The organism is Paenibacillus sp. Negev47 (assembly GCF_058313655.1).
On the sequence record NZ_CM177754.1, the window covers coordinates 4,727,841 to 4,785,511 of the forward strand.

47 protein-coding genes (2 of these 47 cut by a window edge) are annotated in these 57,671 nt (G+C 46.5%); 10 read left to right on the forward strand and 37 right to left on the reverse strand.

What is annotated here, in order from left to right; all coding sequences use genetic code 11:
• Both AC4G47_RS21205 and AC4G47_RS21210 read right to left on the reverse strand, forming a co-directional pair.
• Positions 1 to 134, reverse strand: partial view of a sulfotransferase family protein gene (locus AC4G47_RS21205; RefSeq protein WP_491102526.1) — the 5' portion only. It extends 1,135 nt beyond the left edge of the window; 134 of the gene's 1,269 nt are visible here — the first part of the coding sequence; its start codon is at positions 132 to 134; its stop codon lies off the left edge, out of view.
• A 424-nt stretch (positions 135 to 558) separates the two neighbouring features.
• Positions 559 to 1,893, reverse strand: a complete 1,335-nt coding sequence (locus AC4G47_RS21210; protein WP_491102528.1) for an MFS transporter — start codon at positions 1,891 to 1,893, stop codon at positions 559 to 561.
• A gap of 253 nt (positions 1,894 to 2,146) precedes the next feature.
• On the opposite strand from AC4G47_RS21210, the gene yhbH reads away from it, so the two are divergent.
• The gene (gene yhbH, locus AC4G47_RS21215; protein ID WP_074094335.1) at positions 2,147 to 3,316 is read left to right on the forward strand and encodes a sporulation protein YhbH; all 1,170 of its coding nucleotides are present in this window, start codon (positions 2,147 to 2,149) and stop codon (positions 3,314 to 3,316) included.
• On the forward strand, positions 3,313 to 4,749 hold the full coding sequence (locus tag AC4G47_RS21220) for a SpoVR family protein (protein ID WP_458126107.1): 1,437 nt from the start codon (positions 3,313 to 3,315) through the stop codon (positions 4,747 to 4,749). The genes yhbH and AC4G47_RS21220 overlap by 4 nt, the downstream gene beginning before the upstream one ends.
• A 143-nt stretch (positions 4,750 to 4,892) precedes the next feature.
• Here AC4G47_RS21220 and AC4G47_RS21225 read toward each other — a convergent pair whose 3' ends face one another.
• From AC4G47_RS21225 to AC4G47_RS21245, 5 genes are all read right to left on the reverse strand, one after another.
• The gene (locus AC4G47_RS21225) at positions 4,893 to 7,367 is read right to left on the reverse strand and encodes an EAL domain-containing protein (RefSeq protein ID WP_491102530.1); all 2,475 of its coding nucleotides are present in this window, start codon (positions 7,365 to 7,367) and stop codon (positions 4,893 to 4,895) included.
• Between the two features lie 264 nt (positions 7,368 to 7,631).
• Entirely contained in the window at positions 7,632 to 10,457 is a 2,826-nt protein-coding gene (locus tag AC4G47_RS21230) for an endo-1,4-beta-xylanase (RefSeq protein ID WP_491102532.1), read from the reverse strand.
• A gap of 264 nt (positions 10,458 to 10,721) precedes the next feature.
• Positions 10,722 to 11,726 (reverse strand): LacI family DNA-binding transcriptional regulator, encoded by a 1,005-nt coding sequence (locus AC4G47_RS21235; RefSeq protein ID WP_145319714.1) that lies wholly within the window; start codon positions 11,724 to 11,726, stop codon positions 10,722 to 10,724.
• A gap of 129 nt (positions 11,727 to 11,855) precedes the next feature.
• The gene (locus AC4G47_RS21240) at positions 11,856 to 12,863 is read right to left on the reverse strand and encodes a protoglobin domain-containing protein (protein ID WP_491102534.1); all 1,008 of its coding nucleotides are present in this window, start codon (positions 12,861 to 12,863) and stop codon (positions 11,856 to 11,858) included.
• Between the two features lie 243 nt (positions 12,864 to 13,106).
• Positions 13,107 to 15,002, reverse strand: coding sequence for a PrkA family serine protein kinase (locus AC4G47_RS21245; protein ID WP_458126103.1), 1,896 nt, complete (start codon positions 15,000 to 15,002; stop codon positions 13,107 to 13,109).
• Between the two features lie 361 nt (positions 15,003 to 15,363).
• Here AC4G47_RS21245 and AC4G47_RS21250 point away from each other — a divergent pair, with 361 nt between their 5' ends.
• Entirely contained in the window at positions 15,364 to 16,209 is an 846-nt protein-coding gene (locus AC4G47_RS21250) for a DUF2161 domain-containing phosphodiesterase (protein ID WP_491102536.1), read from the forward strand.
• A gap of 109 nt (positions 16,210 to 16,318) precedes the next feature.
• On the opposite strand, the gene AC4G47_RS21255 is transcribed toward AC4G47_RS21250, so the two are convergent.
• From AC4G47_RS21255 to AC4G47_RS21265, 3 genes are all read right to left on the reverse strand, one after another.
• Entirely contained in the window at positions 16,319 to 16,945 is a 627-nt protein-coding gene (locus AC4G47_RS21255) for an FMN-dependent NADH-azoreductase (protein ID WP_491102537.1), read from the reverse strand.
• 189 nt (positions 16,946 to 17,134) lie between these two features.
• Positions 17,135 to 18,358, reverse strand: coding sequence for an aminotransferase-like domain-containing protein (locus tag AC4G47_RS21260; RefSeq protein ID WP_491102539.1), 1,224 nt, complete (start codon positions 18,356 to 18,358; stop codon positions 17,135 to 17,137).
• A 134-nt stretch (positions 18,359 to 18,492) separates the two neighbouring features.
• Complete coding sequence (locus tag AC4G47_RS21265; RefSeq protein ID WP_458126099.1) at positions 18,493 to 19,149, reverse strand: response regulator; 657 nt, start codon at positions 19,147 to 19,149, stop codon at positions 18,493 to 18,495.
• A 438-nt stretch (positions 19,150 to 19,587) separates the two neighbouring features.
• Between AC4G47_RS21265 and AC4G47_RS21270 the strand changes: the two genes are divergently transcribed.
• Together AC4G47_RS21270 and AC4G47_RS21275 are read left to right on the forward strand one after the other, a co-directional pair.
• Positions 19,588 to 19,998 carry a uroporphyrinogen-III C-methyltransferase gene (locus AC4G47_RS21270; protein ID WP_062833490.1) on the forward strand — a complete coding sequence of 137 codons (411 nt, stop codon included), beginning with the start codon at positions 19,588 to 19,590 and terminating at the stop codon, positions 19,996 to 19,998.
• Positions 19,995 to 21,059 (forward strand): phosphodiester glycosidase family protein, encoded by a 1,065-nt coding sequence (locus tag AC4G47_RS21275; protein WP_458126098.1) that lies wholly within the window; start codon positions 19,995 to 19,997, stop codon positions 21,057 to 21,059. Before AC4G47_RS21270 ends, AC4G47_RS21275 begins: the two co-directional genes overlap by 4 nt.
• A gap of 306 nt (positions 21,060 to 21,365) precedes the next feature.
• Here AC4G47_RS21275 and AC4G47_RS21280 read toward each other — a convergent pair whose 3' ends face one another.
• The 6 genes from AC4G47_RS21280 to AC4G47_RS21305 all read right to left on the reverse strand — a co-directional run bounded on the left by AC4G47_RS21280 (position 21,366) and on the right by AC4G47_RS21305 (position 29,027).
• Entirely contained in the window at positions 21,366 to 22,382 is a 1,017-nt protein-coding gene (locus AC4G47_RS21280) for a LacI family DNA-binding transcriptional regulator (RefSeq protein WP_491102542.1), read from the reverse strand.
• A gap of 76 nt (positions 22,383 to 22,458) precedes the next feature.
• Positions 22,459 to 24,624: a glycoside hydrolase family 3 N-terminal domain-containing protein gene (locus tag AC4G47_RS21285; RefSeq protein ID WP_491102544.1), complete on the reverse strand. Its 2,166-nt coding sequence runs from the start codon at positions 24,622 to 24,624 to the stop codon at positions 22,459 to 22,461.
• Positions 24,625 to 24,721: 97 nt separating this feature from the next.
• Positions 24,722 to 26,317 carry a type 2 periplasmic-binding domain-containing protein gene (locus tag AC4G47_RS21290; RefSeq protein ID WP_491102546.1) on the reverse strand — a complete coding sequence of 532 codons (1,596 nt, stop codon included), beginning with the start codon at positions 26,315 to 26,317 and terminating at the stop codon, positions 24,722 to 24,724.
• Positions 26,318 to 26,370: 53 nt separating this feature from the next.
• Complete coding sequence (locus AC4G47_RS21295; RefSeq protein ID WP_458126094.1) at positions 26,371 to 27,273, reverse strand: carbohydrate ABC transporter permease; 903 nt, start codon at positions 27,271 to 27,273, stop codon at positions 26,371 to 26,373.
• 18 nt (positions 27,274 to 27,291) lie between these two features.
• A complete protein-coding gene (locus AC4G47_RS21300) occupies positions 27,292 to 28,251 on the reverse strand; it encodes an ABC transporter permease (RefSeq protein WP_458126093.1) in 960 nt (319 codons plus the stop codon).
• A gap of 11 nt (positions 28,252 to 28,262) precedes the next feature.
• Positions 28,263 to 29,027: an alpha/beta fold hydrolase gene (locus AC4G47_RS21305; RefSeq protein ID WP_145319748.1), complete on the reverse strand. Its 765-nt coding sequence runs from the start codon at positions 29,025 to 29,027 to the stop codon at positions 28,263 to 28,265.
• A gap of 472 nt (positions 29,028 to 29,499) precedes the next feature.
• Between AC4G47_RS21305 and AC4G47_RS21310 the strand changes: the two genes are divergently transcribed.
• Positions 29,500 to 30,417: a serine hydrolase domain-containing protein gene (locus AC4G47_RS21310; RefSeq protein ID WP_458126091.1), complete on the forward strand. Its 918-nt coding sequence runs from the start codon at positions 29,500 to 29,502 to the stop codon at positions 30,415 to 30,417.
• Between the two features lie 101 nt (positions 30,418 to 30,518).
• On the opposite strand, the gene AC4G47_RS21315 is transcribed toward AC4G47_RS21310, so the two are convergent.
• From AC4G47_RS21315 to AC4G47_RS21390, 16 genes are all read right to left on the reverse strand, one after another.
• Entirely contained in the window at positions 30,519 to 30,773 is a 255-nt protein-coding gene (locus tag AC4G47_RS21315) for an AbrB/MazE/SpoVT family DNA-binding domain-containing protein (protein WP_036610032.1), read from the reverse strand.
• Between the two features lie 167 nt (positions 30,774 to 30,940).
• Complete coding sequence (gene trmL, locus AC4G47_RS21320) at positions 30,941 to 31,408, reverse strand: tRNA (uridine(34)/cytosine(34)/5-carboxymethylaminomethyluridine(34)-2'-O)-methyltransferase TrmL (RefSeq protein ID WP_145319754.1); 468 nt, start codon at positions 31,406 to 31,408, stop codon at positions 30,941 to 30,943.
• A gap of 139 nt (positions 31,409 to 31,547) precedes the next feature.
• Positions 31,548 to 32,636 (reverse strand): 3-phosphoserine/phosphohydroxythreonine transaminase, encoded by a 1,089-nt coding sequence (gene serC, locus AC4G47_RS21325; RefSeq protein WP_458126090.1) that lies wholly within the window; start codon positions 32,634 to 32,636, stop codon positions 31,548 to 31,550.
• A 237-nt stretch (positions 32,637 to 32,873) separates the two neighbouring features.
• Positions 32,874 to 34,298, reverse strand: coding sequence for a type I glutamate--ammonia ligase (gene glnA / locus AC4G47_RS21330; protein ID WP_074094318.1), 1,425 nt, complete (start codon positions 34,296 to 34,298; stop codon positions 32,874 to 32,876).
• Between the two features lie 413 nt (positions 34,299 to 34,711).
• Complete coding sequence (aroF, locus tag AC4G47_RS21335; protein WP_491102551.1) at positions 34,712 to 35,776, reverse strand: 3-deoxy-7-phosphoheptulonate synthase; 1,065 nt, start codon at positions 35,774 to 35,776, stop codon at positions 34,712 to 34,714.
• 252 nt (positions 35,777 to 36,028) lie between these two features.
• Positions 36,029 to 36,982, reverse strand: coding sequence for a 4-hydroxy-3-methylbut-2-enyl diphosphate reductase (locus tag AC4G47_RS21340; protein WP_491102553.1), 954 nt, complete (start codon positions 36,980 to 36,982; stop codon positions 36,029 to 36,031).
• Between the two features lie 67 nt (positions 36,983 to 37,049).
• Positions 37,050 to 38,510 carry a sensor histidine kinase gene (locus AC4G47_RS21345; RefSeq protein ID WP_458126088.1) on the reverse strand — a complete coding sequence of 487 codons (1,461 nt, stop codon included), beginning with the start codon at positions 38,508 to 38,510 and terminating at the stop codon, positions 37,050 to 37,052.
• A 1-nt stretch (position 38,511) separates the two neighbouring features.
• Positions 38,512 to 39,201, reverse strand: coding sequence for a response regulator transcription factor (locus AC4G47_RS21350; RefSeq protein ID WP_145319764.1), 690 nt, complete (start codon positions 39,199 to 39,201; stop codon positions 38,512 to 38,514).
• Positions 39,202 to 39,373: 172 nt separating this feature from the next.
• On the reverse strand, positions 39,374 to 41,038 hold the full coding sequence (locus AC4G47_RS21355) for a S1C family serine protease (protein WP_491102555.1): 1,665 nt from the start codon (positions 41,036 to 41,038) through the stop codon (positions 39,374 to 39,376).
• A 148-nt stretch (positions 41,039 to 41,186) separates the two neighbouring features.
• The gene (locus tag AC4G47_RS21360; protein WP_458126086.1) at positions 41,187 to 41,849 is read right to left on the reverse strand and encodes a response regulator; all 663 of its coding nucleotides are present in this window, start codon (positions 41,847 to 41,849) and stop codon (positions 41,187 to 41,189) included.
• 18 nt (positions 41,850 to 41,867) lie between these two features.
• The gene (locus AC4G47_RS21365) at positions 41,868 to 42,893 is read right to left on the reverse strand and encodes a HAMP domain-containing sensor histidine kinase (protein WP_264929978.1); all 1,026 of its coding nucleotides are present in this window, start codon (positions 42,891 to 42,893) and stop codon (positions 41,868 to 41,870) included.
• 3 nt (positions 42,894 to 42,896) lie between these two features.
• A complete protein-coding gene (liaF, locus tag AC4G47_RS21370) occupies positions 42,897 to 43,925 on the reverse strand; it encodes a cell wall-active antibiotics response protein LiaF (protein WP_491102557.1) in 1,029 nt (342 codons plus the stop codon).
• Between the two features lie 184 nt (positions 43,926 to 44,109).
• Entirely contained in the window at positions 44,110 to 44,331 is a 222-nt protein-coding gene (locus AC4G47_RS21375) for a hypothetical protein (protein WP_458126083.1), read from the reverse strand.
• Between the two features lie 112 nt (positions 44,332 to 44,443).
• On the reverse strand, positions 44,444 to 44,983 hold the full coding sequence (locus AC4G47_RS21380) for a 3D domain-containing protein (protein ID WP_458127202.1): 540 nt from the start codon (positions 44,981 to 44,983) through the stop codon (positions 44,444 to 44,446).
• Between the two features lie 420 nt (positions 44,984 to 45,403).
• Entirely contained in the window at positions 45,404 to 47,341 is a 1,938-nt protein-coding gene (gene thrS / locus AC4G47_RS21385) for a threonine--tRNA ligase (protein ID WP_491102559.1), read from the reverse strand.
• Between the two features lie 415 nt (positions 47,342 to 47,756).
• On the reverse strand, positions 47,757 to 48,710 hold the full coding sequence (locus AC4G47_RS21390; protein WP_491102561.1) for a putative sporulation protein YtxC: 954 nt from the start codon (positions 48,708 to 48,710) through the stop codon (positions 47,757 to 47,759).
• 171 nt (positions 48,711 to 48,881) lie between these two features.
• On the opposite strand from AC4G47_RS21390, the gene AC4G47_RS21395 reads away from it, so the two are divergent.
• The 4 genes from AC4G47_RS21395 to AC4G47_RS21410 all read left to right on the forward strand — a co-directional run bounded on the left by AC4G47_RS21395 (position 48,882) and on the right by AC4G47_RS21410 (position 52,338).
• Positions 48,882 to 49,286, forward strand: a complete 405-nt coding sequence (locus AC4G47_RS21395; RefSeq protein ID WP_491102562.1) for a hypothetical protein — start codon at positions 48,882 to 48,884, stop codon at positions 49,284 to 49,286.
• A gap of 295 nt (positions 49,287 to 49,581) precedes the next feature.
• Positions 49,582 to 50,076: a cation:proton antiporter regulatory subunit gene (locus tag AC4G47_RS21400; RefSeq protein WP_458126080.1), complete on the forward strand. Its 495-nt coding sequence runs from the start codon at positions 49,582 to 49,584 to the stop codon at positions 50,074 to 50,076.
• A gap of 4 nt (positions 50,077 to 50,080) precedes the next feature.
• Entirely contained in the window at positions 50,081 to 51,319 is a 1,239-nt protein-coding gene (locus AC4G47_RS21405) for a cation:proton antiporter (protein ID WP_458126079.1), read from the forward strand.
• Positions 51,320 to 51,432: 113 nt separating this feature from the next.
• On the forward strand, positions 51,433 to 52,338 hold the full coding sequence (locus AC4G47_RS21410) for a YitT family protein (protein ID WP_491102564.1): 906 nt from the start codon (positions 51,433 to 51,435) through the stop codon (positions 52,336 to 52,338).
• A 335-nt stretch (positions 52,339 to 52,673) separates the two neighbouring features.
• Here AC4G47_RS21410 and AC4G47_RS21415 read toward each other — a convergent pair whose 3' ends face one another.
• From AC4G47_RS21415 to AC4G47_RS21435, 5 genes are all read right to left on the reverse strand, one after another.
• Positions 52,674 to 53,687: a zinc-binding alcohol dehydrogenase family protein gene (locus AC4G47_RS21415; protein WP_458126077.1), complete on the reverse strand. Its 1,014-nt coding sequence runs from the start codon at positions 53,685 to 53,687 to the stop codon at positions 52,674 to 52,676.
• The gene (locus tag AC4G47_RS21420; protein WP_458126076.1) at positions 53,684 to 54,661 is read right to left on the reverse strand and encodes an aldo/keto reductase; all 978 of its coding nucleotides are present in this window, start codon (positions 54,659 to 54,661) and stop codon (positions 53,684 to 53,686) included. The genes AC4G47_RS21415 and AC4G47_RS21420 overlap by 4 nt, the downstream gene beginning before the upstream one ends.
• Before the next feature lie 235 nt (positions 54,662 to 54,896).
• Positions 54,897 to 56,033 carry a cyclic dehypoxanthinyl futalosine synthase gene (mqnC, locus tag AC4G47_RS21425; protein ID WP_458126075.1) on the reverse strand — a complete coding sequence of 379 codons (1,137 nt, stop codon included), beginning with the start codon at positions 56,031 to 56,033 and terminating at the stop codon, positions 54,897 to 54,899.
• A gap of 239 nt (positions 56,034 to 56,272) precedes the next feature.
• Positions 56,273 to 57,445, reverse strand: coding sequence for a trans-sulfuration enzyme family protein (locus tag AC4G47_RS21430; RefSeq protein ID WP_458126074.1), 1,173 nt, complete (start codon positions 57,443 to 57,445; stop codon positions 56,273 to 56,275).
• A protein-coding gene (locus tag AC4G47_RS21435) for a PLP-dependent transferase (RefSeq protein WP_491102565.1) crosses the window boundary here: on the reverse strand, positions 57,442 to 57,671 show its 3' end. Its footprint extends 958 nt past the window's final position; the window shows 230 of its 1,188 coding nt (coding positions 959–1,188); its start codon lies off the right edge, out of view — the gene reads right to left on this strand; the stop codon is at positions 57,442 to 57,444. The genes AC4G47_RS21430 and AC4G47_RS21435 overlap by 4 nt, the downstream gene beginning before the upstream one ends.

Genomic DNA, 57,671 nt, shown 5'->3' on the forward strand with positions numbered 1-57,671 from the left:
AGACTCATCAGAAACCACATTTCCTGGGTGGCGAATATACGACTGTGATTTTGCAGCATGACTGTGGATAATGAACTACCACTGCGGGGAACACATAGTAAGAAAACAAGTCCGTTACCTTGAGCGTCGATCAATGGCAGCCTCTCCTCTGTTCAATAAAATAAGCATGCAGCCGGGATAGACCAGACTCTACTTTTGTGTTTGGTAAAACGATTACTACGCATACTATTAGGTCAGCATTTTGCAACATTACGTCGGAACCTTACCCGAGAGTGATGCAAAATACATGTATTCTTTCGACAACTCTCAGATACATTATGTATTCATAGTTTTACTCTATGATACAAAATGTATCATGTCAATCTTTTATTTTCACCTTTTCATAAATTCTTACTCTTTCACTGTATTCTGCTGTCTGTCGTTTAAGCACTTATTCATGATCAATTATGTTCTCATTGCACAAACGCGAATAAGCTCCAGACATGTTCTGTGAGGAACACTGCCTGAAGCCATGCGTAATCCGTTGAGAAACTTAATATGAAAACCGTTGAACAATCATCAGGTGAACCTTACATTTGAACTTTTCCCAGGAGCTCCGAAGCTCCCATTTCGCCCTTCCTCCTGATCTGCCAGTGTAGCATCCTGCATTCCCTTCTGTACCTTCACGCTTAACAATACAGCAATGCCCGCGACGAAAAAGAAGATAAGCGACAGAATGCCCCAACGCGTGGAACCTGTGATCTGTCCGACATAACCAAACACAAATGGACCGAAGATCGAAGAGAATTTGCCTGTAATATTCACAAAACCAAAATACTCTCCTGTTCTGCCTGCCGGCATCAGATTGCTGAACAGGGAACGAGCTGTGGATTGACTCACACCTTGCACGACTCCAACCAACCCGGCGAGCACATAGAAGTGCATCGCTTGTGTCATGAAATAACCCAGAATCACGATACATATGTATATCGATAGGCTAACGATTAATACCTGCTTTGCTCCCCAGCGCTGTGCCCATGCTCCCAGTAACAATGTGCATGGGAAACCGATGAACTGGGTTAACAGTAGTGCGAACATCAAGTCGGCTGTGCCTATGCCTATACTTGTCCCATAGATGGTAGCCATCAGAATGATGGTATTAATGCCGTCATTAAAAAACCAGAAAGCCACCAGCATGCGGATTAACTGGGGAAAACGCCGCATCTGACGAAAGGTTTGCCGCAGTCTGCGAACTCCCACCGCAGCATACCCTTTCCACGATCCGGGCATATCCGGTGAAGCAGGCCTTCTCGGAGCATGGCGAAAGATCGGTATCGAAAACAGTAACCACCACAATGATACGGAGATGAACGCAAGCCTTGTACCTGCCAGTGTACTCTCCATTCCGAACCAGCCTGGTTGCTGAATCATCAGCATGTTCAAGGCAAGCAGCAAGCCTCCTCCAATGTAACCATAGGCATAACCTTTGGAGGATATCATGTCCCTTCGTTCCACAGGTACCAGATCCGGCAGCATTGCATCGTAAAAGGTGTTGCCACCCGCAAAACCAATGGTGGAAATGACCAGCAACGCCGAAGCAAGTAACCAGTCCCCTTCTCCGATCGCACTGAACCCTAATGTGGCAAGGACGCCTATAATGGCAAATACACGCAGGAAGTCGCCCTTCCGTCCTGACAAATCAGCCAACGTGCCAAGCAGCGGTGTTAGCAGAGCTACGCACAACATGCCAATGGAATGTGTGTAGGCCAGATAGGAGGCGGCTGTATCCGTATCCAGCGTTGCTGCAGCCACCGAAGCATAGAATACGGGCAGTACCGCTGCCAACACAGTTGTCGCATAAGCCGAATTGGCCCAATCATACATAATCCAGGCCTTGATTGCCTTTTTATTCACATAAATCCTTCCTTTTCATCTCTATTAAATGATTGATGTCTTTCTCCTATTGTAAAGGAAGGATATCACACTTGTTCACTGTTTCTGTAAAAAATGGAGCAGGTTCTGTTCTGAAGACTCACCTGACCTCCAGGGTGAACTTGCGGAATTGTATCATTTTATATCCGCTCTCATCACATATCGTCCTCACCCGTGAATATACTTAATTACCGACAGGCCAAACTGTGCCGCGTAATCAATGGGGGGTGCCTACATGTCAAATTCACACCAGCCTTACTCGTTCGTCGTGTCGAAGGAAGATTGGTCGCTTCACCGCAAAGGGTACCAGGACCAGCAACGCCATCAGCAAAAGGTGAAAGATGTCATCAAGCAGAATCTGCCTGATCTGATCACGGAAGAAAACATCATCATGTCTGATGGAAAACAAATCATCAAGGTACCAATCCGCAGTCTGGATGAGTACCGTTTTGTGTATAACTACCAGAAGCAAAAGCATGTCGGTCAAGGAGACGGTGACAGTCAGGTCGGAGACGTCATCGGTCGTGATCCCGCTGCTTCGCAGAAACCCGGCAAAGGCGAAAAAGCTGGTGATCAGCCTGGTCATGATATTGTGGAAGCCGAAGTGAGTATTGAGGAACTGGAAGATATGCTCTTCGCTGAGTTGGAATTACCCGATCTGAAGCAGAAGGACAAAGACCTGATTGAGACACATACGGTAGTATTCAACGATATTCGTAAAAAAGGCATGCAGTCCAATATTGACAAGAAACGTACCATTCTGGAGAATCTGCGCCGCAATGCTACGACCGGTACGCCAGGCATCCATCACATCAGTCCGGATGACTTGCGCTACAAAACATGGGAAGACAAAATCATTCCACAATCCAATGCCGTTATTATTGCCATGATGGATACATCCGGGTCCATGGGTTCATTTGAGAAATACTGCGCGCGCAGCTTCTTCTTCTGGATGACCCGTTTTCTACGCCGTCAGTATGAGAAAGTCGAGATTGTTTTCCTCGCCCATCATACAGAAGCTAAGGAAGTGACCGAAGAAGAATTCTTTACCCGCGGCGAGAGCGGAGGTACCATCTGCTCCTCTGTATATATGAAGGCACTGGATATTATTGACAGTCGATACCCGCCTTCCAGCTACAATATCTACCCATTCCACTTCTCTGACGGAGATAATCTGACCTCGGATAACGAACGGTGTGTGAAGCTGATCGGTGAGTTAATGAAACGCAGCAACATGTTCGGATATGGCGAGGTGAACCAGTACAACCGCAGCAGCACACTGATGTCGGCTTACCGTCATATCAAGATGGATCAGTTCATGTATTATGTGATCAAAGAAAAAGGCGAAGTGTACAAAGCTTTGCGCAGCTTTTTCCAGAAACGGGAAGGAGGCAGCGTTAGATGACAGATGAGATCCGCGACCTCGAATACGCCATTGCCGAGATTATGGAGATTGCCGATGGATTCGGTCTGGATTATTACCCCATGCGGTACGAAATCTGCCCATCGGATATTATTTATACCTTTGGAGCCTACGGCATGCCAACCAGATTCAGTCACTGGAGCTTTGGCAAAACATTTCATAAGATGAAAATGCAATACGATTTTGGACTCAGCAAAATTTATGAGCTTGTCATCAACTCCAACCCTTGTTACGCCTTCCTGCTGGATGGCAATTCCCTGATTCAGAATAAATTGATCGTAGCCCACGTGCTGGCGCACTGCGATTTTTTCAAAAATAATGCCCGCTTCTCCAAATCCAACCGTAATATGGTCGAAAGCATGGCCGCTACGGCGGATCGGATTAGCAATTATGAGATGGAGTATGGTACCGAAGCGGTTGAAGCCTTTATCGATGCCGTGATCGCGATTCAGGAACATGTGGACCCACAGCTGATTAAACCCCGCCATTTGGACAAACAACGCTATATGGAGATGAAAATGCGGGAGCAGCGCGGTGAGAAAGCACCCAAGCCGGAAGGCCGCTATGATGATTTATGGTCACTTGATGATGTAAAGATCGAAGAAACACCGGCCGAAGGCATACAGGTCCATCACTTCCCCCCTGAACCAGAGAAGGATGTCATGTGGTTTATTCAGGAATTCTCGGAAGTGTTGACTGACTGGCAGCGAGATATCATGAGTATGATGCGTGAAGAGATGTTGTATTTCTGGCCACAGATGGAAACGAAAATCATGAACGAAGGCTGGGCTTCTTACTGGCATCAACGCATTATCCGTGAGCTCGATCTGAACAGTGAGGATACGATTGAATTCGCGAAGCTCAACTCCTCCGTGGTGCAGCCATCCAAGCAAAGTCTGAATCCGTACTATTTGGGTCTGAAGATTTTCGAGGATATTGAACGGCGCTGGGATAACCCAACCCGGGAAGAACAGGATCGTTGGGGCCGTAAACCGGGCCAAGGTCGTGCCAAAATGTTCGAGGTACGTGAGTTCGATTCCGATACCTCCTTTATCCGCAATTACATGACCAAACAATTAACCGAGGATCTTGACCTCTACGTGTTTGAGAAAAAAGGCCCCGACTGGAAAATTACCGACAAGTCCTGGGAAAACATACGGGATCAGCTCGTATTTTCACGTGTCAACGGGGGTTCCCCTTATCTGGTCGTGCAAGATGCCGACTATCTGCGGACCGGGGAACTCGTACTGAAGCATCAATATGAAGGCATCGAATTGGACCTGAAATATATGGAACGCACCATGCCTTATCTGTATCGCCTCTGGGGGCGTACGGTACATGTGGAGACACGTGTTGAGGATAAACCGATCTGGTTTACGTATGATGGCAAGAAGCACCACCGCAAGTTTATGTGAGGTTCAAACAGGCCCTTTCCCTTTTGAAAAAGAGAACCTTCGTATCACGCATGAAGGATGGCGACATATCATAATAAAACACAAAAAGCGGCAAGTTCCTGATATACACGGGGACTTGCCGCTTGGCACATACTTCACTCTGATTATACCGTTGGTGTTCCATTGCCCTGCAACCGTAGCGGTACAAAAAAGTCATGTTCGACTTCACTTGCCGGCAGCGGACGACTGAAATAATATCCCTGAATCTCACGGCAGTCATTCTGCATCAGAATATCCAGTTGACCTTTCGTCTCAATACCTTCGGCAATGACTTCCATCTGGAGATTCTGAGCCATCGATATAATGGTCGCTACAATCGCCTGATCGCTGTGGCTCTCTGTAATGTCCGTCACGAATGAACGATCAATCTTGAGCTTGTGAATCGGGAAATTCTTCAGATAACTCAGTGAACTGTATCCTGTACCGAAATCATCCAGGCTGATTTTGACACCCAGTGCCGTGAGTTCTTTCAGGATTGCTGTGGAGACTGTTGCATCCATCATCATGCTCTCTGTAATCTCCAGCTCCAGATAACGGGCTTCTAGCCCTGTCTCATGGAGTGCATTCTTCACCTGTTCCACCAAGTTGGATTGAAGGAACTGCTGGCTGGACAAGTTAACCGATACCGGAATGAGCGGTCCGCCACTGGCATGCCAGTACTTCATCTGCCTGCACGCTTCCCGTAGTGTCCAGTTACCAATCTCATAGATCATGCCCGTCTCTTCTGCAAGCGGGATGAACACATTGGGTGCGAGCAGACCTTTGAGTGGATGATTCCAACGAATAAGTGCCTCCACCCCAATCATGCGGCTATCCTGGGTACGAATCTGCGGTTGATAATACAGGACCATCTCATCGCGCTCCAACGCTTTACGCAGATAACCTTCCAGTTCAATGCGTTCATAGAGTTCCGAATCCAGTTGGGCGGTGTAGAATTGGAAACCATTCTTGCCGTTCTTCTTCACTTCGTACATGGCGGAATCCGCATGTTTCAACAAAGAATCTGCTCCTGCTCCATGGTGTGGATACATCGCAATCCCGATGCTGGCTGTCACGTAAAAGTCATTTTCCTTCAATCGGTAAGGTAGCTGTATGGCTTCTACAATCTGTTTCGCAAGTTCGGCCACCCGAATCTCAGTCGCTTGATCATGGGTTACCACCAATGTGAATTCGTCCCCACCCATACGGGCCAACATGACATTTTCCATGGCTTTTGAATCCGTAGCTTCGATCACTGCCATAATTCGGTTGCTGACTTCTTTTAGAAATACATCCCCAATGGAATGTCCCAGTGAATCATTAATCATTTTGAACCGGTCTATATCCATCACCATAACGGCAAAAGAATTCCCTGTTTCCTCCGAAGCTTGGATCGTGTAAGCCAGCACTTCATCCAACTTGCGCCGATTGGGCAGCCCCGTCAGCGGATCATGCAGGGCTTGGTGACGAATGCTCTCCTGAGCCAGCTTCTCTTCTGTTATATCTTTGATCAAAATATGGCTTCCCACATGTTTACCGTCAATGACAACAGGAACCACGACGATATTAAGGTCCAGAAGTTCACCCTGTACGTCCCTCATCTTGGCCATATAATGCGCCTGCTCCAGCCCATAATCATCCCAATCGATGGAATCAAATTCACTTATCCACTCGATATCGATCCGCTGAGCGATATCATCAATGGAACGATCCATGACCTCTTTTTCAGGGTATCCGGTGATCGTCGTTACAGCAGCATTAATGCCTTTGACAATGCCTTCCTTGTCCACTGAAATTATGGCATCGGAATGGTTATGATACAGGGCCTGATACCACTGCTCATTCTCATGAATCCGTTGATCCTTCTGAGACATTCGTTGATTGATAAATATGCCGAACAACGTCAAGCCCAATGCAATAAATGTACCTGATGCAATCAAATAGGCGAGAATGTCTGGCTCAATCTGCATGCCTGAACTTGCCATCGAGCCATGTGAATGATGGAACTGTGCGGCTGACATCCCGGTATAATGCATTCCTGAGATTCCGATGCCCATAATGAGACCGCTGCCCATCTTGTAAACCCAGGTATGTCTGGATTGACGATAACGGAAGAAAAACATAAGCCACAATGCCGCGAATGAAGCAACTGCTGCAATCAGAATGGACAATACCACTCTGCCTGGTTCATACGTAACTGGAGTCGACATGGCTGCCATGCCCACATAATGCATCGAGCTGATCCCTGCAGTCATGAGTACTCCAGCAATGATGAGCTTGCTAATCTTGCCGGATTGTCTGCCCGCAATGTTCAAGGCCACCCCGGATGCGACAATAGCGAGTAGAACAGATAAAACAACCTTCCCCGTGGAATAGGAGACCTGCGTAGGCAAAACAAATGCCAGCATACCCACGAAGTGCATGGACCAGATTCCCAGACCCATGGAGACTGCACCGCAGGTAAGCCATACATTCCGCGCTACCCCGCTAGCCTGACTTACACGGCCTGCAAGGTCAAGCGCTGCATAAGAAGCTAACGATGCAATAATATAGGATAAAATAACAAGTTCTAAGTTGTACGTACCATGTAGGTGCTCCACTCACTCTGTCCTTTCAACCGGGAAATGCCTCATATGTATGCAAAAATGTAAAAAAGAAGCGAGTGCGCTGTCTGGATGACAGGCACTCCCTCCGCATCATTTGACTTGTGAACACGGACTTAGTTCAAGCCAGTGTCATACATCGGAACCCGTTAATATCAATGTATATAGTCTAAACGTCCTAGCCTTGGAAATCAACACTTTTTTCCAGAAACACGGATGTTTAATACCTGACATTTGCACATCCAAATACAGATCGAATATCTATTTGCGAGTCAGTAACAGACTGCCAAAACCGGAAGTGTCTTGATAAGAATTACCTGATGAATCACTCCAGATGGAGACACTGCTTCGCTTGCCGTCTCCGGCTCCATCATCATTAACCTGGAGATCAAATCCAATCCATCTTTTCCCTTCAGCCAGAACACTCTCCAGTGGTATTGCCACTTCAACTGTATATCCTCCACTTGTTAATCGGGTGGCTGATTTGAAGCTTTCTTTCTGTGCATTTCCTCCAAAAGAAGTCTCATTATCAAAGTTAACCCGGTACTGGGCGTCATCCTCCTGGTAGTATGTTGTCTGGTCTTTACTTGGGTCGATAAAAATCTCGATTGAATCCTGCTCATGTGCATTGGAACTTGACTTGCTTCGCAAAGGATCTTTGACGTCTGCCAGCACATATACATACTGTTCATCCCATAGCAGCTGTGCGGTTGCCGTTGCACCGGAATTTCCAAGCACCCATACATCTGTGGAGATCGATGTTCCCTTTTTCCAGACTTGATCCTTCTGACCGTCTACAACCGGCGTGCCATAAGTGACCTTCGCATGCTTCAGGGCAGAACCCAGCTTCAGTTTCCCCCGATTGGCAGGTTTATTGGGCTGCTGATTGGAAATATCGTTCCATACGATCGTGGCTGTCTTTCCAGCTGCATATTCGTCCATAATTCGAAAATCCAGAGACAGTACCTGCCCCTCTGTTAATAAAGCGGCTGACAAAGGCAGGGAGGCGTATACGATATATCCCGTTTTGGTCTCCTGTACGCTGTATGCAATCTTATCTTTGCCTTTGCTTCCCTTCCGCTTGAACGTATACTGACCATTCGTGGAAGGCGGATTTTTTTTCTTGGCTGATGAAATCTCTCCAGAAGGTGCAGCGGCTGTGCCCTGTGTTTCTTCCGTAAGGAAAACCTGAACCTGATCACCTTTGCGACGTGTCGTATCCTTAACTTCCACTCGCATATTCACCTTTTTGGCATCCCAGAGAACTCTCGCCTCACCGGTAACCCCGGATGTACCATCTGCCAGATCATTAATATTAAGTCCTCTTACAGCACCCCACAGCATATCTTCCTGCCCTTTGCGATCTGGGAGAGAAGGGCTAGCCTTAGGCGCTGTCCATTCATTTCGATAGATCGGAAGAGTGGCAGGATCCACCAATGCCCAATAGGCCGGTTTTGCTTTCAATTTACGATCGAACAGCAACGGTGCGTCTTTACGTCCTTTGACCGGATGATTGTCAAGCCATGTCCCATCATCGGCAAGTCCCCATACGGTGACACTGTCCATTACGCCGCGTTTTCCCAAATCTTCAAACAGGTCGAACAGTTCACGATAACGATAAGCCTGTTGCAGCATCAATTCATCTGTGACAGGCATCTCCAGTTCGGAATTACTGGAATAGATCGAAACGTCCAGCTCTGTAACCTGTACATTCACACCAAGAGCGATCACTTTCTCAAAAGCCTCACGAATGAGCTTTACATCCGGTCCGTACATAGACACATGCATCTGGAACCCAACCGCATCAATGGGTGTCCCTTTCGCCAGCAGTTTCTCTACAAGCTTCACCATATCGTTCAGCTTGCTTGCACTGCCCTCCAGTCCATAGTCATTAATCACCAATACCGCATCAGGGTCAGCCTCGCGTGCATATCGGAAAGCCAGCTCAATGTAATCACTGTCATCTCCGTCGCCATCCACATCCCCTATAATGTCTCTCCACTTGGAACCACTAGCCTGATTGCGCAAGCCGCCTCCATCCGAGATGACTTCATTGACGACATCCCATGTATGAACCTTTCCTTTGTACCGGGTCACGATGGTCTGAATATGTGTTTTCATCCGTGCAAGTAACTGTTCCCGCGTGGCAGGTTTCGAAGCATCGTTCGGATCGGTAAAGAACCACTCCGGCACCTGGCTATGCCATAACAACGTATGACCTCTGACCTCCATGCCATTTGCCTCGGCAAAGTTCACCAGACGATCCGCTTCTGACCAGACAAATTGTCCTTCCTGAGGCTGCATCGCATCCATTTTCATAAAGTTTCCAGCTGTAATGCTATTAAAATGTTTCGTCAACAACTGGGAATGCGGATCTTCCGAATCCAGTGCAGACTGGTCGATTGCCGCTCCCATTGCATAATGTTGTCCGACGATATCCACTAGATCCGGAATGTTCGGCTCTATTTCAATTTTTTCAGCTTCCGTAATCAGAACATCATCCACGTAAAACGTGATCGTATCGGACGGCGTCACTTCCGCTGACGTCTTCCATGGTGTCTCTGCGTATATCCGGAATCCCGTGATGCCGCTATTTTCTCCAGGAATCACCACATCGGCCTCGATTTTTTTCCATAGCCCTTTGTTCAGGGTAGCAGAAGCAAACGTAGCATATTCTCGACTTGAGGCGTCGTTATTGTACTCTTTCTCCAGTGACCCGTTAATGACCTGACTGTCAGGTCCTTCATCGTACATGGCCCAAAACGAAATATGAACCGTACTGCCCTTCTGTACATGGTTTATGACCTCAATTAAGGGCCCATGGAACGTTTCGGTACGGGATGAGGTTCTCAGGCTGTGCATACTGTCGTGGCCCACTTCCGTCACGATATCGAGTTTCTCATTCGCACGTGGACGCCATTGCCCCAACACGCCATCTTCAAAATTAGCCTCAAACAGTACTTCATCATTGCCTGTCTTCACGTCCGCAGCCGCTTGAGCATGTGCCCCTCCTGTTCCCATACTTGGGAACAGACTGAAGATCAATACCGCCGACAAGCACAAGCTCCACCATTTTCTCAAATGCATCCAATCTCCTCCTTGGTTGGTGTTTGTGAAGAGTAACTTTTGCTCTGTCATGTGCCAGCCCTGTACAAGATCGTTGTACAGGATTAGATAGACATTAATGAACAGAGAAATTGTAAGCACTTTCATTATACGATTGCCAGCAGACTTTGTTTACCCGTTAAACTATAGAACTTGCTCTAAATATGTTTAATCCTATTTAGGGAAGTATAGAACGACAAAAAGCACAGCTTGTTAGCTGTGCTCCGTGTTAACGTCATTACATAGTTACACTTTTAAAGGTGCTGTCGTCTGGCGGATCACCAGATTGGAAGGTTCCGTAACGACGGGAGGAGAATAAGCCGGATTCTCGATCATGGCAATCAGATATTCGATAGACTTGATGCCAATGGAATAGATATTCTGATTCACCGTGGTCAACCCAGGTTTGAATACCTCAGCATAATACGTGTTGTCGAATCCGACAACCGAGATATCTTCTGGCACACTCAGTCCATGCTTTTCAATTTCATGAATTGCACCAAAGGCAGACATGTCTGAAGCACAGACAATTCCTGTGGGTTGATCCTGAAGTGCCAGCAATCGCCGGGCAGCCTTGCTTCCCCCATCGAATGAATAATCGCAAACTTCCAGATATACCGTAGAATACGGAATGCCGCATTCTCGCAGTCCTTCCCGATATCCTTCCAGTCGCAGATTGGCTACGGCAGGTCCTAGTGTCCCTGAGATATAGGCAATCTTGCGATGCCCAAGCTCATGCAGATGTTTGACACTCATCGAGATCCCGTTTGCGTTATCCGTAGTAATGTAACCGGCACGCTTGCCCAACATGTCCGTATCAACAAACATCGTTGGAATCTCTGCATCCACCAGTTCCTGAATACTCGCATTTTCTCTGCCTTCCCCGAATACCACAACGCCATCTACATTACGACTACGGCAATGTTTGATGAACGAATAAGCCGGATCATCGAATCGAGTCGACAAGCGGACAAGATCATACCCACTGTTCTCCAGCGCAGTCTTGATCCCCTCCAGCAATTCTGATACAAAAGGGTTCGTAAACGGAACCGTTAACAGTACGCCTACCGTCCATGAACGGCGTTTTACAAGTCCACGTGCGACCACATTGGGTTGATATTTCAATAATTCGATGGCTATATTGACTTTTTTGCGCGTTTTTTCACTTACATCGGGATAATCGTTTATCACTTTGGAAACGGTTGCAACAGATACTCCCGCTTCCTTGGCCACATCATGGATAGAAGCCATCTGATCACCTCAACCTCTTTCAAATCCCCTGTCTCCGGCTGCATTTTCTATAACATCGGCAGGTTTGTCTACCCATTATAGCTTAAAACAGCCTGAAACGGTATGGAAGCTTCCTAATGGATTTAACGTCTATTCCTGCTGTTCCAGTTTCTTCAAATCCAGAGACAGTTTCTCCATTGTTGTTGCAAATACAGCGAGTTCAGCCGAGCGTGACGCTTGGCTACGTGCCCCTCTGGACGTATGATCCGACTCCTGCTGCACACTGCTCAGTTTCTTCATGATTTGCTCCAGATTAGACTGGATTTTACCTTGGGCATCCCGGGAGCTGGCGGCAAGTTTGCGCACCTCACTGGCGACCACTTCGAAGCCCCGGCCGAACTCGCCTGCATGAGCAGCTTCAATTGCTGCATTCAGGCCGACAAGATGACTCTGATCCGATATCTCGCGAATGAGTTCACCCATTTTTCCAATCTGATGGATCTCCCCTGTTAATTCGGTGAGCAGAACCTGAGCCTGATCCTGGGAAGCTGCTGTTTCTTTGGCTACACTCGATATAGCCATTGCATTTTCATTTAATTCACTAATCATGCCTGTAAGCTCTTGGGTAATCTGCGTAATCGCCTGCAATGTATGTTGTTGGTCATCGGCAAGCTGATGTAACTTTTCTTTTTCTTTCTTCTCATAGGCCTCAAGGACAAGCTGTGAATCCAGATTGAACATTTTGCTGAGGGCTTGAATGACACGATGCCAGGAATCAGGGATAACCTGTTGGAATATGCTCGTTGCAATATCAAGATAGACCATATAGGTACCCAGATAATAATCTTCAGACAGACCAATACGGGAATGCACAAGTCCAATCGCAATCCGTTGCTCAATATATGCGTCGTCAACAATTCCGTCCGTCATTGATAACCAGTACATTTTCTGTGTTTCTTTTAGACGATCAATGGTAGAGAAGCGAGCGATCAGATCTACCAATTCAGGATAATTTCCCACATGATTGTAGAAATGATCTACCACTTCATTAACGACTTTTTTAAAAACAGGCCGATGATCGGCAAGCAGTGCCAGATCCCCTGCGGTTAATCCCATGTAATCAAGTTGCTTCTGTCTTGTTGCGGAAATACTGCTCATATCTGGTTCAGTCAGCTCCTTAATAAACACTAAATTACTTTAAATTGTAAATATATGTATCGATTATAGACTATAATACCTAAATATACATATACCATTAGAACTAATTCTCTTTAAAATTAACCTTATTTGTCAGCTTTTTAGATTAATATGACCCTCATAGAATTAAAAAGGCCCTGACCCTGCTGTGAAGGAGCCTCACAGCAGGCATCAGGAGCCTGATCCGGAATGGTTCGTTGCCGATTAGCGATTAAGCAGACTGCCCACATAACGTAGCAGTTCGTTCGCGCTGGCTGCGGTGTATCCATGTTCCTCAATTAAGCGTTTAATGACTTCATTCATACGTTTCAATTGTGTTGCATCCGGTGTTTTGGTTGAGGTTGTGATCTTGACGATGTCTTTCAGATCGGTAAACAACTTCTTCTCAATCGCTTCACGCAAACGGTCATGGCTGCTGTATTCGAACTTGCGCTCCTTGCGGGAGTATGCCGAGATTCGGATTAGAATCTCTTCCCTGAACGCTTTCTTTGCATTCTCGGAGATCCCGATCTGCTCCTCGATGGAACGCATCAGACGCTCATCCGGGTCCATCTCTTCATCCGTGAGCGGGTCACGAATTTTGGACCAGTTGCAGAATGCTTCAATGTTATCGAGATAATTCTCGAACAACGTTCTTGCGGACTCCTCGAATGAGTACACAAATGCTTTCTGCACTTCCTTCTTGGCCAGTTCATCATACTCCTTGCGTGCAAGAGCGATAAAGTTCAGATAACGCTCCCGCTCTTCCTTTGTAATCGAGGCATGCTGGTCCAGACCATCCTTGATCGCCCGCAGAATGTCCAGCGCGTTAATGCACTGAAGATTTTGCTTGATCAAAGCACTCGAGATCCGGTTAATGACATACCGTGGATCAATGCCGGACATCCCTTCATCCAAATACTCATTTTGCATCTCGCGCAGATCGGCTTCTTTGTAGCCTTCCACTTCTTCACCATCATACATCCGCATCTTTTTAACGAGATCCATGCCTTGTTTCTTCGTTTCCTTCAAGCGGGTAAGTATCGAAAAAATGGCTGCAGTCCGCAGTGCATGCGGTGCAATATGAACATGCTTCATGTCACTTTGTTGAATGAGCTTGGCATAGATTTTCTCTTCCTCGGACACTTTCAGATTGTACGGAATCGGCATGACAATCATCCGGGATTGCAGCGCCTCATTCTTCTTGTTGGAGATAAACGACTTATACTCCGATTCATTCGTATGCGCCACAATCATTTCATCCGCACTGATTAAGGCGAAGCGTCCTGCTTTGAAGTTCCCTTCCTGCGTGAGCGACAAGAGATTCCACAGGAATTTCTCATCACATTTCAACATCTCCTGGAACTCCATCAACCCACGGTTCGCCTTGTTCAACTCCCCATCAAAACGATAGGCACGTGGATCAGATTCGGAACCGAACTCCGTGATGGTGGAGAAGTCGATACTGCCAGTCAGATCGGCAATATCCTGCGATTTCGGATCGGATGGACTGAACGTTCCGATCCCCACCCGATTATCTTCGGAAACAATGACCCGTTCCACCGGCACCTTGCTGATATCACCACCATATTCGGTACGGAGTCTCATCTGGCAGGATGGGCACAGGTTACCCTCAATTCGGACTCCAATTTCCTTCTCCACTTCAGGACGAAGCTCCAATGGGATCAGATGCAGCGGTTCCTCATGCATCGGGCATCCATCAATGGCGTATATGGCACCTCTCTCTGTCCGTGAGAACTGTTCAAGACCTCGCTTCAACAACGTCACCAGCGTCGATTTCCCTCCACTTACGGGACCCATAAGGAGCAAGATCCGCTTTCGTACATCCAGACGACGTGCTGCCGAGTGGAAGTATTCTTCGACCAGCTTTTCAATCGAACGGTCCAGCCCAAAGATCTCCTGCTCAAAAAACTTGTACCGCTTATGCCCACCTACTTCTTCCACGCCAAACGATTCAATCATCTCATACACTCTGGCATGAGCCGTCATTGCCGGAGTCGGGTCCTCTCTCAGCAGTGCAATATAATCTTCAAATGTTCCGTTCCATGTCAAACGGTCACTCTCTGCCCGATGTTCCGCAACGCGTTCAAAAATATTCATGCTTGGTACCTCCCATGGCTCCTTTAGTGTGATTGTCAACCATTCCGAATGGTATGAAGAAATCAATAGAATTGCGGCTCCTGCTTGAATACCAATCTTGCGGTCCTGTGTAGTCCCGCCACCCTCTGTTCAAACGTCTTGTATTGTTGTGAAAAGTGTATTACATACCTATGCGGCAATTCGGGTAAGTTGACCTCTTTTTTTCAATCCAAGGTTTCGAATTTTGGCTATTCCCTGTTCTATCAGACATCTTGTGCCTTCAGAAAAAAAAGAACGAATATGATATAATGAGGGTTCTAAATTCAGGAAACCGGACAACGTATGGCCAGAGACAGGCCACTTCAGGAAAGGAGCACGGACAATGGCAGTGAAATACGAAACTGAATTATATTCGCCTGTGAAGGCTTTTTTCGAACAGCGTGGCTTCGACGTCAAGGCGGAAGTCAGACATTGTGACCTCGTCGGGGTCAGATCGGACCAGGATGAACCACTGATTGTGGAGATGAAAAAAACATTCAACCTCTCCTTGTTGTTGCAGGGCATGCAGCGCTTGAAGCTTAGCCCGTTCGTGTATCTGGCCGTCGAGCGCAATCGCAGCAAACGCGGAGCTGTGAACCAACGCTGGAGTGAACTGACTGCACTATGCAGGCAACTTGGTTTGGGGCTGCTGACTGTCACATTTTACAAAACCAAATCACCCCTGATTGATGTACTGTGCGAACCTTCCGTCCTGACAACCCCCACTAGCCGCAATGAAGTTGCCCGCAAAAGCGGTGTTCGGCGGAAACGATTGCTCAAGGAATTCGACGAACGCAGCGGAGACTACAATACGGGAGGCAGCACACGAAGACAGCTGGTCACGGCATATCGTGAGAAGGCCTTACGTGTCGCATCCGCTCTACGAACGAACGGAGAAGCCTCTCCGGCCAACCTTGCCAGACAGACAGGCGTAGGTTCTGCAGCGGCGATTCTGCAAAAGAATTATTATGGCTGGTTCGAACGCCTCTCCCGTGGGAAGTATATTCTGACGATTAAGGGAGTGCAGGCGTTAACCGAGCATGCACACATGCTTGAGGATAATGATATGATCGAACGAACCATTAATGAACTTGATGTAACGTATTCCGTATCTGGTGAAAATAAGGACGACCTTGCACACATTGCTGAAGCAGCAGCGTTGTACTTGAAAAATACAGGCAATATCTGATCCGGAATCATCCGAAGTGACGGATGCGAAAAAATGAGAATGCAAAAACACCTGTAATCTCTACTCGAGACTACAGGTGTTTTTGTTTGTTCTATATAGATGATTGCTATTAGAAGCTTGCTGCTACATCGGAAGCCAATTTCAGACCTGCAGTAACGATTTCTTCAGCACGATCTGCAGAAGCGTTATGTCCTTCAACGATAACTACTTCTGGGTTTTGAATGCCCCACAAGCCGAGAACTGTTTTCAGGAAGTTCAGGGACATTTCAGCAGCTGCCATTGGGCCTTCGGAGTATACGCCACCACGTGCGTTAAGCAAAGCTACTTTTTTGTCGCCAGCAAGTCCTACAGGACCTTCAGCAGTGTATTTGAACGTTTTACCAGCTTGGCTCAGGTAAGCAATGTAGTTTACCAATGGAGCTGGAACAGTGAAGTTCCACAGTGGGAATGCAAATACTACTTTATCTGCTGCAAGGAATTGATCTTGCAATTGTGCTGCAAGTGAAGCTGCTTTTTGCTCGTCAGCTGTCAGTTCAAAACCGTTAGCTGCTTTGTAAGTACCTGTGATAGCAGTGTTACCATAGAATGGGAATTCTGTATTGTAGAGGTCCAGCTCAGTAACTGTGTCACCTGGGTGGGACTCTTTGTATGCGCTCAAGAATGCATCGTACAATTTAACGCTGACTGCTTGATCTGCAGGACGGTCATTTGCTTTTACGAATAAAATATTAGACATGTTGAATTTTCCCCCGTTAGATAAAATATATGAGTGCTTTTTCTGAACTCACCACAATTGCAGCTTATATAAAGAAACCAACAACTCATTAATTCATATTATATATAAAAATGTTAGTGGATGCAATAACGTAATCACAATGTTTATGAACCAATTTGGATTTTGCTACAATCTATTTTTCGATCCGGCTCAGCTGCGAGCCGTAAATTCAGATATGGTTTCACTGATCAGGTTCATGCCAAGCAGCAATTCATCGCGTCCCGGATGGCTAAAGTTCAATCGAATGTAGCGTTGATCCTGTACACCTGTGGAGCATAGCGATCCAGGTAGAAAAGATACACCTTTGGGCAGAGCCGCCTTGAGCAGAGCGGTACTATCCAATCCTTCCGGCAATTGTACCCACAGATACATTCCGCCTTCAGGGGTATTGTATTGACACCCTTTCCAGCCCGGTCTTTTCAACAGTTCAAGCATCAGTTTGAGCCTGGTCTTATACTCCCGATTCAACATGGATAGATGATCACTCCATCGAAAAGGGGAATGGGCGAGCAGTTGATATAACAGCCGCTGATTCATCGGACTGGACTGACCATCTGCAATTCGTTTAACTGAAGCCATGGCCTGAATCAGTGCAGGGTGCCCAGCGGCCCATCCGGTTCGAAGAGCGGGCGCTACCGTTTTACTAAACGAACCGATGTAGAGAACATGTCCACCCTGGTCGGCAGTATCCAGTGCAAAGAGTGAAGGATATTTACGATAGAATTCCGCCGGCTCAAGGCCATCGAAATGAAGCTCTCCGTAAGAATCATCTTCCACAAGCAGTACACCATAGCGTGAACACAGATCAAGCACAGCCTCCCGCCGCTCCATACTCCACAAAGCACCGGTCGGATTCGAGAAACTGGGTGCAGCAAAAAGCAGCTTCGGTCTCACCTGCTGCATGTGATGCTCCAAAAGGTCAGGCAGTATCCCGTCCCGATCACCCATTACGGGCACAATTTTGGCTCCTTGCATCTCCAGAACCTCAAGACAACCTGGAGATGTAGGATGTTCGACCAGCACGGAGTCTCCTGGTTCAAGCAATAGACGCATCACCAGATCGATGGCCTGCTGGGTACCAGTGGTCAACAGAATCTGCTCGGGTACCGTTCGTATGCCTTTGCGTGCATTCCAGTCTTTGTTCAGCCACTCTCTTAAGGGTGTGTAGCCTGCAGGCTCTCCATATTGCAATGCAGAAGGGCCTGAACTAAAGACAGACACCGCTGCTTCTTCCAGCAATTTAAAAGGAAACAACTCCTCCGCAGGCAATTCCTCTGCCAGAGAAATGAAATAATCCCTGCCAGACATCTCACGTATGTCCCTCAGCGGTGATGACAACAGCCTGTTGGTACGGGAAGCAAAGAAATATTCCATCGATCCGATCCCCTTTCGTCCCTATCGAAACTGAACTCGCAGTCCGCAGCCCTACAACCTATTCCTGCTCGCCATCGAATATGACCGGATGCACACCTGACCTGTTGTGATGCTAGAAGAACATACCTGGTTCGTCAGGATACCGTCTTCGATTGCCTTGCATGCAAGGCATAACGTTCAATGGCCTGTGCTCTGCTGCTTACTTCCAGCTTCACGTATATTTTACGCAAATAATTATCAATCGAGCGCCTGCTAACGTTGATCTCACTCGCTATTTTATCATAGGTTACCCCTTGAACAATTCTTTCCATGATAAAAGTTTCGGTTTCTGTTAATTCAATGACATGTTCTTCTGTTGGAGACTCCACGGGTTGCGCCCACTCCGCACTGTTTAACCACGATAATGGAATGGATACATGGCCCTCACGTAACCCCGAGATCAGATGAATCAGCTGGCTAGGGGAAGCCTGTTTGGATAGCATGCCGCTTGCACCAAGACTTATCAGATGACGAAACAGTTTCACATTGTCTTCATCGGTTAAAATGATGATGTGACTATGTGCTGACAGATTCTTCATCTGGGCAATATATTGATCTGCCTGGCCCTCCGGAAGACGATAATCCATGAGAACCAGATCAGGCTGGTGAATGTTCACCAGTTCGAGCCCTTCTGTTCCGGTCGAAGTCATGCCACGTACCGTCAGATCTTGCTGCTCTTCCAAAATCAATTTTGTACCGAGCATGCTGGTGGGGTGGATATCTACGATGACCACCTGCCATACTTTTTTCATTGTTGTTCCCCCTGTTATGTATTGGACAAATAACTTCTACCTTCTGTCATGATGATTCCCTCGTCTTGCGACAGTCCGAGTATAGAAGAAGCACAGGTCGGATTATGTCGAAAAACATAAAAATACAGGATGCAGCTGTTAAAAAAGCTCTATGTTCACTGTATTTTGTTATAAAAACACCATGACGTTCATCTCTCCATGCCCGGAAAGGTCAAAATATAGTATAAATTTCCTGCATTTCTATCTAAAAAAGTCGAAAAACCTGCCCAAAGTTCCTACTTATTGCATCTATAAGAAATTGTATCCTAGGACTTCCTTCCGATGCAATCTCTTTTTGCTCTATTAAGTAAAGAATTTCATTTTTGCGTAATCAATAGGGGCATGATAGAATGAGGACTGGAAAAATTTTTGTACCTATAAATGACCAGGAGTGATGATATGAAACCATCTGCCCCGCCCTCTGACATCCATCACACCCGGAGTGCCAAAGGCAAGGCCGGATCTTCAATCAAGCTGTTTCTGGTAATGTGGATTGTTCTCATTGCACTAGGAGTCGTTGGAACCTACTATTATAGTAACCATCTCCAGCAACAGATGATTAACCAGCTTCAGGCCCATAATCAGCAGCAGATTGCAGCGCTAAAAACCGACTATGAAAAGCAGCTAACAACGATATCGAAGGAAGTAGCCGACCTGCAAGGACAGGTTCAATCCTTCAATGAATTGCTGACTTTTACCAAGGATAATGCAAGTGACAAAACGGATAACAGCAACAAACTGTATACTCAGCTGAGCGAAGTCAAAAAACAACTGGAGACACTCCAGAAAAAGATGGACCTGCTCAAATGATTACACCCGTCAAACAGGTTAATCGTTTTTTTATGCTTGCACTCGCTCCTTTTGTTGGATTGATATTATGTCTGCTGCTGCTTCGTCCTCCGCTTGAACCCGGAGGTTTGATTCCCACCGAGTTGTCAGAGGACAGCATTACTCCCCGGACCCAAGCAATTAGCCAAGAGCTTGCCGGGGCAAAAGACGCTGCTGTCCAGACTTCTTCTTCTATTAAAAGAACGACACAGCTCTACAATAAGACAACGAGTACGATGTCTACACTTGTGCAGAAGGCTACTGCTCAGGCGGATCGCCCAGAAAGCATTTATAACAAACGAATCTCATCCAAGCTGGGCGTTCCATTTGAACGGGTAGACAGTGACCGGCTGACGATTGAAATGTACAGAGTGAATCCTGGTAGCTATAAGGGCTATGCCATGAAGATTAAGCTAAAAGATCCCACGGCCATGCAGATGGCTCTGGATAGCGAACCTGGACGTTCTGAGACAACCATGCAGGCTGTGAAGCGTAACGGCGCAATTGCCGGGATCAACGCGGGAGGGTTCGCTGACAGTGGCGGCAAACGTTATCCTCTCAGCACAACCGTCATGGACGGGAAATACGTGAATGGTTTTCAGGCCAGTTTCAAAGATCTGTTCTTTGTAGGACTTAACGATGCCGGCAAGCTGGTCGGAGGCAAGTTCTTCGATAAAAACTCGCTGGATCGCCTGCAACCGCAATTCGGGGCTACGTTTGTGCCGGTGCTGCTACAGAATGGGCGCAAAACAGCAATTCCCGATAAGTGGAAGGTATCACCCAAACGAGCACCTCGTACAGTCATCGGCAATTATAAAGACGATCAGTTGTTGATCATTGTGGTCGATGGATATAATGAAGGCGGAAGTTCTGGTGCTACCCTTGAAGAATTGCAAGGACGGTTGTACAAGCTTGGGGTCATTGATGCCTATAATCTGGATGGCGGTGGATCTTCCTCGCTTATTCTGAATAATCGGGTTGTGAATAACCCTTCGGATGGCAGCCTCAGACCGGTACCCACACACTTTTTATTTTATAAATGATGGGGTGAAGCATTTCTTTTCTACTTATAATGGTTATAATAGAAGAAATAAAAGAAAATGAGCTTGTGCAGGAGGTGCGAAGGGTATGTCGTTTTCACTGACATTCTGGATTATTGCAGTTGTATTGACTCTCTTCATAACAGGCATTCTCACTTCATCCTACAACAATGACAAGACAAAAGGCCTGTAAAGGCCAAGCCTCTCTCCGGAGAGGCTTTTTTTAATGCTTTATCCTCGAAAATAGCAAGAGACAAGGCTTAAAAGAATGCTTCAATTCTTCTAAGCCTTGTCTCTTGCTAGACGGGATCAATAGCTAACCGCCCGATCACTTTGCATTGGTATCATAGAATCAGACAGTGTAGGTCCACTCACCGACCCACCCTCAACCAGTGTCACGTAAATCCGTTCATGGTCAACGGGTTCTCCAGCAATAATCTTGATTAATTGTTCAGCAGCGAGTGATCCCCATTTGCGTTTGGAATAATCAATGCTTGCCAATCTCGGCTGCACGTATTTGCTCAGTTCAATATTGTCGAATCCGATGACATCAATCTCCTGACCAACGCCAAGTACACTGTCTGCGAGACGATCACACAGGCCAATAGCCATCTCATCATTGAGGCAGAATACAGCTGCAGGTCCATCATATGCCTGTACAATCTGACCTGCGGCTCGTTCTCCACCACTCTTCTCAAAATCCCCCGTGATCTCAATCCATTCTACATCGGCTTCACGTTCCGCAACCTGTCTTATAGCCTTCAAACGCTGCATAGAGTCAAACGAACCTTCTGGTCCCGTCACCACATAGATTTTCTTATGTCCCTGTTCAATCAGATGCTCCATAGCAAGTGTCGCCCCGGCTTTGTTATCCAGCAGAACCTGATTAATGTTGGGATGATCCATCTCCCGGTCCAGTACAACGATTTTGTGCCCTCGATCGGCATATTGCATCAGTTCTTCACTTGCAAACGTATGATCCAGAATGATTGCACCATCAATCATCCGTTCTGGAAGCATGCGATGGGACTGTTTACCGCTGCACACGATCAGGTCATAACCTTGAGCATTACATACGGCTTTCATGCCACTCAGCAAGTCTCCATATACATCTCCGCTAAAATCGGTCAAGAAAACACCCAGAATTTTGGATTCTCTCTTCTTCAGTGTTCTTGCAGCGGCATTTGGAACATAGTTCAGCTCTTTGGCTATGGCCAAAATTTTGGAACTCGTCTCATCGGTCACTTTGTTGCTGCCATTCAGCGCATATGACACGGTGGATATAGAAACTCCCGCCTGTTTGGCGATATCCTTGATACTGACCACATTCTTCGCTCCCCTGTTATGTTGATCAGGCCTCCCTAGTGAAAGGCCTGACACATTACTCTTTCCATCCATCGGATTACACGAGTCGGAATGATTTCTTTTGGGTATCCCGGCTGTTCGGACCAACAAGAAGATGGAATTCGCCCCGATCACTGCGATGACTTAAGTCGGAATGGTGATAACGAAGCTGTTTCTCATTTAATGTAAACATGGCTGTACCACTCTCGCCTGGCGCAAGTGCAAGTTTCACATACCCTTTCAACTCACGCATCGGACGAACCACTTCACCCGTTACATCACGAACATACAACTGAACAGTCTCCACTCCCGCGCGCTCACCTGTGTTCGTTACACGAACCTGGATGCTCAAAGACTCATCAGCAGTCAACTCGTTACTTGACACTTCAAGATCACCATAAGCGAAGGAAGTGTATGAGAGACCGTAACCAAATGGAAGCAAAGGTTCATTCGGGCTGTCAATGTATTTGGATACATAACGTTCTTCCGTCTTTTCCGGGTTCAGTGGACGGCCTGTATTGAAATGGTTGTAATAGACCGGAATCTGACCTGCGGATTGCGGGAAGGACATGGTCAGACGTGCAGATGGATTCACTACACCTGTCAGAACATCTGCAATCGCAGCTCCACCTTCACTACCGGGGAACCAGGCTTCAAGAACAGCATCCGATTCATCGATTACACCATGCAGATCCAATGGACGGCCATTGAAAATAACGGTGGCAATAGGTTTCCCTGCTGCTTTGAGCTGTTTGACCAATTCCAATTGGGCCGCTGGCAGACGAATATCCGTACGTGAGCCACCTTCTCCGCTCATCTCGGAGTCTTCACCTAGAGCCAGGACGATCAGATCTGCTTTGCTTGCCACGTCCAGAGCTTCGGCAATCTGCTCAGCTGTAATGGTATGAACATCACTGCCTTGGGCAAATTGAACTTTCCCACCCGTCAGACGCTCTTTCAGAGCTGTTCCCAGCTTGACTGCATCTTCCTTAACCCCTTCACAAGACCACCAACCCAGAATGTCTGGACTCTGTGCAAAAGGACCAATAAGGGCTACATTAGCTTCCGGCTGAAGCGGAAGAACGTTGCCATCATTTTTCAACAGGACAGCTGATTTCGTTGCCAGTTCATACGATACCTGACGGTGCTCTTTGGAGAACACAATCTCTCGCTCACGTTCCGGATCAGCTGCACGCAGGGGATTATCGAACAATCCCAGCTTTTCTTTGAGTTGCAAAATTCGCAGAACGGCTTCATCAATGAGTTCCTCTTCTACTTCACCGCTCTCAATCAGCTCAGGCAGATGATGCACATAACAAGGTGTCATCATCTCCATATCCACCCCTGCGCGAATGGCACGATATGCCGCTTCACGGTCATCTTCCGCAGCGCCATGGGCAATCATCTCGCGAATGGAAGCCCAATCCGAGATCAATACGCCATCAAAGCCCCACTCGTCACGCAATATACCGCGCATCAGCTTTTCGTTGCCGCTCGCCGGAATACCGTCGACTGTATTGAACGAAGTCATGACCATTTCCACACCCGCATCCAATGCTGCTTTGTACGCTGGCAAATAGTACTCACGCAGGTTACGCTCGGACATATCCACGGTATTGTAATCTCGACCACCCTCTGCCGCTCCATACGCCGCAAAGTGTTTGACACAGGCAGCAAGGCGATCAGGCTCATCCTTCAAGCTATCTCCTTGATATCCACGTACGAATGCAGCCGCGAACAAGCTGTTCAGATAAGGATCTTCGCCAGTCGTCTCCATCACACGGCCCCAGCGCGGGTCACGAACCAGATCCACCATCGGTGCAAAGGTAACATGCAAACCGGATACAGCTGATTCACGTGCTGCAATTTCAGCACTTTTCTCAGCGAGTTCGGTATCCCATGAGCAACCGATGGCCAGCGGAATCGGCAAAATGGTTTTAAATCCATGTACAACATCAGCCATGAACAAGAGTGGAATGCCCAGACGACTTTTCTTCATATAAGCTTGCTGTACATCAATGATGGCCTGTGCACCGGACAACCCCAGAATGGAGCCACTGGCGTCCACGGACTGCTCCGTGATTCCCATTTCTTCCATCGGTCCTGTGATCTGACCTTCAACATTCGTTCCTTCATAAAAGTTGGCAGTCAACTGAAGAAGCTGAGCTGTTTTTTCCTCCAACGTCATCTGTTTCACCAGGTCTTGCAACTGCTCGTTATTCATCAATAGTATCCTCCACTACAAGTTGTTGAAATAAAGAACCCGGCTGCGTTCGGGGAGAGACCGCGCACCGGGTTCAAAATTAATTACTGAACGATTACTAGAATTTCTCGTTTAGCTCATCCAGATAAGGTTGAACCAGGGACATTTTACTGTTCACCCATTCTTTCCAGTTCGCCTCCAGATCTCCGCTTTTCAGAATCAGGTTGGCATATTCGTTCTGGTAATCGAATGAAGCTTGACTCTTAGCTTTGGAATCGTACAGGTTGATATCCCAATCATATGCTGCAAGTGATTTGCCTTCTGTACCGAGTTTTGCTTTTTCTTCGAACAGTTTCACGGCTCTATCACGGTAATCTTTTTTGATTGCAGGGTTTACAACACTGAAGTCGTCACCCAACAAGTACAGACCTTCGAAACGTGCTGGATATTTGTCTTCCAATACTGTTCCTTCTGGCAACAAGCTCACCAGTTCTTGGTTCTCATCATATTTCCAATCTGTTCCTTCAAAGCCCATGTTGATGAGCAACTGGCCTTCTTTTGTTGCGGAGTAATCGATCAGATCCATGATCCGTTCGAATTTCTCATCGCTGATCTCAGGGTTGAAGATCAGTGCGGACCAGAAGTTTGCTTGCTCCAAGTTACGGTATTTTCCGTCGTCTCCAAGAACAATTGCTGTGTGGACCAAATCATCACTGCTCACACCCAGATTTTTCTTCATATCAGAATCCAGACCTTGTCTGTACGAAGCCAGTCCGCCCAGACTTGTAACTGCAGCTGTACCTGTTACTTTGAAGTTATTTTGACCTTCATTGTTTTTCCAAGTGTAGAACTCAGGGTTAAGCAGTCCATCTTTATATGCTTTTTGCATCAATTTCAGACCTGTAAGTGTCTCAGGATCCGAAGGACCCCAGTGGAACTGGCCGTCTTCACCTTTGTAGAATGGAGCATCAGTCATCGCATGAGCACTATTTGGCATGATCATGTTTGTCATCGCATCTGCCGCATTATAGGACAGTGGTACAAGCTTGTTACCCACTTTACCTGGATCTTTCTCTTTTACAAGCGCAGCGAATTCATTCAATTCGGTTGTTGTATACGCATCTTTCAGTTCAAAACCAACCGCTTCAGCCCAGTCTTTACGGAGTGCAATAACCCCAATTTGGTTGGTCAGCGGATCAGCAGGTTTGTTCTCATAATAGATTGGTCTAGGCAAGAGATACGTTCCACCTGTCAGTTCTTCCAACTTATCACCAAGTCCCGTCAAGTTGTACGCAGCGGCAACATTTGGCCAGCGCTCTTTCCAATCATCCGGGAATTTGTAGAACAGCCCTTGATCAATATTATTCAACGCATCGCCATGGACATAGTTCCATACCGATACATCCGGCAAATCGCCCGAGTTGATCCACAGACGAAGCTTCTCACCCCATGAATCCCAATCGATATAGTTGTAGTCCCATGTTACGTTGAATTTGTCTGTCCAGAACTTATGGAACTCATTATCCAAATTTCCGTTTTTAATTTCTGTCAGGTTTGCCACGGAGATGGTAAGGTTATCTGTATAATTACCTTCAGCATCCTTCTCGTTACTACCTTCAGAACCACCACTGGAACAAGCTGTCACCACCAACATCAAGAGACAGAGTGTGATGGCAAAGAGAGATTTAACTGACGACTTTCTGTTCGTTTCCATGCTTTTACCCCCATGTTTTTAGTCGAATTTGTAGTCCAAATCCTATGTGTATATCAGGTTTTGATTGCCCCTGTTAATACCCCTTTGGCAAAGTGCTTTTGCAGCATTGGGAAGAAACACATAATCGGTACCATCGTTACAAATACAGCCGCCATCTTCATACCCATGGAGAAGTTGCTCACTTGGGTTGCATCTACGCTGGATGCGTTGGATGCGTTCGTCTGGGATGTGACAATAATGGTCCTCAGTACGTTTTGCAGCGGTAACTGATCCGCTTTTCGCAGGAAGATCATCGCATCGTACCAACTGTTCCAGTAAGCTACACCGTAGAACAATGTAATTGTAGCCATAATAGGTGTAGCCAGCGGGAGAACGACGGAGAACAGGATTCTCCACTCCCCGGCACCATCCAGTCTCGCTGATTCCATCAGTGATTCCGGTAAGGTGTAGAAGTAGTTCATCATCAGGATCATGTTAAATGCACTGAAGCTTCCCGCCAGAATAACGGACCATAACGTGCCTGTAAGATGCAGTGATTTCATGATCAGATACAGGGGTACGATACCACCGTTAAAGATCATCGTGAACAGAACCAGGAAAAAGAGAAACTTCTTGAACGGGAAGTTACTGCGGCTAAGACCATAAGCCATACTTGTTGTCAGGAACAAGCTGAGCGGCAAGCCGATCACCAGCAAGATAATCGTGTTTTTGTACCCTGACAAGATACTTCCGTCAGCGAACAAAGCTTTATAGGAATCCAGTGTGAACTCTTTAGGGAACATCAAAAATGGATTTTCAGCGTACTCTTTTTGTGTTGCAAACGAGATCATGATGACATTCCAGAATGGAATCAAAATCATTAAGGCAAGTACAAGTAATATGGCAAATATGAAGTAATCGAGAAGTGTCATTCTTTCTGTGCCAATTCTCGGCTTTTTGTTAGCTTTCTTGCTCATCTCATTTCTCCTCCTCTCTTATCGGAACAAACCGTCTCCGCCAAGCCACTTGGCAAATCTGTCAGCGAGAAGCAGCAAGGCCATATTCACCAGGGAACGGAACAAGCTGACCGCTGTCGAGAAGGAGAAATCGGTTGATGACTGGAACGTAATCCGATAGATATATACATCGAGTACTTCCGATACGTTTTTGGTTGCTGCATTTGCCAAGTTGAAGATCTGGTCGAAACCGGAAGACATCAGTCCACCTACCGACAGAATGAACATTACCGTGATGGTTGGTAGAATGTTTGGCAAGGTAATACGGAACATCTGTTGCATACGAGAAGCTCCGTCAATCTGTGCCGACTCATACTGATCCTGATCGATACCTGAGATGGCAGCCAAGAAGATAATCGCGCCCCATCCACTTGATTTCCATATATCAGTCAACAGCAACATCGGTACAAAGTTGGATTCGGACCCCAGGAAGTTAATCGTTGGCAATCCGAGTAATCCGAGCGCGCTATTGACCAATCCGTCATATGCCAGGACATTGATGACAACCCCGGATACGATGATCCATGACAGGAAGTGCGGGAACGTAAGTACGGTTTGGAACCACTTTTTCCCTCTGCGCATCCGCAGTTCATTCAGCAACAACGCCAGAATAATCGGGAACGGGAACTGAATAATCAGTTTAAGAATATTGATGTACAGCGTACGCCATACCGCATCGATAAAGGTTGGATCACGGAAAACATATTTGAAGTTCTCGAATCCGCTCCATGGACTTCCCCAGATGCCCAGATTGGCCTTGTAATCTTTGAACGCCAGAGACAGGCCGCCCATTGGCATGTAGGCAAACAGGATTAGCCAGACAAGCCCCGGAATAAGCAGGGTGTATGTCATTCGGTGCTTCCAGATTTCAGTCCAGAGCGAATTGCCCTTCACGTTTCCCTTCAGCTTTTTGCTAGGTCCTTCGACTGCAGGTTTCACATTGCATCTCCTCACTCTACTTTGGTCTTGTCGTTGTACAGAAAATCAAACATCGTTCTCAGGTGGTGCTCCCAAAATCTCCATTCATGAGCACCCGGCGTCTCCACATACCGAAAATCAAAGGCAGTACCCTGCATGTATTTCGCGTAATCGCGATTCATCTCCACGAAGGGATCACTATCGCCGCAGCAACTGAGGATATCCGGTAAAGGTACACCCTGTTCCAGCAACTTGGCAGACAGTGCGTAAATATCCTGATCGGCTTTTACCTGTAACCGTTCTCCAAAAACCGCTTTCATTTCCTTGATCATAGTCGCTGGCATATGGGGATCATGAAGTCGTGTTTGAATATCTGTAACGCCAGATAAAGATACGACTTTGCGATAGCGCTCTGGATAAGTTAGCCCACATTTCAGTGCACCATATCCACCCATGGATAAACCGGCAACGTACGTTTTCTCCGGATCAGGATTTAGATTGAGAAGACGTTTGCAGACTTCAGGTAACTCCTGAGTGATGTAGTGGAAGTAATTCAGGCCGTATTCCATATCGGTGTAATAGCTTCGATTCGCTTCTGGCATAATGATGGTACAGCCGTATTGCGCTGCATACATCTCAATTGTGGTTAACCGCTGCCAGGTACTCGCATTATCGCCTGCCCCGTGCAACAAATATAGTGTACCGCCTGAAGTCTCTCCGGAGTCACTGGACACAACATGTATGCTCGTATTCATGCATAATGTTGGCGATCCAGTTTCGATCGTTATATGCGCCATAATGTAACCCCTCTCATCATCGCCTGCTGTCTTTACTCATTCGCTTCTCTGGCGTTGGATTGCAGGCTGTTGTAGATTCCCTTGTATTACGATGGGTTATCGAAACGATTTTCTCGAATCGTTTCAAAACATAGCCAACGTTGATCCACATGGACTTGATTACAACACTTTTAATGTGGAAGCGATTTCTTCGAATCGTTTCGAATAAATCATAAGCCCGATGAGTAAATCCTGTCAATAACCTTTTTACAAATTTCGCGTTATTTTCTCGAAAAAATGCTTTTTCAAGTCTAAATTTGCGCCCAAAGACACTATTATTGCGAAAAAATGAAATTTTAGTCAGTGCTATTACAACTTTAATTGACACCCAACCAGGTTTATACTAACATGGGTTCTGATTTTGCATTCAAATTACGGAAACGTTTCACCAACCGATTTTACTCAGGTTTTACCTGATATTAGGGAGGTTAATATGTCTAAGCAACTCAAAGGCTTCGTTCAAACGATTACCGAACAACAATTGAATGTTTTCTCCATTCGCATATTACATAAAGGGCACCTGCTTGCCCATTGGGACAGGGACAGGGATCAGCGCCGTGTACAACATTCCATCAGCAAATCCTTCACCAGCATGGCCGTTGGTCTTGCGATTGAAGAAGGTCTTTTACATCTGGATGCCACACTCGGTGATTATTTCGCCTATAATCACGCACCCATTGCACAGCACAATATCCCCTCGCCGCGGGATTTGAAACTACGTGATCTTCTCCGAATGTCTTCGGGCCATGACTCTCCCCCTCTTTGGGCTGATGAACGAGCTTCATTGACCGAGAAGGATTGGGCAAAATATTACATGTCTCTGCCTCTGGACCGGGTACCTGGTGAACAATTTACATATAGCAGTGGTGATACCTTTATGATCTCGGCCATGCTGCAGGCTGCCACCGGGCAAACCGTGAAAGATTACCTGACTCCACGGTTATTCGAACCGCTTGGTATCCATGATGTAGAGTGGGAAACCTCTCCACTAGGCGTAACGCTCGGCTGTGCTGGTCTATGGATAAGCAATGAGGAACTAAGTCGATTTGGACAGTTCATGCTGCAGGAGGGTCTCTGGAACGGCACACAGCTTGTACCTGCGGATTGGGTCAGACGGGCTACGTCCCGGCAGATCGAAACGACTGGAGGCGGTGATTGGGGAGAAGGATACGGATATCAGTTCTGGATGTGTTCTCATGGCGCTTATCGCGCCGATGGAGCTTATGGTCAATTGTGTATCATCATTCCCTCAAAAGAAGCTGTCATATGTATCAACAGTGAGGAAGAGAATATGCAAGGTATCCTGAATGCCGTATGGAATGAGGTTTTACCCCTTTACACCCAGCGTTAGTCTACGTATTTTTCTTTTTTTCAATATTGAAATTATGCCATCTGCTGGATAATAAAACAAAAAAAACGCCACGGGGACATAAAACCCCTTGGCGTTACTTCTTACCCGTGCTGTGGAAGCTGAGTCATTTCATCTAAACATTGTGCGCATATGTAACGCTCTTTGAACTCGTTGACTTCCTCGATGGATCCGCAGAAAATACATTTTGGACGATATCTCTCCAAGATAATATGGTCCCCTTGTACTAAAATCTCTACAGGATCTCCCTCATTCATTTGATACCTTTTACGCAAAGATTTAGGCAATACGATCCTACCTAATTGGTCCACTTTGCGAACTACTCCAGCTGGCTTCATAGCTACGGCACACCTCTCCTATCTTACTCTAAATTTCTAGGTACATTTGTACTATGTTTATAGATTCGCCAAGATTTTGTCGAATCCTGCTGGAAATAAACATTTTTTGTCCTTTTTTTTGAAAAATGTTTTTTTACCGAATTCTAGTCGGCATGAATAACCTTAATTTATCCTTCTAACCCCGGAAAATTGAGCTGGCGTAATGCTTCATATACAATAATGGCTGCCGAATTCGACAGATTTAATGATCTAACATCACCAGTCATTGGCATTTTCATACATGTATCGGGATTGGCAGCAATTAATTCAGGCGGCAGGCCTTTAGTCTCTTTACCAAAGACGAGGAAATCCCCATCCTGAAATTTAAAATCACTGTATCGGTTCTTCGCCTTCGTAGTTGCGTAGAAGAAACGACCTTCCGAATATTTTTCCTGAACCTCGGCGAACGAGTCGTGGTATTCAATATGAACGGCATGCCAGTAGTCCAGCCCTGCCCGTTTCAATGTAGCATCATCTGTTCGAAATCCAAGTGGACGCACGAGATGAAGATGGGTGCCGGTTGCCGCACAAGTACGAGAAATATTTCCTGTGTTTGCCGGAATTTCTGGTTCAACCAGAACGATGTGTAAAGCCATATGTGTTCAATCTCCTTTTCATTTCATGTTGACGACAACCCTCTAATCTTAAAGAAAAGCCCTCCACACGTCAATGTGGAAGGCTCTGGTAAGGCACATTGATTAGACACTAAGGTCTATGACACAGTACCTATACTATTTATCCATTTGTCTTCTGAAAGTGGTTCATGAAGTCTGTGAGCGCCTTAACACTCTCATAAGGAGCAGCATTGTATATGGAGGCACGGAGACCACCCACACTGCGATGTCCTTTCAGACCTACGAATCCTTCTTCTTCCGATGCCTTGATGAACTTCTTCTCCAGTTCTTCAGAAGCAAGACGGAAGGTTACATTCATCAGGGAACGGTCTTCTGGTTCGACACAACCACGGTAGAAATCACCTGAAGAATCAATCGTGTTATAAAGCAATTCCGCTTTTTTCGTATTTTTTTGCTCAATACCAGCCAATCCGCCCTGTTCTTCAATCCATTTCAACACTTCATTCACCATATATACCGAGAAGGAAGGTGGCGTGTTATATAGGGAGTTATTATCTACATGCGTGCTGTAACGGAGCATCGTTGGAATCGTTTTGGGTGATTCGCTCACCAGTTCCTCACGAGCAATAACAACCGTAATTCCGGATGGACCCAAGTTCTTCTGTGCACCCGCGTAGATCATGCCAAATTGATTGAGATCAAATGGTTTACAGAAGATGTCACTCGACATGTCAGCAATCAGAGGTACAGAACCCGTATCCGGGAATGACTTGAATTGCGTACCTTCAATCGTTTCGTTAGAAGTCAAATGCACATAAGCCGTACGTTCTGGCAGACTCAGATTCGAAACATCCGGTAATTTCATGAACTTCTCTGCTTCCGAAGATGCTGCTACATGCGTCTCGCCAATCAGCTTCGCCTCAGACAGAGCCTTCTTGGCCCAGCTGCCAGTCATCACATAACTTGCCGTCTGTCCTGCCCCAAGCAGGTTCATTGGCAGCATCGCGAACTGAGTGCTTGCACCACCCTGCAGAAAGAGAACCTTATATCCTTTTGGATTGCCTAGAAGCGACAATAAGCGCTCCTGAGCTTCATTATGTACAGACTCGTACACCGCTCCACGGTGAGACATCTCCATAATCGACATGCCTGTGTTACGAAAATCTACAAATTCCGCCTGTGCACGCTCCAGTACCTCAAGTGGCAACGCCGCAGGTCCTGCATTAAAATTATACGCTCTCTTTGTCACAAAATCCCCCGCCCTTTCCATCCGTAACTGACATACAAAGTAAATATTATCGCTATGATAGCAGTATTCTCTATCTGCTTCAAGGGCAATATGCACTGAAGTGTTGATTTCAGGCCATCAAATTCCTTTATCACCCTGCAAAGTTAAAGCACTACATTCTTTAATTCAAGGAAAAGCCTCCGAGAGCGTGTCCCGGAGGCTTTAAGTTAGAACAAGAGCTGTTCCGACCCCGACCGATTAGCAGTCGAAGTAGAGGCTGTACTCGTGCGGATGAATGCGAATGGCTACTGCTTTTGCTTCATCACGCTTGAGGTTGATGTAGTTTTCAATGAATTCTTTTGTGAATACGCCGCCTTCAGTCAAGAACTCGTTATCAGCTGCCAATGCATCAAGTGCTTCTTCGAGGGAAGCTGGCACACTGCGGATGTTTTCTTTATCTGCATCAGACAGGTCATAGATATTTTTATCGAGCGGACCATATCCAAGCTCAGTTGGGTTGATTTTGCGTTTGATCCCATCCAGACCAGCCATCAGCATTGCTGAGAATGCCAAGTACGGGTTAGCTGTGGAGTCAGGTGTACGGAACTCGATACGACAACCTTTTGGTGTCACAGCTGCAACCGGAATACGTACTGCTGCAGAACGGTTACCTTTGGAGTAAACCAGGTTTACCGGTGCTTCGTAACCAGGTACGAGACGTTTGAACGAGTTCGTACTAGGGTTAGTCAAAGCGATCAGTGCCGGAGCATGGTACAGGATACCTCCGATGTAGTGCAGAGCCATTTCACTCAGGTTAGCATATCCCGCTTTGTCATAGAACAATGGGGAATCGCCATCGAAGATGGATTGGTGAACGTGCATTCCGCTACCATTATCACCGAACAATGGTTTTGGCATGAATGTTGCTACTTTACCATATTGACGTGCAGTGTTGTGCACGATGTATTTGTATGCAAGCAGGTTATCTGCTGTTTTCTTCAGTGTATCAAAACGGAAGTTGATTTCGGCTTGACCCGCTGTCGCCACTTCATGGTGATGACGCTCGATGGACAGGCCAGCTTCTTCCAAAAGGCGACACATTTCGCTACGAATATCTTGTTGTGTATCGACTGGAGCTACTGGAACATATCCGCCCTTAGTGCGAACTTTGAAGCCCAGGTTACCGCCTTCTTCTTTGCGGTTGGTGTTCCATGAAGCTTCTTCGGAATCTACATAGTAGGAAGAGCTGTTCGTACCGCTCTCATAACGTACATCGTCGAAGATGAAGAACTCGGATTCAGGTGCGAAGAATGCCGCTGTACCTACACCGCTCTCTTGCAAGTAAGCTTCTGCTTTAACAGCGATGCTACGTGGGTCACGCTCATAACGCTCGCCATCCGGAGTGAAGATATCACACATAACATTCAATGTAGGGTGTGCAGTGAACGGATCGACATAAGTCGCTTCAGGATCTGGCATCATAACCATATCGGACTCTTCAATTCCGCGGAAACCTTGGATAGAAGAACCGTCAAAAGCTACTCCATTTACGAACGTGTCTGCATCAACAGCCGAAGCTGGCAACGAGATGTGATGTGCACGACCAGCTAAATCTACAAAACGAAAATCTACCCACTCGATGTTGTTCTCTTGAATTGATTTCAATACGTTTTCAACCGACATGTATTCGTCCTCCCAAATATTCCGAACATTAAACAACCCCACTAAGAAAATGTCTAAATTCGAATTTTTTTCTGTCGTCATTATAAATTCTGAAATATGACATCGTCAATACTTATGTAAGGTATTTTTTGCGAGGATGTTAGATATACTCACATTTTATAAATATGATAAATGCATATAACAACATAACTGATATACATTTAACTGATTTAATGCGGTAAAGTGACCCCTTTTACATCCTAAATCATGGAAAAAACTTCACATCATAAATATTTCTTATCACTATTGATTAATAAATACGTTCAAAACTGCAAAATGTACAAAAAACCGGACATCAGCCTGCTTCCGTCGCAATGAACACGACCACAGGAGATGCCCGGAATTGATCCAGACTTTGACTATGATTTCTTAAATTATACGCCTACACGAGCCGGGAAAAACGCTGCCGGTTGTTTGGCTGTGCTGAATGATTTCCCTACGATTGGTGCCAATTTCTCCAAATCCTGCAGCAGGTTGGCGAATTGATCAGGGAACAAGGACTGCACACCATCTCCTGTCATGGAGTTATCCGGATCGGTATGCATTTCAATAATCAGACCATTGGCACCCGCTGCAACGGAAGCCTTCGTCATCGGTTCCACCAGTTCACGGCGTCCAGTACCATGGCTCGGGTCCGAAATAACCGGCAAATGGCTCAGAGACTGCAGAACAGGGATCGCTGACAGATCAAGCGTATTCCGTGTGTAGGATTCAAACGTACGAATACCACGCTCACACAGCATGACATTTGGGTTACCACCCGCAAGAATGTATTCAGCCGCATTCAACAATTCATCGTATGTCGCACTAAAGCCACGTTTCAACAATACCGGTTTGCCACACTCACCCAATTTGCGGAGCAGGTCAAAGTTCTGCATGTTACGTGTACCTACTTGAAGAATATCTGCGTACTCGGCGCAAATATCCACATACTCTGGTGTCATGACTTCTGTAATGGTCAGCAGATCATGTTTCTTGCCTGCTTCCGCCATCATGATCAATCCCTCTACGCCCGTTCCCTGGAAGCTGTAAGGACCTGTACGCGGCTTGAATGCGCCCCCACGCAGCACTTGCCCACCAGCAGCTTTCACTAGCCCAGCAATCTCATCAATCTGTGCAGCAGATTCAACCGCACATGGTCCGCCCATGACAACAAGTTCTTTCCCACCGATATCTACACCTTTGATGGAGATCACCGTATCTTCCGGATGGAAGTCACGGCTCGCCAATTTGTAGGATTTTGAAATCTTAACGACATTCTCAACGCCCTTCATTTGGCGAAGATGCTCTTGCATTTTAGGTTCAACTTTGCCAATTAGACCAATGATGGTACGATCCTCTCCGCGAGAGATATGCACCTTAAGCCCTTCTTTTTCGATGACTGCAACGATATCCTGAATCTGTTCCTCCGGAGTAGCTTTGCCTGCAATAACGATCATATAAATTCCCATCCTTCCTTGTATGAGAGCACAATACTTTATTAACGTGCGTCTGATTAAATATAAAAACTCTGTCGCGCTTAAACGCTTGTTCGCTTTTAAGCTTTTATCCACTAAAGTAAATATATCATAGTTCCCTTTTTGCGTCAAGGTACACATTCCTTATCCATATACAAAAAGAACCCTGTTCACAGGCTCCGAATTCGGTTCTGTGTAACAGGGTTCTTCTTATTTCCACTTACATTTTGTCGACTACGGTGTACGTGTTTTTTCTCTGACTGGCGGCAGCAATTTGCTCATGTTCACGGTACGCTTGATTTCCCACGTCTCCGGCTTGTCATGTTCATACTGTTCCAGATAAAGAATAACTTCCTTCGTGATCGGTGTAGGTGTTGAAGCACCCGAAGTAACCGCCACCTTATTTACACCTTTCAACCACTCCTGTTGAATCTCAGCCACATCCGATACCCGGTAGGCCGTAACACCCGCGATCTCCTCCGACACTTGTGCCAGACGGTTGGAGTTATTGCTGCGAGGATCACCCACAACGATAACCAGATCCGCCTGCCCTGCCTGTTCAGCGACAGCTTCCTGACGTACTTGAGTCGCCAGGCATATTTCATTATGAATCTCTGCGCCCGGGAATTTCTCCAGCAGACGACTCATAATGTGCTTGATATCCCATTGGCTCATCGTTGTTTGATTCGTAATCAGGATTTTGCCTGAAGGAACGTTCAGTCCATCGATCTCTTCTTCCTTCTCGATCAGGTGAACGAGGTCTGGCGCAACGCCAACAGCACCTTCTGGTTCAGGATGGTCCCTTTTACCAATATAGATAATCTGATACCCTTCTGCTGTCTTTTCACGAATGAGATCATGTGTCTTGGTCACATCAGGGCATGTTGCATCCACTGTCGTCAATCCTTTGTCCCGTGCCAGCTTGCGCACTTCAGGAGACACACCGTGAGCTGTGAAAATAATCGTGCCACTCTCCACTTGGCTCAAAATATCCATCCGGTTCGGACCGTCCAATGTAATAATGCCTTCATCTTCAAAGGAATCCGTCACATGTTGGTTATGCACAATCATCCCCAATATATAAATAGGCCGTGGTAAATCCAGATTGCGTGCCGCTTGACGCGCGAGCACCATCGCATCCACAACACCGTAACAATATCCACGCGGCGAAATTCGCAGTACTTCCACTTGGTTGCCACCCGCTTTCTTTCTCGGCAACGTTGCCGATGTAATTGCAGTCCTGTCTATTATACCTTTATTCGATAGGCGGAGCAAAGACAACCGGCAACCAGATAATAAAGGTCGTTCCTTCTCCGCGTCTAGTCACAACCTCGACCGATCCATGGTGTTCCTCAATAATCCACTTCGCAATCGAAAGTCCGAGACCTATGCCCGGTGTAGCCCCGCGAGATTCATCTGCACGATAAAAACGATCAAAGATGAACGGTACTTGGTCCCGATCCATTCCGATGCCGGTATCGCTTATACGTAATCCCACCTGACCTTTGTACAATATAGCATCAAGTGTCACAGCGCCCTCCGGCGTGTATTTAAATGCATTTTCGATGAAAATAAACAGCATCTGTTGCAGATAATCCTTGCTGCCGTTCACATAGATACCATTGAGAATCGAGAGATCACCCGGACGCCAGTCCGCATGATGATCGAGGAATTGCGATCTTCGCGCGACTTCCTGCACCAATATCTGCAGTGGTATCGGATTCAGTTCAATTTTCTGTCCTGTATCTGCTCTCGCCAATGACAACATGTCACTGATCAATCTGCTCATACGCTTGCCTTCATCGGCCATGTCTTCCAACGCTTCAACGGACATCTGTCTTACTGTTTCTTCATCCAGGTTGGGTCGGTCGGTCCCCTCCTGATCCCACAGTTTCTTCAGGAAGTCTACGTTCCCACGAATGGTAGTCAATGGGGTACGAAGTTCATGTGATGCATCAGATACAAACCTGCGCTGGGCAGCATTCGTCTCTTCCAACCCGCGGAAAGACAATTCTGTACGCTCAAGCATATTATTCACCGTTTCAATCAAACGCCCGATCTCATCCTTCGGCCCCGCATATTGAATTCGTACACTTAAGTCATCCCCGGATTGGATCTGATTCGCAGCATCAATGACATTCACGAGCGGGCGCATCGACTTCCGGGCCAGAACGAGACCTGAGGTTATAGCCAATGCCATAGCCACCAGCCAACCAAAGACCAGAATATTAAGCAATGCCTCCAGCAAGCGTTCCTGTGAACTTACATTGGCTCCCACTTGAAGAATTCCTCTGACTTCATTGGTTCCCTGAAGAGACAGCGGTAGCTGATTCACCAGAAATGGCGTTCCATCCACATAGATCTTGGAGATTCCACGCTCTTTAAGAATTTCATTGGATTTCAATACTGGAAACTGAATCCCCAGTTTCTCCATATTACCGGAAATTCTGCCTGAACGACTCTGATAATCCCAGAGTTGAATATAAATTTGCGCCTCCTGAAGCTGGCTCTCTGTAAATGGGTCCAGATCCAACGACTGTGAAAGAGGATTTACACCGATCTGCTCTGTTATCCGGGCACTCTTCACCTTCAATTGCTGTTCGACTTCCTGATAGGAGTTAAAATACACAAAGGCATAGATGACAACGCCCCAAAAAATAAGCACGGCGGCCAGGATACCAGAATACCATGCGGTTAATCTTAACCGGATGGACATGTCAGGAGTCACCTCTCAGAATATAGCCGGCTCCCCGGATGGTCTGGATTAGACGTTTGCCACCGTATTCTTCGGTCTTCTGTCTGAGCATGGCAATGTACACTTCAAGCACGTTAGACTCACCGCTGTAATCATAACCCCAGATTTTATCCATAATCAGATCGCGGGATAGGACCCGTCTTGGATTTTGCATAAACAGATTCAGCAGTTCGAATTCCTTGGCAGTCAGTTCCAGACGTTGCCCATCCCGCAATACTTCACGTGAGTCATTGTCCAGAATAATATCCTCGTACATCAGGCGATTGTCCGGCGTGCCCGCAATGTCTGACTTGCGACGCAGCAATGCACGAACACGTGCCAATAATTCTTCCAACGCAAAAGGCTTCACGAGATAGTCGTCGGCCCCTGTGTCCAATCCGGTCACCCGGCTCTGCACTTCATCCTTAGCTGTCAGCATTAGCACAGGCACTTTGCTGCCTGCTTCTCTCAGTCTGCGACATACCTCAAATCCGTCAATCTGCGGCATCATCACATCAAGCACAACGATGTCCGGCTCTTTATCCATCAGTTTGCTGAGGCCTTCGGCTCCATTGGAAGCGGTCTGTACCTCATATCCTTCAAATGCCAGCCCCCGGCGGAGCATGGACACAATTTTTTCGTCATCATCGACAATCAAAATAGTTGAGCGCATGGTCTTTCTCCTTTATCCTAACGTTTTATCCCATTGTAACAGGCAGAAGCACAATCTGCATCTTCAAGCACGAGTCTCGAATCAAGCTTTCTCCATTGTTATCCCGTTAGTTCAGGGCAAAAAAAACGGAAGGGCCTTCAAACCCTTCCGTTCTGTCAATCCTAACCCAATATTATGGTTGTTGTTGTGTACCTGTTGTTTGTGAAGTATCAAAATCATTTTTGTTTCCAATTTTGATTTTCAGATCCAACTTCTTACCATCACGCACAACATTCAATGTCACTTCACTGCCGATTTCCTGTTTCTTGATAAAATCAATCAGATCCTGACTTGTGGCGTAAGGCGTACCGTTCGCACCTGTGATGATGTCATATGCACGAAGATCTGCTTGGTAAGCCGGTGATTGGAAGATCGTGCTGGCAACAACAGAACCTTCGGTCACATCTGTTCCCATTTGTTTAGCGACTTCAGGTGTGAGAGCCATCAGAGATGCACCGATAAAGGGTACTGGCTCTTTGGGAACTTCTTTGTTCTCTTTAAGGTATTTAACCGCTTCAGAGATTACGCTTGATGGGATCGCAAAACCAATCCCTTGTGCATCTGCGCTAACCGCAACATTCATACCGATAACTTCTCCGTTCAGGTTAAGCAACGGACCACCCGAGTTACCTGGATTAATGGAAGCATCCGTTTGCAACAAGTGGCTGTATTCACGTGTTTTGCCTGTTTCTTCATCCGGAATGCTGATTGTACGTTCTTTGGCACTGAGTACACCTGCTGTAACGGTGTGTTCAAATCCTTCAGGATTACCAATAGCTACAAGCCATTCACCGACTTGAGTACTGTTGGAATCGCCCAGTGGAGCTACAGGGAAAGCATCATCACCACTATTTTTCTCAATTTTTAATACGGCGAGATCCAGATCAAAGCTGCTTCCCAGTAATTTGGCTTCATAAGGCTTGCTGTTGTTTTCCAGCGTAACCTGAATCACATCTGCACCCTGAACCACGTGCTGGTTCGTCAGGATATATCCTTCTTTATCAAAAATGAACCCCGAACCAATACCCATTGGCACAAGCTGATTACTGCTTTGTGGTTGCTGGCTTTGGCCTTGATTGCCTTCCGTTCCGCCGCCATTACCGAAGAAGTATTGGTACAGCGGATCGCTTGTATTCGATCCACCCTGACCAGTACCTGTACGCGAGGACTGCTTCGCGAGTGTTTCGATTTTGACGACAGCCGGACTTGTACTTGTGACTACAGAAGAAACATCTTCTTTGCCTGTTGGCAGTAACGACGCTGTTACATTGTTGCCTCCGCCTGTGTTCGTGGATGTTTCCTGTCCCGAGCTTTGACTGTCCGCGTTCGTAAGTGCTGTCTCCGGTGTGAACATGTTCGTTCTGTCAGCTGTGTACATGAGAACGGTAATGACCAGCATCCCGGCAATAAAGGAAAACAGAAGTGATCTTACGGAAGAACGCGGCTTGCGGTTATTATAATTCCAGTTGCTGCCTTTGCCGCCATTCCCTTGATCTCCACCGTTACCTGAGCCATTTCCGCCGCCTCCGGACGATCTTTTCGCTTGCTCGTATGATTCGCTGTTATAGTAAGTAGGTACGGGTCTCACCGGATCAGGTTTTGTAATCTCTACATTACCTTCTTCACGCTGATTATTGCTTCCCATGTGATTTGCTGTATCTTCCTGATTTACGGACTGAAAAGGTCCATAAGAATAATAATAGGAGGATTCGTCCGTTCCGGAAGAATTGCGATTCTCCGTTTGTTTGGTTTCGTTTTCTTCGTCTTGACGGTTCGATCTATAATTACGTTCGTCCATGCCTCTCTACCTCCCAATCTCTTATTCGCAAGAGATATTCTTTAACTGTCCTTATTTTGTACTTTAAACCTTAACCGTACCTTAAAAACAATTAAAAAGGAGATAAAAGCACGTAAGAATAGATTATTTTCCCCGTCATGACAGCATTTTACCCTTTTGTTTTCACCCAGCCCTGACGATGCGCATAGATAGCCAATTGTGTACGATCATCCATCTCGCATTTCATCAGCAGGTTGCTCACATGTGTTTTGACGGTCTTGATACTGATATGTAATTCTTCTCCAATGTCTTTGTTGGTCTTTCCCTCTGCAATAAGCAACAGCACTTCCTTCTCTCGTTCAGTCAGACCAGATTCGCTCTCTCTCGCTGTACGCTGTCTGATTCCACGAGTTAATGCCTGCGAAACATCACCTGTCATCACAGGCATGCCTCTGTAAGCCCCTTGAAGAGCATAGATCAGTTCTTCGGCGGAGACCGTCTTCAGCACATAACTGACCGCACCCGCTTCAATCGCTTGAACAACAAGATCATCCTCCAGGAAACTGGTGAGCATCACAATCTTCATCTTCGGAAATTCAGTCATGATGGCTTTCGTTGCTTCAGCGCCATTCATTATTGGCATCATCAGATCCATCAGGATCAAGTCCGGCATTTCATTATCATTTAACTTACGCAACTGATCAAGAACATCCTGCCCATGGCTCGCTTCCCCCATCACATGAAAAGTAGGCTCCAGCATCAGATACGTTTTCAATCCCATGCGCACCATATCATGGTCATCCACAATCATCACGTTTACTTTACCACTCATTCCGTCTCCCCCTCTGGTTCACTCAGGAACGTTCGGGAATTTTGGGATAAATACCCGTACCGTCGTTCCCGCTCCCGGCTTCGATATAATCTGAACTTGCCCCCCAAGCTTCTCCGCCCGTTCACGCATGGTGGATAACCCGTATGACCCTGGACGCTCGGCTTGCTGTAAAAATCCCTGGCCATCATCGCTGATGCTCATACTGATCTGATGTTCACTTTCCCGTATGGACAGACTGACCAGCCCAGCCTCTGCATGCTTCACTACATTGGCAACGGCCTCCTGGATAACAAGAAACAGCTGGTGCTCAATGGCATCCGAAATTCCGCCATCCAGTTCCAGCTCTTTCACACCTTTAAGACCATTCTGCCTGCAATAATCAGGAAACCAGCTATCCAGTGCCGCGGAGAGATCTCGCCCCTCCAGCTCCACTGGTCGAAGCTGGGCAATAAGTCCACGCATCTGACGCTGTGCAATATGTGACATCTGAATCAACTGATCCAGTACTTTACCGCCATGTTCCGGGTTCATCTCCAGCAAACGCGGCAAGGACGAAGCAGACATATGCATCGCGAACAGCTGCTGGCTAACCGTGTCATGGAGGTCCCTTGCCATACGTTTGCGTTCTTCCAGCACCGCCCGCTCCGAGGCTTGCTCCTTCTCAATGACTTCCTGCTCACCGAGGCGCTGAAGCAGTCTCATCTTTTTCTCAATCGAATCCATCATGACATTGAACTCCTGATAGACACGACCAAACGAAGCATCGTCGGCTTCAGGCATACGAACCGCCAGATTGCCCTTGGACACTTTCAACATATTGAGATCCAGCAGATCGATCTTGCGCTGAAGCCGCAAAGCAGCGATGTACCCGGTGATAACGGTGGCCAGCACAACAACGGCAACATAGGTCCATGCCCGCTGACGTCCAGCCCCCATCAGTACCTCTCCATACAATAGATAGAATCCGCCCAGCGTAATCAGACCGGTTAGCGCAAAATACATCATCAGTTCCCATTTGTTTGCCTTGAGAATCGTTCGAATCATGCGTTAACCCACCTTATTGACTTTGACGTCTCCGATAAACACACTCACAATAATCCGTACCTTTTTGCTTGCTTCACGATAGTGGGCTGTTTCAGCCTGGGCACTACTCAGGAATCCGCCACGTTTCTGGTTCAACAATGACATATCTCCAATGAAGGAATTCGTCGTTACTGTCACACCCAGATCCATATCTTCTGGAACAAATACTTTCACATCCCCAATAAATGAAGAAATGACAATCTTCGTCTCACCATAAGGAATCTGTGCTTTGGTCAAATCAATTACGGTATCTCCGATAAAAGCCGAGATGTTCATGGGTTTCAACGAGAATACTTCCTGCCCCATGTACAGATCACCGATGAACGCCGATTTGTTAATTGTATTGCCGCTCCCGTAATCCCCATAACCATTTCCGTAGCCATCATCATAATATTCTCCATATCCGGTATTGTTAGAGTTATGCGATTGATATTTCTTCTTATCCTGTTGCGCTTGTGATGATGAATCCGTTGATCCTGTGAAATGAGAGCCATGTGAATCGTTCTTCTGTTCCTGTTTCGGTTTACCAAATGTTTTCTCGAACTGTTCGTCAAACGAGGACGGCATCTCCAGATCCTCCGGAGACAACGGTTTATAAGGTTGCTCAGGTGCTGGAGGTGGCTGCATCTTGTCATGATGTTTCCGATCACGGCGTCGTGGCCCAATCAGCACGAATAATCCTCCGCCAATCAGCATAACCGGAATCAGATAACGGATGAACTCCCCCATAGAGTAATCAATCCATCCCAGGTTACGGGCTAGAAAGTAACCACCGATCGCGAGGACAACTACCGGTCCAATGAAGGCGTACCCCCCATTGCGACGAATCTCCGATATTCCTTTGACCCCCCACCAGATCAGAAATAACGGCCAATATGTTCTGAAAATATATCCAACATCAATGTCATATCCCAATTGTCTGAACAAGATCATCGCACCAATAGCAATAAGAGGTATGCCAACCCACCAGCGGTCACGCGTAGATCGTTTCATCGCTCATGTCTCCTTCGTCTGTATTATGTATCCAGTGTAACTCAGACAGAACAATGAGAACAGCGGCGGCAGATGGAAGTTATCTCGGTCTCGAGACTGAGATGTGAGGATATTTATGTAAAAAATTCGAATATGTAAAACACCCCGGAGCTTTTGCTCCAGGGTGTTGAATCTTTATCTTCAATTATTTCTGGAATTTCCCTGCACGGCCTTGGTTTGTTTGACCAGTGTTTTCTACACCGAACTCGGCATTAAATTTTTCATCAGGTGTTTGGAAATTTTCTTGTACTTTGTTTTGAGCGGATTGCTTCACTTTAGCTGCTACATCGTTTGTTCCATTTTCTTGACCAAACTCTGCATTGTACTTCTCGTTTGGCGTTTGGTACCCTTGAGTTTTCTTAGCCACAACGAATCACCTCTCTCTTCATATTTACGTTGCATTTCTGCTCCGCGGGGTTCGTCCCCAGTCAATATTATGTGAAGAGAGCACCTCAGTTATTCATGTCCAACACGCCAAATTAAATCGCCTTGTCCAGCCAAGAGTCGGGTACGGATTTGTACACATCGATCGCATCTGCCAACTCGTTCAGCATTTTTTCTGTGCACTTCCCAGCGCCTTGTCTGATCACTTGTACCTCAACATCCTTTTTGCCCCATTCCTTGTACACTTGCTTCGTTGTCGGAAAATACAGATCGATTTTATTGCCTTTGATCGCTGAACCGGTATCTGCGACAATCCCGTATCCGTAGCCCGGAATATACAGAATGGAGCCCATTGGGAATAATTTGGGATCAGCTGCAATCGTGGAAACCGTTTCTTTATCACGACGTACTTTTACACCGGAATACGTAATTCCGTATTGTGGGTGTTTAGGTCCTTTTCCTGTAGACTCGACCCCTGCCGTATATCCCGTTGCTGTCACCTTTTGTGTACCCAGTACTTGTTCTGAACGCGGAGCAAGCACCGGCATAGCTGGATCAGTCACTTGTTTCTCGGGAAGCTCAGGCCTTGGAATGACCATTGGTTGCGGTGACCATAGTAAAGCCATATACACCATGGTCGTCAGCTGAGCCTCATCGCTGTATTGATTGCTTACATGTTCCAGAAATTTCTGATGAGACTTGCTCGAAGTCTCGATGATCGAAGCTTCACTGCTTCGACTCTCGACATGCAGTACCGCACTTTCCTCTTCAAATGTATAAGCATCCGCTTGGTTCAGGCCGAACATCATTCCGGCGAACATCACACAGCCAACCAGTAAACACCGTATATTTATTTTTTGAATTGAGATTTGCTTTTTCATTGTATAACCTCCCCCTCACTGCAAAGGTTTTCCAAAAAGCAATTAATCTATACTTTTCACACCAAACACTACGAAAAAACGCCTGGATAACATAGGCTAATCCCATGTTCTCCAGGCGTTTCTGATTGATCAGTGCAACTTATGCACTGGTTATTCGATAATACATTTGTTCAATTACACCAAACGTGTTGAAATCTCCTCTTTCAGTTGAGCGATAATCTCATCAACCGGTTTCATGCCCAAATCGCCTTCTCCGCGCTTACGAACAGAAACCGCTTCTGCATTACGCTCATTCTCACCTACGACAAACATATAAGGCATTTTCTCAAGTTGCGCCTCACGAATTTTATATCCAAGCTTCTCGTTTCGCAGATCGGCTTCAGCAGAGATTCCGGCACGTTTCAGCTTCGCTTCTACTTCACGCGCATAATCGTCGAAGTTTCCGGATACCGGGATAACCTTGGCCTGTACCGGAGACAACCACAGTGGGAAAGCTCCTGCAAAGTTCTCCAGCAAGAATGCTGTGAAACGTTCCATTGTACTAATTACCCCGCGGTGAATAACAACTGGACGGTGTTTCTGTCCGTCATCTCCCACATATTCAAGTTCAAAGCGCTCAGGCAACAGGAAGTCCAGTTGAACCGTAGACAATGTCTCTTCTTTGCCCAGTGCTGTTTTGATCTGCACATCCAGTTTCGGACCATAGAACGCCGCTTCACCTTCAGCTTCATAGAATGGAAGGTCAAGTTCTTCCACAACTTCGCGCAGCATGCGTTGGGACATCTCCCACATCTCGTCGTTCTGGAAGTATTTCTCGGTATCCTTCGGATCGCGATAGGACAGACGGAAACGGTATTCGTTGATACCGAAATCTTTGTATACCGTTTGAATCAACTCGATAACACGAGCGAACTCTTCCTTGATCTGATCCGGACGTGCAAAAATGTGTGAGTCGTTCAGAGTCATTGCACGAACACGGTGCAGACCTGTTAACGCCCCCGACATTTCGTAACGGTGCATCATGCCAAGCTCGGCAATCCGGATGGGCAGATCACGGTAGCTGTGCATGCTGGACTTGTACACCATCATATGGTGAGGACAGTTCATTGGACGGAGAACGAGTTCCTCGTTATCCATAACCATTTTCGGGAACATATCTTCCTGGTAGTGCTCCCAGTGTCCGGATGTTTTGTACAATTCCACGTTACCCAAAACCGGTGTGTATACATGCTGGTATCCAAGGCTTTCTTCCAGATCCACAATGTAACGCTCCAAAGTCCGGCGCAGTTTTGCACCGTTAGGCAACCAGATTGGCAGGCCTTGACCGACCAGTTGGGAGAATGTGAACATTTCCAACTCTTTACCGAGCTTACGGTGATCGCGTTTGCGCGCTTCTTCAAGGAAGTGCAGATGCTCGTCCAGCTGTGCTTTCTTCACAAAAGCCGTACCATAGATACGTTGAAGCATTTTGTTTTTGCTATCTCCACGCCAGTATGCACCAGCCACATTCATCAGTTTGAACACTTTGATTTTGCTAGTCGATGGTACGTGAGGACCACGACACAAGTCGAAGAATTCACCTTGCTCATAAATGGTAATTACGCTGTCTACCGGCAAGTCACGAATCAACTCAAGTTTGTAAGGATCGCCTACTTCTTCAAACGTTTTAATCGCGTCCTCGCGGCTAACTTCCTTACGTACAATTGGCAAGTTCTCGTTCACAATACGTTCCATTTCCTTCTCAATCTTTTGCAGATCTTCAGGATTAAGCGGGTGTTCGAGGTCCATATCATAGTAGAAACCATCTTCGATGACAGGGCCAATGCCGAGGCGTACCTCTTTGTTACCGTATAAACGTTTCACTGCTTGAGCCATCAAGTGAGCTGTACTATGACGCATCACTTCAAGTCCTTCTGGTGAATCCAAAGTTACGATCTCCACCAATGCTCCTTCATGAAGCGTTGTGGACAAGTCCACCACAATACCATCCAGCTTGCCGGCTACGGCATTTTTGCGCAGTCCGCTACTAATCGAAGCCGCTACATCCTCAATGCTGCTGCCATCCGCGTACTCCCGTACCGAACCATCCGGTAATTTAATGTTCACTGCCATTTGTCTCATTCCTCCTGTAAATGTAACCTTCGTGTCCAGATGTTCATGGACTGATGATCTATTGCTATTCCAGTCATTTTGCAAAGGAACGCAAAAAACACCCGTCCCGGCAAAGGGACGAGTGACATATACTCGTGGTTCCACCCTAATTCAGCTGATTCATTCCTAGTTTGGAATACAGCCCTCATTGGCATGGCGATAACGGGCATGACCCGGCAGATCCTTACTCGCGGATAATCCCCAATAAAGGCGATATTAGACTCCACTTTCAAAATTGCAGCTACAAAGGGGTAAACCATACGTGATATCCGGAGGAAATTTCAGCCTGGGGTTCCTCTCTCTGCACCAATCTTGCGTGTGGTTGTTGTCTTTGTCAACGCTTTTGATTCAATAGTACACATGTAAAATTCATGGATCAACAGTTATTATAATTGCCGAGATCACTTGCGTCAAGACCTGTCAACAATCCTGAGCGCAGCACTTCGCATTCCGGACATTGATGACATATCTGCACCTTGTCTTCAAAGATCTGGCATATGGTCGAGATAATCGGCAGATCGGGGGTGCGCGTATGCAACATAACTTTCTCAGGAGAGATCGAGATGAGTGTACTCACAATCATATCTTCGATATCCATTTCAAGTTCCAGACCCGGCATCTCCACGACAACCTGCTCATCCTTCTGCACGGGCAACAGATTAAGTCCAGCATCAAGCACCTGAAATTCATGCATGCCCTTGTGTACAAGATGGACCAGAGGTACTTTGGCTTCCTGAAAGAATACAAAATACTTTAACAGTCCCATAAACTCTTCATACTGCCGATCCATCCAGAACTCATCGAGCGCATACTCCACTAATTCCTGAAGCTCCTGCTTATATGCCCGTATGCGAAAATTGATAATGCCTTCAAGGTGAAAAAAGTGAACATCCTCCAGATCCTGCCGTAGTCCACTTGCCAACGTAGTACGGCGGCGTTCCCGAAGTCCAGGCTGATCCAGATCCCCATTGAATAATAGCGGCATACAGATCCGATTGACCTTCTCCACCTCATGCTCATCCATAACAGAACACGCTTTGGCGATCATATTCTCCACCATGTTCCGTTCTTGTGTATCCATAATGAAGTCGGCGAGTCCAAGGGAGAGAAGATCACTGATTCGGGGAAGCCATTGCTGGAAGTCTTCGTGATTCTCATTCCCTCTGCACACCCAGGCTGCTCTTCCATCATTATGTTTGAAGGTGAGCCGAAATCCTCTTTTACTTATATGTAAACCTTTAGTTTTTTCCTTGACACAACGATAAAATTGATCTGCTTCCTCTTGCCCCGATACATCGGTCCATACAGCGAACAGTTCCACTAGAATCACTCCTTTCCTTCCTGTTCAAAGTATATGGCAAGGCCGATGGGGATATACGAAGCGGATTGATGGAAAGCGTGTCATGATTTCTCAGTATAATATGAAGAGGTTTGGAGTTAAGACAAAAATGTGTTATTATTTTAATAACAGTATGTTTCACGGAAAAGGAGGGAAGCCAAAATGAGACAACAACCTAGAATACTCCACTACACCATTATTATCATTTTGTGCGTTTTCCAAGCCTTGTGCTTCCCTATTCCAATGCAGTCCGAATCTGCCGTTGGGGTGTCTGTTGATGCAACTTCCAACAAGGAAGTTTTGTTGCAAACATCCGAATCCCAGCAGAAACCTGTCATTCGCAAATACCCACAAGTCATGTCCAAGCTGATTGCGGTTACGCATAATAAGCCTGTCTTTCTTGTCCTCGCATTGGTATTGATGCTGCGAATCCCTACACCGGGTCTGTCCTTTAAACCGTGGTATTGTCTGTTTAAACGCAGATTATTTCTGCTACCTATCAAGTTTACCAGCATGTATGTATCCCTCACCCCTATGGCACCAAAATACGTGAACGCTTTTCACTAGACGTTACGACGTATTTACAGGTTGCTTTGCATGGAGACACCTCTGTATTTATTAGACGGTGTGCTTGTGCATAACTTTTAACCCTTTTAGTACACGTTAGATACAAACCATTCGTTTATGACAGAACCTATTTTTGTTGTACCCACACCGACAAATTCAAATCCTATGGCTGTGTCAGGAATTTCTGGCTCTGTTTACCCGCATCATTTGATGTTCCTTTGAGCAGCAGACTATCTTTCTCGGGAAATAAGCCTGTCTTCTGTGGCCAGCCCCTAATTATAAGGAGGCACTATCCATGGATGTACGCGAAACAGACTTGCCGGGAATCGGCAAAAAATTTCAGATTGAAACAAGCAGCGGTGATAAAATTGTCATTATTATTCACGATGACGGTCGCCGGGAAATGTACCACTTCGAGTATGATGATCCCGATCAAAGTATCTCGATGATTACGCTTGACGACTACGAAGCACGACAGATTGCTGCGATTGTTGGTGGATTAACTTACAAACCGAAGCAGCTTGAAAATATTGAAGTTACGTTTGACGACCTGATTATCGAGTGGTACAAAATCGAAGCATCCTTCGGATCTATCGGTAAATCCATTGGTGAACTGGACGTGCGTCAAAACTCTGGGGCAACGGTAATTGCCGTTGTTGAGAAAAATCACAAAAAACATATCAGCCCAGGTCCGGAGGTAGTTATCAGTGCAGAATCTACGGTGGTAGCCGTTGGCGAACGCAATCAACAGAAGCTGTTTAAATCCCTCCTCCTGACTGGAAGGGGGTAAATAAATGGATCACCTGATTTTTGAAGTAGGTCTGGCCCTTGTGCTCATTGCGGCAGCCGGTCTTTTATCGGCAAAACTAAGATTTTCGGTCGTTCCGTTTTATATTCTGATCGGAATGGCCGTTGGGCCACATGCCATGCACATATGGCATCTGGACTTCCGTTTTATTGAAAGTCAGCCTTTTATTGAATTTATGGGTCGAATCGGTATTTTGTTCCTTCTCTTCTACCTCGGACTTGAATTCTCGGTAGGTCGTTTAATTAAATCGGGCCGCTCTATTGCTGTTGGCGGCTCGATCTATATCGGGATCAACTTTACACTGGGACTGGTTTTTGGTTTTGCTTCAGGTTTCCCGGTTGCGGAAGCACTCATTATCGCTGGTATAACCACCATATCTTCCAGCGCCATCGTAGCCAAGGTACTTGTCGATTTGAAACGAACGGCCAATCCCGAAACAGAAATGATACTGGGTATCATTATGTTCGAAGATGTATTCCTCGCTGTATATATCTCGATCTTGTCCGGGCTTGTGCTTAGTGATTCATCCTCCATCGGTGGCGTCATCATGTCCGCACTTATTGCCCTCGGATTCATGCTTATCGTGATTATCCTTGGACGCAAAGCGACACCGCTACTCAACAAATTGCTTAAAATTCGATCGAATGAGCTATTCTCTCTCGTTGTATTTGGCGCTTTGTTCCTGGTAGCCGGTTTCTCTGAAACCATTCATGTTGCCGAAGCGATCGGTGCCTTGCTGGTTGGATTGGTTCTTGCTGAAACAGAACACGCGAAACGGATTGAGCACTTGATTCTGCCGTTCCGTGACTTCTTTGGAGCAATCTTCTTCTTCAGCTTCGGATTGTCCATTGATCCGTTGTCACTGGGGGGCGATGCCGTATGGTTGGCTCTGATTGCAGTTGTTATTACATTGTTCGGTAACTTCCTTGCAGGCATGCTGGCTGGACGCAGTGCAGGACTATCTCCGAAAGCGTCGGCCAATATTGGATTGACCATCGTGTCACGTGGTGAATTCTCCATCATCTTGGCTAATATGGGTAAAGCCGGAGGACTGTTGCCACTGATTCAACCGTTTGCTGCATTGTACGTACTGATTCTAGCCATTCTGGGTCCTTTATTAACCAAAGAGTCCAAACATGTTTTCCGTATCTTAGATAAGATATTCAAGTTCAAAGATAATCGGAAAAAGAAAGAAGAACCGAAGGTTTTGCCGAAAGAAGGATAATTCCTTATGTCTGTACATGACAGACATACTATCGTACTTCGCGGCTCTACGCCGATCTTTCTGTGACTAACCCAGGGAGAATGGATCGAAAGCCGCACTAAGGAGGATGACCTATGAAAGCACCTCTGATATCGGCTAATCCGGTGCCAAACACCGCCAAGACCAGAATAACGTCTACCCGCCGCTGGTTGAACCTATTGCTCGTGATCGCGGGCGGAATTCTGGCCTCCGTGGGACTTGAATTGTTCTTACACCCTAATAAGATCATTATTGGAGGCATTACAGGCATTTCCTCACTATTCGCCCACTGGACCGAAATGAGGATTGGATTGTTCTTATTTTTATTCAACGTTCCGTTTATATTTCTGTCCTACAAGATTGTGCAGAAGAAATTTGTTCTCGTAACTGTTCTAGGTCTGGTTGTCTTTTCGATCGGTGCCATTGTGCTTCATCCCATGCCGCCACTTGTAGAGCATCCGCTGGCTGCCGCCATGTTTGGTGGTTTGTGTCTCGGACTCGGAATTGGGCTCGTCGTACGGTATGGAGGGACACTGGATACGCTGGAAATCGGTGATCCGTCTTCCCGCCCACCTGAACGTGTATTTAGCGGAAAACGGATGCTTATCGAAAAAATAATCATGCTGTTTAACTTGTTGATACTGACAGCCGCTGGTGTTGTCTTTGGCTGGGACCAAGCGATGTATTCCGTAATCGCCTACCTTATTGCTTATGAAATGGTGTACATCGCGTTCAGGGGCTTCTCTTCAAAACGCAGAATTTGCATTTTGACCACACAAAGCTCTCAAGTTGAAAAAGCTGTACGCAAACGGCTGCGCCGTGAACCTGGAACGCTGGAAACAGCTTCTGACTCAACACAACTTGCTATGGCTGAAGGATGGATCAAGCAGATCCCCGGTGCGCTTTATTATGAAGTACATGTCTTGGAAATGATCTGGCTAAAATCCATTGTTCGTCACATTGATCCACATGCGGGGATTGTGACGAATCCGGAAAAATAATAGCTCATATAAGTTGCACTAAAGATATTTACACTGACTACGATGACAGAATAACCTTCCAATCGCTGTTATCCCCAGATTTTTTCAATTCCCTTTTCTGAAGGGAAAAATCCGGGGATAGCGTATGCTTTCGATGTAGCTTTCTTTTAGAAAGCTTTTAGGCTAACGCTTCGCTTTTTCAGGTTTTTTCTGTCCTCTTCGTTATCGTGTAATTTTAATTCAACTTATATATTATACAAAACAAAAAAAACGCTCTCTTACCCATGGATGAACAGTTTTGTCCAACAAGGTCAGAGAGCGTTTTTTTCTTTTTCTGTTATCAGAATTACTTGATATTATAGTTCAACAATCGCTTTGACTACATGTGAATCTGGCAATAGCCATTGGTCTATTGCAGAAGGTAACTCATCAAATTGCACGCGGTGCGTGATGTACCCATCCATACTTAATTTCTTATGACGTAAGGTTGATAGGACTTGTTCAAAATCTTCACGGGTTGCGTTCCGGCTGCCCAATATGCTCATCTCGCGCTTATGAAACTCAGGATCATGAAAGGTAATATCGGCCTTCACCAGTCCTACAAAAATGAGCTGACCACTATGAGCCACATATTGAATGGCCTCATTCATCGAATTCACGTTACCCGTTGCATCGAAGACAGCTGTAGCATAGTCACCTCCCGTGATTTCTGCCACTTGCTGCACAGTACGTTCATTGGCCTGAACCAGGTCATCTGCTCCAGCCCAAGTCCGACTGAGCTCCAGCCTGTCCAGATTACGATCAACGGCAATAACACGCGCCCCCGCCTGTTTGGCGAATGCCATCACACCAAGTCCAATGGGACCTGCTCCAATCACAACCACATGCTCACCAGGCTTGATTCCTGCTCTCCTGACGGCATGGGCACCAATACTTAATGGTTCTACCATTGCTGTTTCATCCAGCGTTAAGCCTTCTGCTGAGAGCAGATGTGAGACAGGTACGCTGACTCTCTCTCTCATGCCTCCGTCTACGTGCACACCCATGACTTGCATGGATACACAGCAATTACTTTTTCCACCGCGACAAGCAACACAATGACCGCAGTGCAGATACGGGATAATGCTAACCTGATCGCCAGGCTGTAACCCGGCATCGTTCGGACCGATCTCTTCAATAACACCCGCCAGTTCATGACCCAGAACGCGTGGATAGGTAAAGAATGGCTGGTTGCCTTTGTACGCATGCAGATCCGTTCCACAGATACCAATCCGCCGAATGGCAACCAACGCCTCTCCTTCTGCTCGTTCCGGTTGAGGCAGGTCCTGGAGCTTCAATTGATCTATTTCTTCACATACAATGGCTCTCATCGTTGTTCCCCCTTGGATGCTTCTGATGTCATGTTGCTGTGCTTCGTATTATATTCAGGACGTCCGCTTGACCACGTCTCATTATGCAATGGAGCCAGAATATGTAGCACTTCATCCAGCAGATTTTGATCTATCGATTCTTCTATCCACGTTGCGTTATTGACGATATTGCGCTGGTTGGCACTGCTAACCAGCGTTGTTGGAATTCGTTCATTTGCCGTCGAGAATTGCACGGCCATCTTGGCAATGTCACTGCCTTGTTCTGCACAGAAGCGGGCAGCCTTCAGACAGAGCTGTTTCACCCGTTCATCTGCCGGATGCCAGGCAGGAGCACCACGGGTACTTAACAAGCCCATAGAGAGAGGCGAAGCATTGACGAGGCCAATTTCTCTCTTTTCCAACAGCGGCAGCAACGATAACAATGAGGTATCATTCAATGCGTAATGGCAGTACGAGATGATGGCATCCGCATCGATCTGTGGCAGAACCTCCTCAAACAACGGCAAAGGCAATCCGCAAATCCCCGCATGACGAATAACTCCCTGCTCTTTTAGACGCAGTAACGTTGGAAAGGCCTCTTCAACAATGATCTCTGCTGGTACAAACTCAATATCATGCAGGAACAAAATATCAATATAGTCCGTATGCAGTCGATCCAGGCTCTCTTGCACACTATTCAGAATCCGCCGACGTGAAAAATCAAATTCATTTTCTCCATACCGTCCGGCTTTGGTGGATAAAATATAAGAACTGCGCGGCAAACTGCGAATGGCCTCCCCCAACACCGTCTCTGCCTTCGTCAGTCCATAGTACGGCGAAACGTCTATGTAATTCATCCCCGCATCAACGGCAGCATGTACGGTACGAATACCTTCATCCCGATCTATATCACGAAATACAGAACCGAGTGAGGATGCTCCAAAGCTCAATACAGGTACGTCCAGTTCTGTCTTTCCAAGAATTCTTCTCTTCATCGGTTGGCTTGCCCCTTTCCAGCATGTCTGACTACACAAGTTCCTTCTCATTGTAACAGTTCAATTTCAACATAAAATATCGGCAATTGCGTAACATGTACTGTTTGATGACCTCGATCCGCGGAAAGAAATCAAAAAACCCGCCGTCTCTCCAAACAGAGCAGTCAGCGGGCTTGCTTCATAAATACTCATCGAATGATCAGAATTTATGGGAATAGTATTGAATTATTTAGGATTAGTTCTGCATTACGAAATCTTCATGCACGGAATTCTCTTCGTCGAACATGCGCACGATGTCATATCGGGTGTTACGTTGTGCCGGAATATAACCGGACTCCCGAATCAACCGAAGGATGGATTCAATGTTAACTTTGTACGTTGCACCTGCAGCAGATACAACGTTCTCTTCGATCATCGTGCTACCGAAGTCATTACAGCCAAATTCAAGCGACTTCTTACCGATCTCAGGACCCATTGTTACCCAAGAGGATTGAATGTTCTTGATATTATCCAGCACCAGTCGGCTGATGGCTACAGTCTTCAAGTACTCTTCCGGCGTCTGACGCTCCAGCTTGAGATTGGTATTATCCGGTTGGAAAGTCCACGGAATGAACGCCAGGAAACCTTCGGAATCATACTTGTTCGCAATACATTCATCCTGTGCTTCACGTACACGGAGCAAGTGCAGTGCACGCTCTTCCATCGATTCACCAAGTCCGATAACCATCGTTGCGGTGGTGTTCATACCGATTCGGTGTGCCGTTTGCATAACGTCCATCCAATCCCGCCATGAACCTTTCAAACGGCTGATCTTCCGACGTGTGCGGTCATCCAGAATTTCAGCACCGCCGCCAGGCAAGGAATCCAGTCCAGCTTCATGTATAGCACGAACAACCTCTTCCAATGTAAGCCCATCGGATACTTCAACCATTTTCATAATCTCAGCTGGTGAGAAAGAGTGCATCGTGATGTTCGGGAAACGCTCCTTGATGGCTTTCAACAGGTCTGTGTAATAGCTGAAAGGCAAATTCGGATTCGTTCCGCCTTGCATCAGAATCTCGGTACCATTCACATCTTCTGTTTCCTGAATTTTCTGGAAAATGACTTCGTCTGGAAGTACATATCCTTCCTCCGAACCAGGTCTGCGGTAAAAAGCACAAAAACGGCAGTACACATCACACACGTTCGTGTAGTTGACGTTACGCCCTATTACAAATGTTCTGTATGGTTCAGGGTGCATGCGTTTCATAATGACATTAGCAGCTGCCCCGATTTTGTCCACTTCATTCGATTCGAATAGCTGAATCGTGTCTTCCAAGTCTAAACGTTCGCCCCGAAGGGCTTTATCTAAGATACGGTCTACCGTACTCATCGTAAAAAAGCCTCCCTCATGAAGAGAAATTATATAACGATCCGTCCCAACTTGTTCAAGAGAAGCAAGTTCTGGTGGCAACATCGTATTTCTGTACTCCACATATCGTAACACAGGTTACATGTGAAAAAAAGCACCTTATGAACAGGTGCTTTAAAAATAAATAAAAATTTTTACATATGAAATCCAATTAATTTGATATTAAATGATATACATAGACGTATTTCGGTACCACTTTTCTAAGATTCCTGAAGTGCTTGTTCCAAATCGGCAATCAGATCATCGATGTCTTCCAGACCTACCGAGAAACGAAGTAATCCATCTGTAATGCCACGGTCACGGCGAACCTCAGCCGGCATTGCCGCATGAGACATCATCGCTGGGTAAGACAGGATGCTCTCTACAGCTCCCAAGCTTACAGCCACAATGGGTAACTTCACCTGGTTAAGAACTGCTTTTGCTCGATCCCCTGAACCGACGTCAAACGAAACGACAGCTCCATAACCTGTTGACTGGCGCTCATGTGCCTCGCGGCCCGGATGATCCTGCAACCCCGGATAAAAGACAGCGGCAATATCACTACGCTCATTAAGCCATGCGGCCAGTTTGGCTGTGCTCTGTTCACTGTGAGCCATGCGAGCCCCCAAGGTTTTCATCCCGCGCATCAGAAGCCATGATTCTTGTGCCCCGAGTACCGTTCCGAGTCCATTTTGTAACTGTTTCAGCTGTACGCCAAGTGATTCCGTGCGAGCAACGGCTAACCCTGCCAACACATCACTGTGACCCCCGAGAAACTTGGTAGCACTATGTACGACGATATCCACACCAAGCTCAATTGGACGCTGATAGTACGGTGTCATAAAGGTGTTATCCAGAATCGTAATCAGGTCATGTTCCTTCGACCAGTCAGTTACGGCAGCGATATCCGTAATTCGCAGGGTCGGGTTAGACGGTGTTTCCATATAAACTGCCTTGGTGTTCGGTTTGAGCGCCGCTTTTACTTCATCTATATTGGTCATATCTACAAAGGTCGTCTCGATCTGCATACGACTCAATATGGAAGTAAGCAAACGATACGTACCTCCATATACGTCTTCCGTTACAATCATGTGATCCCCTGCCGAGAACATCATGAACACGCTGGAGATCGCAGCCATTCCGGATGAATAGGCGAATCCTCGTGCTCCACCTTCCAGCAGTGTGATGTAATCTTCCAATGCCTGACGTGTCGGATTACCCGAGCGACTGTAATCATGTTGAGGCGGATTGAAAATATCAAAATGATGGAATGTGGATGCTTGATAGATCGGCACACTGGAGGCCCCAGTCGTTTTGTCGATCTCGTCGCCGAAATGGAGCAACTTCGTATCAAATTTCAACTCGGAATTCGGCTTGTTGTTGGACTCACTCATGAGTGCACGCCTCCTTCAACTTCCTGTTGTGCAGCTGTCAGCGCATTGCCGAGATCTGCAATCAGATCATCCGAATGTTCAATACCTACGGAGAACCGGAGCAGTCGGTCATCCACACCTACGGCGTCACGAATTTCAAGCGGTATATCCGCATGAGTTTGTACTGCCGGGTAGGTCATGAGTGATTCCACTCCGCCGAGACTTTCGGCAAAGGCAATAAGTTTGA

Coding starts and splice junctions, on each gene's coding strand:
- glnA (WP_074094318.1), bottom strand. CDS start 34,298: ATGTCGGTTGAAAACGTATTGAAATCAATTCAAGAGAACAACATCGAG.
- AC4G47_RS21420 (WP_458126076.1), bottom strand. CDS start 54,661: ATGAAGAGAAGAATTCTTGGAAAGACAGAACTGGACGTACCTGTATTG.
- AC4G47_RS21230 (WP_491102532.1), bottom strand. CDS start 10,457: ATGCATTTGAGAAAATGGTGGAGCTTGTGCTTGTCGGCGGTATTGATC.
- AC4G47_RS21415 (WP_458126077.1), bottom strand. CDS start 53,687: ATGAGAGCCATTGTATGTGAAGAAATAGATCAATTGAAGCTCCAGGAC.
- AC4G47_RS21350 (WP_145319764.1), bottom strand. CDS start 39,201: ATGCGCTCAACTATTTTGATTGTCGATGATGACGAAAAAATTGTGTCC.
- AC4G47_RS21430 (WP_458126074.1), bottom strand. CDS start 57,445: ATGAGTGAGTCCAACAACAAGCCGAATTCCGAGTTGAAATTTGATACG.
- AC4G47_RS21315 (WP_036610032.1), bottom strand. CDS start 30,773: ATGAAGCCAGCTGGAGTAGTTCGCAAAGTGGACCAATTAGGTAGGATC.
- AC4G47_RS21310 (WP_458126091.1), top strand. CDS start 29,500: ATGTCTAAGCAACTCAAAGGCTTCGTTCAAACGATTACCGAACAACAA.
- AC4G47_RS21410 (WP_491102564.1), top strand. CDS start 51,433: ATGAAAGCACCTCTGATATCGGCTAATCCGGTGCCAAACACCGCCAAG.
- AC4G47_RS21220 (WP_458126107.1), top strand. CDS start 3,313: ATGACAGATGAGATCCGCGACCTCGAATACGCCATTGCCGAGATTATG.
- AC4G47_RS21285 (WP_491102544.1), bottom strand. CDS start 24,624: ATGAATAACGAGCAGTTGCAAGACCTGGTGAAACAGATGACGTTGGAG.
- AC4G47_RS21295 (WP_458126094.1), bottom strand. CDS start 27,273: ATGAGCAAGAAAGCTAACAAAAAGCCGAGAATTGGCACAGAAAGAATG.
- AC4G47_RS21405 (WP_458126079.1), top strand. CDS start 50,081: ATGGATCACCTGATTTTTGAAGTAGGTCTGGCCCTTGTGCTCATTGCG.
- AC4G47_RS21380 (WP_458127202.1), bottom strand. CDS start 44,983: ATGGTGTATATGGCTTTACTATGGTCACCGCAACCAATGGTCATTCCA.
- AC4G47_RS21240 (WP_491102534.1), bottom strand. CDS start 12,863: ATGAGCAGTATTTCCGCAACAAGACAGAAGCAACTTGATTACATGGGA.
- AC4G47_RS21245 (WP_458126103.1), bottom strand. CDS start 15,002: ATGAATATTTTTGAACGCGTTGCGGAACATCGGGCAGAGAGTGACCGT.
- yhbH (WP_074094335.1), top strand. CDS start 2,147: ATGTCAAATTCACACCAGCCTTACTCGTTCGTCGTGTCGAAGGAAGAT.
- AC4G47_RS21260 (WP_491102539.1), bottom strand. CDS start 18,358: ATGGAATATTTCTTTGCTTCCCGTACCAACAGGCTGTTGTCATCACCG.
- AC4G47_RS21360 (WP_458126086.1), bottom strand. CDS start 41,849: ATGAGTGGTAAAGTAAACGTGATGATTGTGGATGACCATGATATGGTG.
- AC4G47_RS21400 (WP_458126080.1), top strand. CDS start 49,582: ATGGATGTACGCGAAACAGACTTGCCGGGAATCGGCAAAAAATTTCAG.
- AC4G47_RS21265 (WP_458126099.1), bottom strand. CDS start 19,149: ATGAAAAAAGTATGGCAGGTGGTCATCGTAGATATCCACCCCACCAGC.
- trmL (WP_145319754.1), bottom strand. CDS start 31,408: ATGGCTTTACACATCGTTCTGGTTGAACCAGAAATTCCGGCAAACACA.
- AC4G47_RS21355 (WP_491102555.1), bottom strand. CDS start 41,038: ATGGACGAACGTAATTATAGATCGAACCGTCAAGACGAAGAAAACGAA.
- AC4G47_RS21290 (WP_491102546.1), bottom strand. CDS start 26,317: ATGGAAACGAACAGAAAGTCGTCAGTTAAATCTCTCTTTGCCATCACA.
- thrS (WP_491102559.1), bottom strand. CDS start 47,341: ATGGCAGTGAACATTAAATTACCGGATGGTTCGGTACGGGAGTACGCG.
- mqnC (WP_458126075.1), bottom strand. CDS start 56,033: ATGAGTACGGTAGACCGTATCTTAGATAAAGCCCTTCGGGGCGAACGT.
- AC4G47_RS21275 (WP_458126098.1), top strand. CDS start 19,995: ATGATTACACCCGTCAAACAGGTTAATCGTTTTTTTATGCTTGCACTC.
- AC4G47_RS21250 (WP_491102536.1), top strand. CDS start 15,364: ATGGCAGTGAAATACGAAACTGAATTATATTCGCCTGTGAAGGCTTTT.
- AC4G47_RS21305 (WP_145319748.1), bottom strand. CDS start 29,027: ATGGCGCATATAACGATCGAAACTGGATCGCCAACATTATGCATGAAT.
- aroF (WP_491102551.1), bottom strand. CDS start 35,776: ATGATCGTTATTGCAGGCAAAGCTACTCCGGAGGAACAGATTCAGGAT.
- AC4G47_RS21395 (WP_491102562.1), top strand. CDS start 48,882: ATGAGACAACAACCTAGAATACTCCACTACACCATTATTATCATTTTG.
- AC4G47_RS21345 (WP_458126088.1), bottom strand. CDS start 38,510: ATGTCCATCCGGTTAAGATTAACCGCATGGTATTCTGGTATCCTGGCC.
- AC4G47_RS21235 (WP_145319714.1), bottom strand. CDS start 11,726: ATGGCTTCTATCCATGATGTGGCCAAGGAAGCGGGAGTATCTGTTGCA.
- AC4G47_RS21365 (WP_264929978.1), bottom strand. CDS start 42,893: ATGATTCGAACGATTCTCAAGGCAAACAAATGGGAACTGATGATGTAT.
- liaF (WP_491102557.1), bottom strand. CDS start 43,925: ATGAAACGATCTACGCGTGACCGCTGGTGGGTTGGCATACCTCTTATT.
- AC4G47_RS21270 (WP_062833490.1), top strand. CDS start 19,588: ATGAAACCATCTGCCCCGCCCTCTGACATCCATCACACCCGGAGTGCC.
- AC4G47_RS21255 (WP_491102537.1), bottom strand. CDS start 16,945: ATGTCTAATATTTTATTCGTAAAAGCAAATGACCGTCCTGCAGATCAA.